Raw genomic sequence first — 57,671 nt, forward strand, 5'->3', positions numbered from 1 at the left:
AAGAGAACCGACAGGCGAGTTTTGCCTTAAGATATTTATATGAAGACCGATTCGGAGGAGAAATGCAATGGAATAAGTCTTATCGAGGAAGTACTGAGGTCTATGGTGAGAGTATTTATACGAACAGGGTAGAAGCTTTCGGGGTATATCAATGGCCGGTCAAAGAGCAGGTGATTACTCAATTTTCTTATAATTATCATAATCAGGATTCTTTTTATGGGAGTAACCCGTTTGATGCTTTGCAGAAAGTAGCTTTTGTACAGACGTATTGGGATAAAAAATGGGGAAGTCATGATATGATCTTAGGACTGACTTTCAAAAAAACTTTTTATGATGATAATACTCCAGGAACCTTATCCGCAGATGGGTTTACCAATCAGCCGATGAAGTCGCCGATTTGGGGTGCCTTTATACAGGATCAATGGGAGATAGATTCTAAAAACACTTTATTGTTGGGATACAGATATGATTATGACAAAATCCATCACTCTGTTCATTCACCGAGATTCGCCTGGAAATTTTCTCCTAACCCTTACCATACTTTACGTTTCAATTTCGGAACAGGTTTCCGGGTAGTAAATTTATTTACAGAGGATCATGCGGCATTGACGGGTTCCCGTGAAGTGGTGATTAAAGCCAATTTAAAGCCTGAAAAATCCATCAACGGAAATCTGAATTATGTCTGGAAAATTCCTGCAGGAGATCGTATGATCAATCTTGATGCGTCTGCATTTTATACGTATTTCAGCAATAAAATTGTCGGGGATTTTGATACGGAACCGGATAAAATTATTTATGATAATCTTCACGGATATGGTATTTCAAGAGGAGCTTCTATAAATGTGGATTACAGTTTCAGTTTTCCTTTGAGCATTAATTTGGGAGTCACTTATCTTGATGTATATCAGAAACTGGATGGTGAAAGTGAGAAATCTCAACAATTGCATGCTCCGAAATGGAGCGGAACTTATAATCTATCCTATAAATTCCCGAGTAATGTGACTGTTGATTTCACAGGTCAATTTTACGGACCTATGCGGTTACCTGTTTTACCGGATGATTACCGTCCTGAATATTCACCATTTTATTCTTTGGCCAATATTCAGGTGTCTAAAAGCTTCAGGTCAGGATTTGAAGTTTATTGTGGTATGAAAAATCTGTTCAACTTCACTCCGAAAGATCCTTTGATGCGGCCGTTTGACCCGTTTGACCAATATGTTGATGATCCGGTGAACAATCCGAACCATTATACTTTTGATACAACCTATGGTTATGCTCCGATGCAGAAGATCAGAGGGTTTTTAGGCGTAAAATACATTTTAAAATGAAAGTGATTATACATATAGTTTTAATGTTAGTACCCTGTTTTTATCTTTCACAGGTAAAGACAGGTACTTTTTCTGAACTGGAAACCATGCGGGAAGAACAGGCTAAACCTGTTGTCATTCATCTTTATACGGATTGGTGTGCGGTTTGTAAAATAGAATCTTTTACCATGAATAAGGATGAAGAAGTGGTAAAAATGATGAATAAAGATTTCTATTTCATCAATTTTGAAGCGGAAAAAACCAAAGAGAAAATCCGTTTTCAGGATCAGGAATTTACTTATTTATCCAGTGGAAATACAGGAATTCACCAACTGGCTTTAGCTTTGTCTAAAAATAAAAACCAGCCTGTTTACCCTTTATGGATTTTTCTGGATAAGAACCAAAATCTGGTGTATTATCATGAAGGACAACTTAAGCCTGAAAAATTAAAACAGAAATTGCTGGAAATTTCTTCCCAGTTTAAATAATTTATTTCAAAAGTACTGCGATTATAGCCAAAATTGCTGGGAGTGCCTGGACAAAAAATATTTTCTTGGTGGCAGAAATAGCTCCGTAAATTCCGGCCACAGCTACGCATCCCAGAAAAAAAAGGGCAATATTGGTTTGCCACTTCTGATCTTCAATAAAAAAAGACCAAATAAGGCCGGCTGCAAGAAAACCGTTGTACAATCCCTGATTGGCCGCCAATCCTTTGGTAGGTTTGAACATTTCCGCAGGCAATGCCGATTTGAAAACTTCTTTACCCTTGGTTTCCCAGGCAAACATTTCCATCCACAGAATATAAAGGTGTTCCAGTGCTACAACAGCGATCAGAATTTTGGCAACAATTTCCATGATTATTGTTTTTTGTCATTGTAAAACTAAAAAAATAAAGTTAAGTTTGAATACTAAATTACAAAATGGACACATTCAAAGCACATTTAGATAAATTTATTACGGTAAATGATGAAGAATATGCTTCTATCCTTTCTTTTTTCCAGGTACAGGAAGTTAAGAAAAAACAGAGTCTGATGCTTGATGGAGACGTCTGTAAGAATTTGTATTTTGTCGTGAAAGGTTGTCTCAGAAAGTTTTTCACCAATGCAAAAGGAGTGGAGCAAACTACGGAATTTGCTATTGAAAACTGGTGGATCACAGATACGTTTGCTTACGAAAGGCAGATCAAATCTGAGTTTTGTATTCAGGCCGTTGAAAAGTCTTCTATTTTAGTAATTGATCTTCAAACCCAGGAATTACTGTTGAAGAAGCATCCGGTGATGGAGCGTTATTTCAGGATGGTCTACCAGAGAGCTTATGCTGCATCCGAACGAAGAATCCGTTATCTATACGAAATGTCAAGAGAAGAGCTGTATGTACATTTCAGTACCCAATACCCGTGGTTTATTCAAAGAATTCCTCAATACCTCATTGCTTCTTTTTTAGGATTTACTCCGGAATACCTCAGTGAGATCAGGGCGAAATTACGTTCTTAAACCAGTTTAAGATTATTACGGTTGAGAAACCGGAACTTTGTCATGTAATTAAAAGCCAACATCATGACTAATCAAAAAATTCAGTTTCAACAGTTGTTTTTGAGATTTGCCCTTGGGATAACGATGCTTTCTGCCGTTGGAGACCGTTTCGGATTTTGGGGTAAAAATTCTGCATGGGGAAATTGGGGGAATTTTGAAAAGTATACGCAACAGCTCACTTTCTTTCTTCCGGAATTTCTAAGCAGAACCTCAGCCTACGCAGCTACTTTCTTAGAAATAGTTTTTTCCTTGATGCTGATTTTAGGATTTAAAACCAGAATGGCAGCATGCGGAACAGGATTTCTGTTACTGGTTTTTGCTTTGTCCATGACGATCGCCTTGGGAGTTAAAGCTCCGCTTGATTATTCTGTTTGGGTGGGAAGCGCAGGTGCCTTTTTAATAGCCTCTCAACAACAATATTCTTTTAGTATAGATCAATTAACCAAAAAATAATTCAATATGAGTACAAGACTTAACATCGCTACAACGGATGCCGCAGCTTACAAAGCTATGATGGGACTGGAAGGCTATCTTCAGAACATTTCTTTAAACCCTATTCAGAAAGAACTGATTAAGATCAGAGCATCGCAGATCAACGGATGTGCTTTCTGCCTGGATATGCATACGAAAGATGCCATCAAATATGGGGAAACTCCACAGAGAATTTATCTTTTAAACGCCTGGAGAGAAGCAGCAGAGCTGTATACGGAAGAAGAACAAACTCTTTTGGCGATGACGGAAGAAATTACTTTGATCAGTCAAAAAGGATTGACTGAGGAAACCTATTACAAAGCAAAACAGCTTTTTGATGAAAGTACAATCGCACAGATTATTATGGCTATTGTGACCATCAATTCATGGAACAGGATTGCAATCAGTACGCATCTTCCTATTATGAAGTAATTTCAGGAACACAGTTATTTACAAAAAAGAGCTCTTCAATTTCGAAGAGCTCTTTTGTATAGAAAAATTAAAAGCATTCGAATGTCATTCCGACATAAGAAGGAATCTCTCCATTTAATCTTAATGATTCAGCTTTTTATTTTTTTAATTCTTTTAAAATAGCTTCACCAACACTTTTTGCAGATTGAGGGTTCTGTCCGGTGATCACTCGCTGATCGGCTACCACATGATTCTGCCAAAGCTCTGATTTTTCAAATTTTGCTCCTCTTTCCTTTAATTTGTCTTCTAAAAGGAAAGGAACTACGTTCGTCAGTTTCACTTCAGCTTCTTCTTCATTGGTAAAAGCATTGATCTTTTTTCCATCTACTAAATATTTTCCATTGCTTAGCTTGATGTTCACCAAACCTGCAGGACCATGACAAACACCCGCTACGATTCCGCCGTTCTCATAAATTTTTGAAGCGATTCCTGCCAATTCAGTGTTATCAGCCAAATCCCACATGGCACCATGGCCTCCTGCATAAAAAATAGCTGAATAATCAGATGGGTTTACCTGAGAAGGCTTTAATGAATTGTCGATTTTATTTTTATATTCTTTGTTTTCCCAGAATTCCTTGTTCACAGGATCACTTAAATCAAATCCGTCAACAGGTGGAGTTCCGCCTTTCGGGCTTACGAAATCAATTTCGTACCCTGCTTGATGAAGAACCTCCCATGGATGGGAAACTTCCCCTAAATAATATCCTGTATTTTCTCCGGTGTTTCCTTTTTTGTCATGACTGGTTACGACAAATAAAATTTTCTTTTTCATTGTAATAGATTTTTTGTTTTGTGACTGGAATAAGCTTATTGACAATAAACTTATGAATAAAAACACTAATTTTTTCATACGGTTAGATAATATGAGTTGTATATATTTGTGGTTTTTCCTGTAATTTTTCATCAACCAAAGCTCCGAAGGCCCGGATATAGGGCTGTTGGTTATGTAAAGCCAACCCTTCTTCATTTTTCCAGATTTCGTAGAAAACAAATTGATTTTGGTCTTCAATTCCCTGATGCAGGCTGTATAACTCACAGGCTTCTTCTTTTCTGGTTTCTCCGACCATATTTTGAAGGGTTTTCAATACTTCAGTTCTGTATTCTTCCTTTGCTTTGATGATGGCTGTAAGATAAATTTTCATAGTTTACACATAATTTTCAATCGATTGATGTTGTGGTTTCCAGTTCAATTCCGTTTTGGCTTTATCGGCGTTGCATAGACTATTGGATGCAAACCCGAAATATCCTCCTGCAGGACCAAATTGGTTAACAGCTTCCTGAACTGTCACCGATTGTGCAGGTTGCAGTTCATAGCGTTCACTTATTTTTTCTGCTAAATTCTTTATTGTTGAAGAACCGTTTTCCGCATAATAGAGAGAACCCGCTTTTGCCTTTTCCAGTGCGAGTACATAAAGATCTGCAAGATCTTCAATATGAACGTTTGACCAGATGTTTTCCCCTTTTCCGAAGTAAACTCCAAAACCTTTCTCTTTGGAGAAATGAGTGAGAGCAGGAAGCTGAATGCTGTCTTTTTTAAGACCCAAACCTTCTCCATACACCATAGTAGGAACAATAACGATGCTTCTCACATTTTTTCTGGCAGACTGAAGGATATGCTGATTGATGAGTACCCTTGAAGCCATTTCCAGTCTTGGCTGTAATGGAATATCTTCTGTAAATACAAAATCATTTTTCTCTCCATTCTCTTTTCCACCAAATATCGCTGAGCCGGAAGTGAAAATAAATGTTTTCCCGCTTCCTTCCAGCGCATTCACGATACTGTCTGCAACATAGGCATCATCTGCAGAATCCGCATTATGAATAATAGCATCCGCATTGGAAATTGCTGATCTTAAAATTGTTTCATCATGGATGTTTCCTACGACTGTTTCAATTCCGGCCGCTTCCAGTTCTTGAGCATGAACTTCATTACGGATCAGGCCAATTACTGTATAATTTTTATCCAGCAACTTCTTAGCTATGGTTCCACCGATGTACCCGGTGATTCCTGTAATTAATATTCTTTTCATCAGATTACACTAATTCTGGTTTCAGCTCTTTTTCAAAAACATTTTCAAGATGTTCTCTGTACAGTTTCATATCGCGTTCTACGTTCGCGTTTTTCTCTACATCATGGAAGTGGAAACTCTCCATTTTTTCTAAAGAAACAAAGGCATTCATTCTGTGAAATCCAAATAACGGTCCATTATCCACACTGGTTTCGTTAAAAAATTCTCCAGGGAGTGTAAAAGCGGTTGCAGGAGCATTCCAGCTTGTTGTTACCATATATTTTCTTCCTCCGAGCATTCCTCCGGTTCCGTAATTGATTTGCGGGTTTTCAGGCTTTCTTCCGTCACTCATATAAATTCCTTTAGCATGTCCGGCGGTGAAAACTTCATCGATATATTTTTTCAATCCGTTCGGAAGCTGGAACCACCAGATCGGCGTGTGATAGATGATGTAATCTGCCCAAACGAATTTCTGAACTTCTTCATTTTTATCATAATCTCTATCTACATGGGTGATCTTTACCTCTACATTTTCGAACTTTTGTAAAACCTCTAACGTGTTTTCTGTAATTGTTTTATTATATCTTCCTCCGGAATGTCCGAAGTTTTGTCCCCCGTTGATTATTAATACTTTTTTCATTGTTTTTGATTTGTTAAATTTTACAATGCAAAATTAGTTTCGATTTTTGTATAATAAAAATAATATAAATTATACCTTTGTATTATAATTATAATAATTAAAGTGATGGTTAATTTAGAATGGTACCGTACTTTTAAAGCGATATATAAAACCGGAACCTTAACGGGGGCTGCAGACTCCTTATTTATTTCGCAACCGGGAGTAAGTTTACATTTAAGCTCTCTGGAAGCTTATGTAGGCTATAAATTATTCGACAGGACCGGAAGGAAAATGATTCCGACCGAGAGAGGAAAAGTCCTGTTCAATGCGGTTTCCGAACCATTAACCAAGCTGGAAGATGTAGAAAAGAACTTCCAGAAATCTACGGAAAAACATACTCCGACCATCAGTGTGGGAATGTGTTTTGAAACATTTCAGACGACTTTGGAGCAATATGTTTCGACGTTGCCGTTTAATCTGATCATCTGTTTCGGAGAATATCCTGAAATGCTGGATCAGCTGGATAAAGGAATCCTCGATCTGATCATTACGCCTAAAAAAGGAGTTTCTCCAAATATCAGTCATGAAGCCTTTTCATCAGAGCAAATTATTCTGGTAGGTGGAAAAGATATTGATACCGATAGTTTTAATGATACCGTAAAAAACAAGGGTATCGAACATGTAGAAGAATGGTTGAAACAGGAGAAATGGTACGGAACAACAGGAGATATGGAGCATCTTTTCCAGTTCTGGATTCTTAATTTCGGGCATAAACCGAATTTCCGACCGAATTATATTGTCCCGAATTTAAATTCAATCATCCGTTGTCTGAAAGGGGGAACCGGATTGGCTGTAGTTCCTGATTTTTTATGCCGAAATGAAATTGAGAACGGAGAAATCAAGCTTATTTGGGAAGGAGAAAAGAAATTGGAAAATACGCTGTATTTCGGATGCAGGAAAAATACCAATTATCCGTCGGAGATTGACCATATCAAAGGATTATTCAGGCAGGTGATGAGCTAGAACGATCATATTGCGCATTTGCTTTCCGTTTTCGTAAATAGGGAACGGATAATTTTCTATAAAGAAATTTTTGCGGATCTCTTTTTTGATGAAACCGTTCCTTTCATAAAACCTGATCTGCTGGAATCCGGTATCCGAAGTTCCTACTATTAAGGAGGTATAATGATTTTGCCGGGCAATTTCTTTGGCTTTGTTGATGAGAATGCTCCCAATTCCCTGATTCCGGTAGTTTTCAATAACGGCTATGTTTTTGATTTCCAGTTCTAGGTTGCTGCTTGCATGCAAAGCCATTACCGCAATGTCCTCAGTTCCATCATTTAAGACATAGATGGAACAATTGAAAATATATTTGTTTATGGCTTCTACTGTTTCATCTGCCAATAAAAGTAATTGATACGGAATTTCTGAATCCGGATTAAGTATATTGAACGTCAATTTTTCCATTATAAACTCATGTGAATAAGAGGGTAGTCTTTTCCGGAACCATCCTTCTCCGATCTTCCCATCTGCTTAAATCCCATTTTTTTATAAAACCCGATTGCCTGAGGATTTTGTTCATTCACATCCACTTTGGTCAACCCGGTTGTCTCTTTCATGAATTGATATAGTTTTTTGCCATATCCTTTTCCACGTGAATCATTATGAATAAAGAGCATTTCCAGATTACTTCCTGCAACGGATGCAAAACCTTTTGCTTCGTCATTTTCAGTAAGCAAATATACATCGAGGTTGGGTAAATAATCTTTAGGAATCACTTCTTTGAAATAATTGAAATCTTCCTCCGTCAGAAAATCATGGGTGGCTTTTACGGCAGATTCCCATATTTCCATGATCCCGGGATAATCTTTTGGTTCTGCTAATCTGATTTGATGGGGCATTTTTAGAATTTAATACAAAAATAAACTATTCTGAAATTTTACACAGTCTATGGTTTTACCTATAAAATTTCAATTTTTTGTCGCAAATTTGTTTCACTTTACATAAACAACATAAATAAGGAGTTATGCAACAAAAGACATATTCAGGGCAACCTGTGATCAGATTAAATAACGGGGTGGATATTCCGGCTTTAGGGTTTGGAGTTTGGCAGATGGAAGACATGAAAGAGTGTGAAAACGCAGTGATCAAAGCTATTCATACGGGGTATAGAATGATTGATACGGCTTCTATTTACCTTAATGAAACAGCAGTAGGAGACGGGGTAAAAAATAGCGGAATAGACAGAGATGAGTTGTTTATCACGTCAAAACTGTGGGTTCAGGATCATGGATATGAAAAGGCGAAAAGTGCATTTCAGAGAACATTAAACAGACTGCAGATGGATTATCTGGATATGTATCTTATTCACTGGCCTTTCGGGGATTTCTTAGGAGCCTGGAAAGCGTTGGAGGAGTTATATAATGAAGGAAAAATAAAAGCGATCGGGGTATGTAATTTTACAGTAGAAAAACTAGAAGAATTAAAAGCTAATTCCAGTGTCTTGCCTGTGATCAACCAGATTGAGCTGCATCCGGTTTTCCAGCAGAAAGAACTTCAGGTATATGACAGGGAGAATAATATTGTGACCCAACCCTGGAGCCCGCTTGGAAATGGAAATGCAGAACTATTAAATAATGCAGAATTAAAAACTATCGCTGAAAAGTATCATAAAACAGTAGCACAGGTTATTTTAAGATGGCATCTGCAGGAAGGATTCTGTGTGATTCCTAAATCGGTAACACCTTCAAGAATTGAAGAAAACTTCAATATTTTTGATTTTGAGCTGATTGAAGATGAAATGAATGTAGTCCGTTCTCTGGATACAGGAAAAAGATTGTTCTTTGATCCGAAAGATCCGGCTTGGGAAGAGAAAATGCTGAGATCTGTAGCGGATATTTAATTATAATCTCTCGCAGATTGAGCTGATTTGGCAGATGATTGCTTTTAATTGTAAGGATAAATTTTAAAAATATTCAAAAAAATCTGCGTTAATCTGCGAGAGAAAATTTTATAAATGAAATCATGACTGCAGAACAATTCATAGAAAAACTTTCCACCTTCATCAATGAAAAAGAATTTGATAAGGTGGAGAAATTTTTTAAAGGAAACGATGGTGTTACAAAATCTTTCGGAGTGAAGTTTGGAGATGTTTTTAATACAGCTAAAGAGTTTTCCGCCATGCCTTTGGATGAGGTCAGCAAATTATTGGATAGTGATTTCTATGAAGTGAGAATGGGAGCGGTAAGTATCATGGATTTTCAGGCAGGAAATAAAAAGACTTCGGCGGAAAAGAAAAAAGAACTTTTCAATTTATATATTCTTCGTCATGACCGCCTGAATAACTGGGATTTTGTGGACAGAGCCGCAAGAAATATTATCGGCGAGTATTTAATTGACAAACCGAGAGATATTTTGTATCAGTTGGCAACATCTGAGAGTCCGTGGGAAAGAAGAACCGCCATTGTAAGTACTCATGCTTTTATTAGAAAAAATGATGTAGATGATACGTTCAGAATTGCTGAAATTCTTGTTCATGATTCCAATGAGTTAGTAAATAAAGCAGTCGGAAGTTGGGTGAGGGAAGCGGGTAAAAAAGATCAGAAAAGGTTGTTTGATTTTCTGGACCGATATGTGAAAACCATGCCTGCAGCTACTTTTTCGTATGCTATAGAAAAATTGGATACAGAGAGAAAGAAATATTATAAGGAACAAAGGAAGCGGTAGTGCTTCTTTTTTTATGAATTTTAAATCAATACATTATGTTTTGGTCAGATACTGATACTATAAGTAAAAGATTAGGCGTGAAATATCCGGTGATCCAGGCTCCGATGTTTGGAGTGAGTACTCCACAAATGGCTTCTGCCGCTTCTAAAGCCTATTGTCTGGGTTCATTGGCTTTAGCAGATCTTTCTGCGGATAAGTCTGTTGAGCTGATCAGAGAAACGAAAAAGCTTACGAATAAGCCATTTGCAGTTAATATCTTCGTTCATGACATTCCTGAAATCACAGATTCTTTACAGGAGAAATATATTCGCACAAAACTGTTCATAGAACAATTGGCAAAAGAAAATAGCATTGAGGTGAATCTTCCGAAATTGGAGGAAATAAAAGTAAACGGTTATCATGAGCAAATCGATGCCATTATTGAAGAAAACTGTAAAATCGTAAGCTTTACTTTCGGAAATCTGGATGCTCAAACGATCCTGAAATTAAAAGAAAATGGAGTAGTGCTTATCGGGACCTGTACTTCTGTGGAGGAAGCTTTACTATTGGAGAAATCCGGAATCGATATGATCTGTGTGCAGGGAATTGAAGCAGGAGGACACCGAGGAACTTTCGATGCTGAAAATATTCCTCAAATCGGAGGTTTGTCTTTGTTTTCTCAGGTTTATGACCATGTAAAACTGCCGTTGATTTATGCGGGCGGAATTTATAATGCAAAGACGTTGAAAGCCTCAAAAGATCTGGGAGCACAAGGTTTTCAGGTGGGAAGTATTCTTTTGGCTTCTCAGGAAAGTGCTTTACAGCCGTATGAAAAGGAAAGGCTAAAAAATGTGAATGAAAAGGATATTGTTTTGACGAGAAGTTTCTCGGGACGTTATGCAAGGGGAATTAAAAATAAGTACATCGAAACTCTTGACCATTCAGATTATATTTTACCTTATCCTTATCAAAATAAACTGACGAATGAATTAAGAAGGGTTTCAAAAACTTTGAACAATGCTGATTTTGTAAGCATTTGGGCAGGACAGTCGATTCATGATTACAGTGAGCTTTCTACGGAGGACATTTTGAGAAAGCTTATCCAGGAATGTGAAACATTATAAGTTTTAATAAAAAAAGAAAAGCTGTTTCAAATAGAGACAGCTTTTTATTTTTAAGATTTTTCACTTCACTTTGCTTCGTTCAGAATGACAAAATAATAAGTTATTTTGTTAAATCAAGACCTCCGAAATTTCCTGAGCTCATCATTAAATAAACTCCATTGGTTTTATCTAAAGTATCCCAATACGCATGAAGCTCTTCCGCATTGGTAAAAACTTTCAGATTATCATTTTTAAATTTTTCTTTGATAAGTTCGGGCGAAATAGGTTCCATTCTTTTGATCTTTAGAGCATCTTCCGAATAGAAAACCACGGCTTCATCCAGTCCGTCCATTGCATGATCATATTGCTCTAAGAAAACAGGATTCAGGCTTGAATAGGTGTGAAGTTCAAGGAAACCATATTTCTTTTCATTGTTGAATTGTTCCTGGAAAGCTTTTACGGTAGCCTTTACCTTACTTGGAGCATGGGCGAAATCTTTGTAAAGTGTTCCTTTATCTTCTCTTTCCACTTTTTCAAGGCGTTTGGAAGCTCCTTTGAAACTCATGATCGCTTCATAGAAATCTTCGTCCATAATTCCCAGTTGCCGGCAAATGTGTCTTGCTCCTTCCATGTTCAATAAGTTGTGGGCTCCAAAAACGGAAAGCGGAACATCTCCCATTTCGGTTTTTAGATATACTTTTCCGTTACTGATTTCATATTCGGGAGTTTTGTAAGGGATTTTTCTGAAATAATTTTCAGCACCTTCTACCACCTTCACTACTTCCGCATCTTCTTCGTTGTATACCAAAACACCTCCCGGAGTAATGCTCGCTACAAATCTTCTGAACTGTTCCACATAGTCGTCAAATGTTTTGAAAACATTGATGTGATCCCATGCAATTCCGCTCATTAAAGCGATATTCGGTTGGTATAATAAAAATTTAGAGCGCAGGTCAATAGGAGAGGAAAGGTACTCATCACCTTCCAATACCATAAAATCGTTGTCCTGGGTCAATTTTACCATGCAGTCGAAGCCTTCCAACTGTGCACCCACCATGAAATCCACCTCTTTCTGATGAAAGTTCAGAACATGAAGAATCATTGAGGTGATGGTTGTTTTACCATGGGAACCGGCGATTACCACGCGGGTTTTATTTTTAGACTGTTCGTAAAGGAATTCCGGATACGAATATATTTTCAGCCCCAATTCTTTTGCTTTGGCCAGTTCAGGATTATCCTGATGGGCATGCATTCCGAGAATAACAGCATCGATATCGGAAGTGATCTTTTCCGGGAACCAACCCATTTCCTGAGGTAAAATTCCTTTTTTCTCAAGTCTTGATCTGGAAGGTTCAAAAATGGCATCATCTGAGCCTGTCACCTGATATCCTTTATCTTTTAATGCAATCGCAAGGTTATGCATGGCGCTTCCGCCAATAGCAATGAAGTGGGTTTTCAACTTATTTACTGTTTTTTAACATTGTTATTAATGATCTCCTGGAAAGCATTCATAATATTGTTCCAGTTGGTTGTATAATTCGGCATGATCAAACTTGCATCTGTTTTACTTCCTTCATTAGGCCCTTTTTTTATATTGATAGAAGTAGTAATGTTGTCATATAATTTCTTTCTGTCTTCCTGTATACTTCTAAAATTATTTTGGGAAAGCGTTTTGTTAAGCTTTTTTAAGTCTTCCTCCGAAATCTTAAAATCCTGCTTAAACTTTTTTCCCTGTCCTTCAAAAGAGTAGTGGGCGTTGTGATCTTTGATCAGTAAATTCTCATATATCGGTGCATAACCTCCGTTTCTGGAATAACTGATATCAAAATCCGAATATACTTTTTGACTGTTACATGAAACTAATACTATGATTGTGAATAAGATCCCTATTATTCTTTTCATATTATTTTTACTTTAATTATCTGAATCCTTTTGTTCTAATTTTTTAGCTTTAAGTTCTTCATCATAACTGTGTAATACATTGAAATCTTCTGTCTGCTCTATGGCAGTCATGATTTTCAATAAAATTTCATGTGCGTTTTCTTTGTCGTAGTCGATCTCAAGAGGAGCTTTGAATTCCATGGTAGGTTTTACGCCTGTCACCTTTACCCGGAGCCCTTTTTTATCGAACGCTCTTCGGAATCCGTTAATTTTAATAGGGATTACGATAGGGCGTTGATTTTTGACCAGTTTGGCCGTTCCTCTTCTTCCTTGCGCAAAAGCTGATGTAGTACCCTGAGGGAAAGTAGCTACCCAGCCATTGTCTAAGGCCTTCATAATATTATCCACCTCACTCATATCCACCATTCTGTTGACGTTCTTACCTTCAGCTCTCCAGGTTCTTTTTACCGTTACGGCACCTGCAATTTTGAAGATTTTGGGAAGAATGCCCTTATTCATGGTTTCTTCTGCGGCAACGTAATAGAAGTCTATTTTTGGGTTAAGCAGATAGATCGGGTTTTTAATTGTATTTAAATATCCGTTATTGACGGCGCAGAATGCATGATACATTGCTGCAACGTCTGCAAAATAGGTCTGATGGTTGGAAACGAACAATACGTTTGAATCAGGAAGATCCACCAGGTGTTCAGTACCGGTGATTTTCAGTTTATTAAAGCCGTTGAATCTTCTGTAAGATACAACTCCTAAAATAAAAATAATGAACCTTTTTAAAAAATAAGGTGTTCCGAATGCATCGGTGAAAATATTCTTCTTCGCCATCTCTCAATTAAACACGGTGCTGCAAAGTTACATATTTTTCAGCAACTGACTGAATTCGCTTAATATCATTGCTGTAGCTCCCCAGATAATATATCCGTTGAAATTAATTACAGGAACCTCATGTCCACCTGCACTGGGCAAGGCCATGATTTCAGGTTGATCCGGAAGGCCTAAAAAAGAAGTCACCGGGAATTCTATGGTTTCCACCGCTTCGCTTTGCTGCAAAACGAAAAGCGGGTTCTTTTTAGTATATGAAATATACGGGTACACATAAAAATTACTTGGCGGAATGTAGATGGGAGACATTTCCCGAATAATTCTCACGTAATGCTTGTCAATCCCTATTTCTTCCGAAGTCTCCCGAATAGCAGTCTCCGCAAAATCCTGGTCCATCTCTTCACGTTTTCCTCCCGGAAGAGATATTTGCCCGCTGTGCCTGTCGTGTTCGTTTACAGTTCTCTGGATCAGGGGAAAATACCATTCATTGTTCTTCAGATACATCAGGATATTTACAGCCGCAAATTTTGGATTTCTTTCTAAAACTTCGTTGTAGGTAAATACGGGACGATACGGAGGGGAAAAAACGCCGTGGGCATTTTCTCCGGGTAATTCCGCACTTTTAATTTTCCTCAATAAATCTTTTCCAAAATTTTCCATACATCAAATTTAGGAATATATCTTGAAGAAATGAAGAGGCTTAACATTAATTAACCCTTCTATTCAGGATGTGCAAAACATGTTTAGCGTTTAACTATAAATACGGGTTTTGAAATAAATAACGGGAAGCAGCGGTATTCTTCTTTTTCATTGGAAATACATACCTAGAAACCGTGATTTTATAATTTTACCAGATTTATGTGTTTTCTGATGTAGGGTAATGCAGTATCTTTATAAAAAAATTAATACCATGTTTATATCGAAAGGAAGTGTAGGTACCCTTTACATTCTTTACCCGTAAATTGCAGCCGATGTACCGGGATGTTGACACGATACATAATTGACAGTCAATTTCCAGAATTAATATTTGCAAAGTGCTGATATTCGGATTTTAGAGTAATGGGATCATACAGATACATCTTGAGAATATTCTTAAATACAAATGATGAAAAAAATTATCAAAAAACACAAATGATGAAAGTTTACTCCTTAAGCTTGTAATTTTTATCTTCTTGTCCGTTCTGCATTACGGACAGGAGGATAAAAAATAAGGAGAATTCTTGAAAAATGAAGTATTTATAACATAAAGCCAGAATTAAAAATACTCAAATCAAAATTCCAAACCAGAAATGGTTTGGAATTTTTGTGTCTGATATGTGTTATGATTGTATTAATCAATAATATGATTTTCAATAGCATACTTTACGACTCCTACAGAATTTTTTACGTTTAACTTTAAAAGAATTCTTTTGCGGTGGGTTTCTACGGTATTGATGCTAATGAAAAGTTTTTCGGAAATATCTTTGCTGCTGAGTCCGTCGCAGATAAGCTTCAGTATTTCCATTTCGCGCCTGGTAAGCGGATCTTTGATGTGCAGTTTTTCCTGATTCTGATCCTTACTAATGAAATTAATCATCCTGTTTTTGGCATGGTCACAGATATAAATCTCATTTAATAGCAGTGCCTGTATGGATTTCAAAAACTCATCATAGGTGCTGTTTTTATCCAGGTAACTTTTGATACCCTTGTTAAAAAGCCTTCTGATGTCTATAACATCATAATTGTTCCCGATAATAATGATTTTTATGTTTTTGTTTTTTTGAGTGATTTTTTCGACATATTTGCAGATATCGGTAAGTACCCACATGTTTGAGCTGATCATAAGATATTCCGGTGGGTCTTCGCTCAAAAGTATAGAAAGAGCTTGCGGACAATTACAAATCTGAATGCTGGCAAAAATTTCACTCTGTTCAAGGAGTTTTGACAAACCTTCTGTATACAACAGCGGTTCGTCAAAAATAGTTAATCTTGGTTTCATCACGGTTTAGTTTTATTTATATAAAAATATAAAAAAAACTTGATATTTGAGTGAAATATTTAAAAATATGTGAAATTTATTAAAAATAAATATAATATTTTTTATGTTTTATTGAATAATATTAAATAATTCTCTTGTTGTTGAATTTTAGCATATATTTTTTTAGAGTTATTTGTTATAATTATCAGTATATCAGTTTGTTTTAGTGTTGTTTTTGAAGTTATTTTACTGATACGGTAGGGTTGTGTTTTACAGGGAAGTTAACAGAGTTGGCGATGAAACAAAATTCATTAGCTTTATGGTGGAGATTATTGGCTTTTTCTATCATTGATTCATCGGTAACAATAATTTCCGGATATAAAGTTACTTCTGTAAATTGGCCGCTTCCATTTGCTGTTTCCATCATGATTCCCGTTGCATGGTCTTTATAATCTGTTACTATAATGCCTTCCTTGGAACAAAAATGCAGGTACCACAGCATGTGGCACGAAGATAGTGAGGCCAAAAGCATTTCTTCCGGGTTATACTTTGTTTTGTCCCCCCGAAAAGCGGGATCGGAAGATCCTTCGATGATCGCTTTGTTTTCTACAGAAATGGTGTGGCTTCTTTCATAATTACGGTAGCCATTGGTTCCTGTTCCTTTATTTCCTGTCCATTGAATAGTCGTTTTATAGTGATGTTCTTTATTCATTTTTAATTTTTATTATTACGATTATTTTCTTCCAGAATTTTTTCATTCCCAATTACAGGTCTCTCTCGATTTTGCCAAATGAATTTATAACCTGTATCTATAACCTGCATCTCCCAGTCTCTTCTGAATTTGAATACCTGATCGGGCATCACAGCAACGAAAATAACTAAAGATGAAACTGTAATAGTGATTGCCCACAGAATTATTATCAAAATTTTAGAAATATTGATTACTAAGACATATTTATGAATGCAGAAAATGATCAGAAACCAGAATGTAAGGTGTGTAAGAAGGTCTGCGACAAATTCAGCAATAAAAATCTGCAGAGACATTGAAGTATGCCATCCATCAGACACATAAGGTAAAGGAAACCCCATCATCATAGTATCCGGAGCATCCACCGGCAATACATACCACCATTTTGTAAAGATAAATAATGAAATGATTGTCAATGGGATTATTAATGTCAGTAATAAACGTTTCATCGGATTTTATTATTATTTTATTTTAAAGGGTACCTGGTAAATTTTACTTAAACCGTTTTCTCCATCATTTACATACTCTTGAAATTCTGAAATATTTTTAAACCTTTTGGGAGCCAGATTATTTCTTCTGCTTGTAAAATATAAGATTTGGTTACTTTCATCATAGAACGGACAGTATTCCATATATTTTGTATTGATGGGGATACCTAAATTCTCCGCTTTCTGCCATTTTCCGTCCGGATTCTTTCTTGCGATGTAAAGATCACCGCTTCCTTGTCCTCCTTTTTCATTGTATTTTGTGAAAAGGATAAAGTTTTCTTTTTTGGAAATAAAAGCATTGAATTCATAACCGCTGCTGTTTATATTTTCATCCAGGAGTTGAGGTTCAGAATAGGTGTGGTTTTCCCATGTACAGAAATAAATATCATCCTTTCCCAATCCTTTGGGAGATTCCATGGTGAAGTATAGGTTACCGTTATCTGCAATGGTGGGGTAGAACTCATTCATTTCAGAGTTTACTGGTTTACCGATATTTACCGGTTTTGACCATTCGGAATTTTTATTTTTCCTTTCGACATACCAGATATCAAAATCTTTTTTTTCGGTTTTATTTGTATCCAGAGGTTGATCGGAAATAAAGTAAAGACGATTTCCACTGTTAGTTAGAAATGGTTCTAAATAAGAATAGGTATTATTAAATGACAAAAGTTGAGGTTCAGACCATGTATTTTTCTCTTTTTTGATATAAGCGATTTGAGAAACCTCCTGATTGGGGCTTTGTATGGTAAAAAATGCCTCATTTCCATCTTCTGAAATAGAAAAATCCCTTACGTTAAGAAATTGGTTGAGTTTTTTATTGAAGAGCGTGATGGCATTCTGGGTTTGGGCTGCTATTATGTTGGTAACCAGAAGGAAAATGATGGGTAACAGTGTTTTCATGGTTGTGCTTTTACTTTTTAAGTTTTGTACCCCCTAATTTAATAATTTAAATAAAAAAAAACCTCCGGAAAGCCGGAGGTTTGTATTTTGTTAATTAGAATATCCTGTCAATTCTTCTTTATCGGAATTATAAATTCTGTATTCTAAGTATTTAAAAGAATCCCTTGGGATGATGGTGACCCATTTCTTATATTTCATGAACCATTTCATCTGGACACTTTTGATTCCTTTGGTAAGGTAAGCCTCCACGAACGGATGCACGTGCAGATATAATTTTCCTTTTTCTTTCTGCATAATATTTCTGATGGTTTCTTCCATTCTTTCCACAATAACGATCGGAGCTACAATTTCTCCATCTTTATTCGGGTTTTCTTCTTTGGTTTCGATCTGTTTTTCCGGACGGTTTCTTTGTCTGGTTATCTGGATCAGACCGAATTTACTCGGAGGTAAAATCTTGTGGCGTGCTTTGTCACGCTTCATTTCTTCTTTCAGATGTTCGTACAAATCTTTTCTGTGATCCGGGTTAGGCATATCAATAAAATCGATAACGATAATCCCTCCCATATCACGGAGACGCAATTGCCTTGCGATTTCTGTGGCTGCCATTTTATTTACTTTTAAGGCATGTTCCTTATTGGCAGTATTTCCGACGGTAATATTATTTCCGGAATTAACGTCGACAACGTGTAGGGCTTCAGTGTGTTCAATCACAAGATAAGCACCTTTTGAACTTGGAATATTAACGTGTTTTCCAAAACTTTGCTTAAGTTGTTTTTCAACATTATAATATTCCAGAAGAGGAATATGAGAATCGTAAAACTGGACAATATTTTTTCTTTCAGGTGCGATGATTTCCAGATAGCTCTTCATTTCTTGAACCATTTGCTCATCGTCGCATATAATGCTTACAAAGTCCTGATTGAAGTTGTCCCTTAAAATAGCGGAAGCTTTATCTTCTTCGCTTAAAACTTTGGCCGGAACCTTATTTCTCTGTATGTTTTTGAATGTGGTTTCCCATTTTTCGATCAGCTGGTTCATGTCATTGTGAAGATCGGCTACCTTTTTTCCTTCGGCAACGGTTCTGATGATGACCCCGAATCCTTCGGGCTTGATGCTTTCAATTAGAGTTCTCAGTCTTTCTTTTTCTTCAGAGCTTCTCACTTTTTTAGAAATGGAAACCTTATTGTCAAAAGGGATTAGGACCAAAAAACGTCCGGTTAAGGAAATTTGTGTTGAAATTCTCGGTCCTTTTGTGGAAATAGGTTCTTTAGTGATTTGAAGCAGGACAAGGTCATCTTTGGCGATTACTTTGTCTACTGTTCCGTTTTTGTCAATTTCCGGTTGTATTTCAAAGTTCTTTAGGCTCGAAGTATTTTGTTTTTTAGAAATCGTATCTTTTAAAAACTTTCTGTACGTAAGATATTGTGGGCCGAGATCCTGATAATGCAGAAAAGCATCTTTATCATAGCCTATATTTACGAATGCGGCATTAAGATTGGGTGCCAGTTTTTTTACTCTTCCAATGAACAAATCTCCAACTATAAAATCACTTTTGTCTTCTTCCTCATGAAGTTCACATAGTCTTCCGTCTTCCAGCAAAGCAATCTTTGTAAATACATCTTCATGCGAAACTATTAGTTCTTTCTTCATTTTGTTATAAGATAAATGGTTTAAGATTGTAGGAAATAGACATGGGTTTTTCTCAAATAAATCAGTTTTCAATTTAAGAATTACTAAGGAAAACTGCAAATGCTATATAAAAAAGAATATAAAGTCTTTTATTTCTGTATAATCTTAATAGTTGTAAAACAAAAATATAGTCGGCGAACTTTTAAAAACTAAAATCACCAACTATATTATTATATTGTAGATCTCGAAAAAAAGAGATTATTTTTTCTTATGTCTGTTTGCTCTTCTTCTTTTCTTTCTTTTGTGAGTTGCAACCTTGTGTCTTTTTCTTTTCTTTCCGCTTGGCATAATTTTAATTTTTAGTAACTAGTTAATATTCAGTTAATGTTGTTATTTTACTGCAACTTTGGTTTTTACTTTCTCAACAAAAGATTTTGAAGGTTTGAAAGCAGGAATGTTGTGTGCAGGGATTTCAATTGCAGTGTTCTTAGAGATATTTCTTCCCGTTTTAGCAGCTCTTGTTTTAATGATAAAAGAACCAAAACCTCTTAGATAAACATTATCTCCATTGTACATAGAAGTTCTGATCTCCTGCATAAAAGCTTCTACAACTTTCTGTGTTTCATTCTTTTCGGTTCCCAACTTATTTGAGATGGTGTTTACCAATTCTGCCTTTGTCATTTCCTTTTTTAATTTTAAATTTTAGGTGTGCAAATTTACTTAAAAAAATTGAATACTAGCAAATTAGTGACAAAATATTTTTTGGTAATTGATTGAAGTTTTTATGTTTACTATATGTGAATGGTATCTTAAATGAGATTTAAGTGCTGGAATTATAGTAACCGTTTTCCACACAAAAGCGGATAAGATGGAACTTGGTTTTCAGTCCCAGTTTTTCAGTAAGCCTGTTGATGTAAGTGTCAATCGTTCTGGTGCTTAGGTTGAGTTTTTCCCCTATTTCCTTATTGCTGAAACCTTCATAACAGAATTTCATAAGCTGTATTTCGGTAGGAGATAATTCCTCTTGGCTTTTCTTCTGGCGTTCCATATATTCCTGTACTGCCAAAGGCTGTTGCTCCCATTCTTTGGTATAAGATTCGTAATCAAAAGTATTGGATGTTACTTTTCCTTTGATGATATCTTTAATGATATTACTTTTTTTCTCACAGTAATATAAGTTTGGGACCTTGGCGAGAATTTCTGCCATATCTTCCTGATAGGTTCCGGAATAGGTGATAATAGGCGTTTCGTTATTGTTTTTGCGGATATATTTTATAGCTTCAATTCCGCTTAATACCGGCATGAACAGCTCGACGATGAATACGTCTTCCTGTCTTCTATAAATCCTGTTCACAAGCTCGTGCCCGTTGTTACAATCATTAAGAAGCATGTAAAACGGACTTTCCAAAAGCGTTTTAATCATGATTTTTTTAAAATAAAAATCACTGTCTGCTATGGAAAACCGCACAGTATTAGTTAATAATTTACTCATTTTAATATCGATTTGGTGACTGATATTTAAAATTCAGAGGCCTAATTTATGAAAAACTTATGAAAGTGAAAATTAATCTTAAATTAATTAATTGCGTAGTGCTTTTGTGCTAAAAAAATATAATTTTTGTGCATAAATTTTTTTTTCATAATTTCACGATCCAAACAAATCACAAAATATGTCTTCGAATAGGGAGAAAAAGTTAAACCAATCAGACGTCAGGATGGGCATTTGGAAGTTTGCTCTATCCTTTATCGTTTTATCTGCGGTCTCTTTCTGCTGTGTTTTGTTCTTTTTCAAGAGTTATGACACGCAAAGAGAGGGAATAAGCAAAGAAGCAGAAGCCTACAGAGAGTTGCTGAGCCGTAGCGATCTCTTAAGAACCCATGTCGACAGTATTTATTACAGAATGAACCAGCTTGATATCAGCAAGGTGGATAATGAAATTATTCTCAGAAACTACATTATGGAAAACGTAATGGATGCCAAGAATATTATGGGGAAAGACAGTATAGATAACTTTAAGCATTATGCTGTCCTGATGAAACAGATAGAGCCGATGCTAAGCCTCAAAAACCAGATTATTAATGTTTCTTATCAAAAGCAGAGAGTGCTCCGGGATCTGGAAGAATGTATGGGCAAAGTGGGAAGAGCGAACAGTGAATTGAGAGAAGATCCTACCAGAAAGTTTTCAGGAGGGAGGAGAAGAAGATAAAAACACAGGTTATGCAAGGACACATTACATTATCTAAAAAAGAAAAGCATTATCAGTTCTTTTACCTGATATTAATGCTTTTAGCAGCACTTATATTTTTAGGAGTTATTTTTCTGAAAGGATACCAGTCTCCATTTTCTGATGAAGATGTTATAGCGATCCGTAATCTGGAACAGAAAGCCAAGTTTGATCAGCAGCAGAAATTTACCCAACGTTTACAGGACAGTACGTTTACACAAATAGGAAAGCTTACGGATGAAGTGCCACAGCCATTTGTGGAAAATAACATTATGTATGGCATTAATGATCTGGCCAACTATTATCAGAACAATGATGTAAGCGATATCAGAAAAGAAGCTTATCCACAGATTGCTAAATTTTATAAAATGTACTTCGAAGACAAGAAAATTATTTCGACGACAACGGAGGATATCAAAGAGTTTGAAAAACAGGTTGAAGAATGCCATATAGGATTTAAAGATAAGCAGAATCAGCTTTTCCAACGGGAAACCGCCCTGAAAGCACGAAGCCAGTAAATCCATATCCAATCACTACAAAACACAAAATACATCACAATTATTAACTATGAATTATTTTCAAAAAAACAAAAAGAACATTATCATTGGTGTCATAGCAGCATTGCTTATTGCAGCACTTATTGCATTGTGGCTTCAGAAAAAAGTGATCCATTCCGCGGATGATATTATAGGAAATGTATATCCTTCTTCATTGTCGGTAGGTGATACTCTTCTATTTGAAAACAAAACACAGTTCGCGAAAAGCCAAAAATGGAATTTCGGGGATGGCAGTATTTCTGACAAAGAAAGAGGAATTCATTTTTATAAAAAGCCGGGATATTATCAGGTAACTCTTACTATTGATAATAAATATTCTAAATCATTTCCCGTAATGATTTCGGCAAGAAGTCTTCCTAAACCGAATGATACTGCAAAAATTAAAACAACCATTGATGCGCAGTCCCAGGGAATGCAGTTTGAAAACATTCAGTTTCGTGCTGTTTCCGATGCCAAACAATTCGCATGGAAATTCGGGGAGACAGGAAATACCGATTCTAAAGAAAAACTGGCTATTTATTCCTACAAACAACCGGGTGATTATGTGGTGACCCTGTTTACGGACGAAAGTATGGAGCCGATTACACACCGCATTAAAATCCTTCCGGCTTATAATTCTTTAGAACAGGAAGAAGTATCTGTGGAAGATGCTTATGAAAAGATCGACAACGATTTCAAATATCACCTGCAGCAGATTGCCAACGGCAACAGCTTCAATACCCATTACAATTATTTGCTGAGAACCTACTTGTGTAACAACGAAAATACGGTAGTAAAAGTAAATGACAGTAAAGTGAATAACTTCTACATGTATTGTGCAGGGCTTCAGTTTGATAAAAATAATGTCATCCAGACTGTAAAGGTAAATTTTGATGATACACAGAATTGTGTAACCAAAGTTGACATCAATCAGAGCAAATAATTAATTATCCGGTCTTCCGGACCACCACTCAAATCATAAAATATAAAATAGGATGAAAAATAAACTTCCTCTAGCAGCATATTATATAGGCGTTTCGGTTCTATTAACGGGTTGTCAGGTAAAACTGCCTTCCAAAAAAACTCCGGAACCTTCACAATACGGACAGGTTGATAATTCACCTGTTATCAACGGTTTTCCTAAAAAGTCAGTTCCATGGATCGTTATTTCAGACCGGTCCAGAAACACGGCTTATCTTGATAAAAGTGACGAAAAATCATACAAAGAAGTTAAATTTTTAGAACCTTTAATGGTTTTAAAGCACAGAGACGGAATGGTGAAAGTAGCAGAATACGTTCCTGATGCCCTGATGAAAAAAGTATCTTCCAAATCCATCAAAACATACGGATGGATCCCGGAATCCGATCTGCTTCTTTGGAATAACTCTTTGAAAAACGAAAAAACCGGGTATCCTGTAAGAGTAGCTGTAGTGCCAAGTAACAGCGATGTGATCAGAAATGCTGAAAGATATTATAAGAATGATTCCATCATGGTTTTCAATTCTCCAAGTCTTATTGAAACCGCCAATGTAAAAATCCCGAACGGGCAGATGGTTTATGTTTACAAACACGCGGAAAATAATAAGCGGTTTCTTGTTGGGAAAAAACCGTCTATTGATTTAGATAGTATTGATACAGGCTTATACGGCTGGGTAAGTTCCAATGTGATTTCCGCATGGGGAGAGCGCTCTGCGGTGAAAATGAAAAATTCAACAGGCATTACTGAAACCGCATTGGGAATCCATGAGGGATCTCCGGGCGGAACAGATGCAGAAGGCAGAACGGCCATACTTCTTACTGATGTCAATAAAAGAACACCTCTTGAAAACATTTTCCCGGTTAATTTAGCATTAACGGAAACTTCGACTCCGGATTCCAAAACAAAATATTTCACGAATATTTTAGACTACAGCAAAAATTATGTTTTCAATGTGTTGGGAGAACCAATTTATTTTGACCGATACAGAGAAATCACGGAGAGAAACAAAAAAATAAATATCGTATTTGCCTTAGATATCAGTGCTCCGAACGCACCTTATGCACCGATTGTAAAATCTTTATTGCAGGATCTGCAACTTAGGTTTGAAAAACCTTCATATTTCAATTCAGTGAAATACGGGGTTGTTTTATACAAAAATAATTCCTGTGGTGATAATGTGGCGGTGTCCAATTTAAGTACGGATTATAGTAAAATTACAACGTTTATTGATCAGAAAACCAATGAAATGAATTGTCCGAACAACAATGGTTACCAGCCGGTGAATGAAGGGTTGATCGCGGCAGGAAATCTTCTGGCAAATGTTCCGGATGAAACCAATATTGTGGTTACGGTAGGAACTTCCGCTAATCAGAGTGGAAATATGTACGGAGTTATCAATTCCCTTACACAGGCACAGGCAAGATTAATTATGTTCCAGACCAGCGCAAGATCATCAGACACATACAATGATTTTGTATTAATGGCGGAAAATGTGGTTACCAATACGGCTAAAAACATTGCTGAGCTTAAAAAGCAGAAAATTATCAATCAGAATGATGTTTTAACAAAAAATAATTTTAACCTGATAGAAGGTGATGAAGGCTTCTTCTCTCTGGACTATCCCAAACAAAGTATGTCTCAGGGATTCGTTATTTTCCCTAAAAAAGGGGATATTGCGACTCCGGGATACCTTAAAAAATCAGTTGACAGCCTGATTGCTCAGGTAACATTGGATAATGAGACATTAGATAAATCTCTTAACGACTATTTTCACTCTTCAGTGGGAGCGGGAAGAACCGATGTAGACTTGAAATACAAATATCTGTATCCGGGTCTTACCAATCCTGTTCCGGCTGGAATTGCCGCACAGTTGATCAATTACGGAAGTCCGTTCTTAGTAAAAGGATATATTCCGAAAGAGTTGAAAGATTTCCAGCCCGGCCTGGAAAAAGGAATTCTGATTTCAGAAGGCGAATATGATAACCTTAAAGCTTTTTATACTGAGGTATATGAGAAAACAGGAGCCGGAAGATCAGATTTCAGCCAGTCCAGAGCGGTAAAAGAATATATGAGGCTTCTGAAAAAGTACAATCCTACTATCAAGTTCTTGGATAAAGGAGAATTGTATGAGCAACCTATGTCGTATGCCGTAGGAGTGAGTACCGGCTTTGATAATTCAGATGAAGAACTGATGTCTAAATACAAACTTAAAGGTTGGAAAAAATCTAAAATAGTTACCAATGAAACGGTGAGAAATTATTTCCGTCATTACAAAGATTTGTCAGACAGAATGCTTGCCCACAGAAACAATCCGGCAGTAAAAATCCAGCAAAACGGACAGACTTTTTATTGGTTGAATGAATATTTTATGCCTACAATGCTATCCGTTGAAGAACCGGAATATACTAAACATTAAATAGTTATATAAGATAAAAAGCAGGATTTTATTTCTGCTTTTTATGTTTTTATTGAAAAATTTTTATCTTTATATCACCCAAATCATAAAAATATGTCCAATCAATCATCACCTCATGATGGCAAACACTTTGTCATCCAGAAGGGTAAGGCCCAGTGCAATCAGGGTGACCAATTCCCTCAATATAAAGTAACTTCGCATCAGCAACATTATTGGAATGATTCTGATGGGAAACCGGACTATTTAGCCGTTACGGAAGACGATCTTCAGTTTAATCCCTCTGGTCCAAGCTTTGGAAAATGTAAGCTCAGGCCTTCTTCAAGCGGGTATCTGCCATGTGTATATGCTCCTGCCGGAAAATGGCAAAAGACATATGATAAAGTAAAGGTAATGGATAAAAAATGCGTTACCGAAGCTTCTGAACTTCAATGTGCTGTGGGTGGATTAATTACGATCAAGGACCATGGACAACGTGGTGAGATGAGTAAACAAAATGTGAAAAATGCAGATACAAAAACTGTACAGCACATCAATCCTCTCGTAAAAATGAATGACTTCAAAGAAACTGTTGAAGAAAGTGAAATAGATGCTTATTAATCTTTAAAACTTGTTGTCATGTCAAAAAAAGGAGTTTTAAAAATATCAGGAAATTCAACACCGAAGGTCGGGCAAAGAACCACCTATACTGTTACTGAATGGTATCCCGGGACCCCGGAGGAAAATCGCGATCCGGCACAGGTAACATGGGAATTGTTTAAAAAACGTTCCAACGGAAGTTTTACCACTACCAATATCAAAAAAAAGGGTGACGGGACTTTTACTTTTGGAGAAGTTGCCCATAAACATACCTATCGATTGGAAGCTTATTTATATGAAGCGGAAGGTAAAAATTCAACAACTATAGAGATCAATCCTCAGCCCACCGAGATCCCTAAAATTAATAAAGTAGAGCTTTTTTATGCGGATGATTCCAAAGGGAATACATTCAGCTATATGGAAAAACTGGTAGCCAAAGCACAATGTGTAAGCCTTGCAGGAGAAAAATTGCTTTTTACACTTTGGGAAGATGATAGCCGGGGCAGCGGACACAATGCTCAAAATCTTTTTGTGGATAAAAAAGAGGTAACAGTAGGTACTAACGGTACCGCAAGTGCGGAATTTCTGCTTACAAAAGCATTAGTACAAAAAGCCGCTACAGGGGAGGTTGATCCTAAAGAGCTGGAATTTTACGTTACCGTAGAATATTACAAGGACAAGAAACACAGTTCTGAAAATGTAGATGTGAAAAATCCGGAACACAGACCTTCTGCTCCAAAGGCTCCGACACCAGCCCCTACAAAAAGTACTCCATCCAAATCAAAAGGTTCGCCAGCGGCACAGAAGCCACCTTCCAATAAAGAAACAGGGTATGTGGATCAGGCGATAGATAAACTACAGGAACTTTGGGATTATTTAGAATCAAAAGGAATCATAAACCCTTTTAGAAAGCCTGTTACCCCAAAGCCTGAAGGAAAAGCTAAAAGTAAGGTAAATGATCAGGAAAATGCTGTTGATTGTGGTGGAAAATATTGTATCAAGAAAGGAGATAAAAGCGAACTGATCCGGGAGATCAATATACGTCTTGCAGGCTTTGGAGGAAATGTGCCTACCGATGAATTTACCGATAAAACGGAGAAGATGATCAAGCAGTTTCAGAAGGATTATATGAAAGTGCCTGAAACAGGAAAAATTTGTGGTAATGTTCTAAGGGCAATTGATGATTTTTCCACAAAATTTGATATCACTGCCGGATGGTGGGAACAGTTGAAGTGCTCTTGCAAGACAAAAGGAAAACAAGCTACGAGCAAATTGAGAGGGATAAAAGAAACCAATAATTGTAAAGGTTTTGGAGACAGCACAGGAAAAGGTACCTACAAATCCAATACTAAAGATGAAGCCTATCATAAATATGAATATCCTGGAATTCATAGATCCCTTTTGTTTGGGTTCAAAGCCTTGAGATTTTATTTTAGCCTTCAGAAAACATATTCTTTTGATTCGTTTAGTTCCGGTTATCGTTGCAGGTTCAAAAACTATACTACAACAAACCATCAGGGTAAAGCCATCGATATGCAGTTCAGTAAAGGAACCTGGGCCATAAGAAAAGCTGATAAAAAGAATTTAAAAGAGCTTAGGGAAATCAGAGATTCTATATTTATAAAATACCTGGGAGCACAGAATCAATGGCCGGCTAAAGATAAATTTTCTATTGAACCTATTGATTTGTTATATGATAAAAAAGGGAATGTAAGGTTTGATCACACCTTTAGCTGGATACACATGGATGTCCGTGAGTTTAATTCCCAATATCTGGAGGATAAATATTTCTGTAAAAGTTTAACCGAACTTAACGGAAAAAGTATTGTTCAGCTGGCAAAAGAACTGGGGTATGGTAAAGTTTGTGAATGCCTGAGCAGTTTCAAAGCACAAAAACCACCTGAAAATAAATCCGGAAACTGTTATTGCTCAAAAGATCTTACAGAAGAAGTGTTGGTGGCTGCAGGGGTTTCAAAGGCTAAAGCCAAAGAGTACCTTGAGGCATTGAATAAAACCATGACGGACTATAAGATTGATACCTGTCTGAGAAAGTCCCATTTTCTGGCCCAACTGATCCACGAATCAGGAAATTTTAACTATACCGAAGAGCTCGGTGTGGCAGATACTGCCTATGGAGGATTTAAAGGAAGAGGGCTTATCCAATTAACAGGAAAAGAGAATTATACCAATTACGGAAAATATGAAGGGCAGGACTTTACTTCAACACTGGAAAACAAAATGAAGCTTGAAAAACTTCCATACAGCGTAAGATCAGCGGGATGGTATTGGACGAATCTTAAACAGCTGAATGAAAATGCCGATGCTAATGATTTGATTTATATTACCAGAATTGTTAATGGAGGGTTTAATGGTTATAATGACCGGTTGAAATACTTTAAAAAAGCTTACGAGAACCTGTATTCATCATGTAAGGATAAAGATGAAAAGAAAACAGATGAATTCCTGTTCAAGGAAAGTAAGGCCTATCATGATAAAAGAGGCTCCTTTGCATGGGGATTATGGCATGATCCGGATCTTACCAAAAAAGGATGTACCAAAGATAAAGCGAAAGCAATTGAAGGCTATACGAGATTTCTGGAATTAGTGGATGATAATTTCTCTGCTGCAGACTGGTATGGGATCCAAAAGATGGCAGGTTTCAGTGATCTGGTATATTATACCCAGAAAAAAGTGAAAGGAAAAACTGTAAATGAAGCACACGTTAAAGTTCTGAAAGCTGCTGAAAAAAGATTAAAAGCATTACAGGGAAAATAAAATGAAAGTCTTCCCCTTTTTAACGTTTATAAAATAAATAATGAAAACTATATACACCATAACGGTTTCTGCATTACTTTTTACTTTCTTGATCTATTGTAAAAAGCAGCTTAAGGCGGAGAATATCCATGCACCGAAAATTGCAGTTGTCAACGAACCGTCCTCAATAGAAAATATCCGGATTGCAGATAACGGCCCTGTTGTGGCATTGCCTTTTGATTTTGAAGAATACACCTCTCTATGCATTCAACAAAGCGCTGAAGACTGTTCCAAAAGATATCCGTCAATAGCTGAGACTGAATCCACTGATCTTATGGGAAAGTTATCAGCACAAATGGAAGGAACTCCGGAAAGAATATTCAAATTGAATTCTTCTTTTAAGAATGACCTTAAAGTCTATATCATTTTTTTCGATGGAGATTCCAGCTCACAGGAATTGATTACTGTAATGGGTAATAAGGTTATTGCCAGCCAATCAGTAGGATATGCGATGCCTGAGAATCAAACGTATGAGTCGTTTAAGGTTAATGAAGACATGACAGTGGATATATATGAAATTAATTATGAGACTCTTAAAAAAAAGAATGCCGGAAAGTATAAAATACTTGCCGATGGAAAAATAATAAAAAGTAAATAATGACGCTTTGTATTGAAATAAAAGCTGAGTAGATTATCTTATTCAGCTTTTGTTTTTGAAATATTTAAATTGCTTTAAAATAAAATTTATGATCAGGAAAAATATTTTAGGTTGCCTATTATTAACGGGTCTTTTTTTCTTTGCATGTAAAAAGGAAAACAATTCGTTGATAAAAAACGCAACAACATCTGCGGTAGCCCCCAACAAAATTTCAGCAAATACTTTAAAAGATTCTGTTGCCGGAAAGACAGAGCAGCCTGTTTCAACACCTAAGACTGAAAACTCCAGTCTCCGATCTTCCGTGAAAAATAATACCATTGAAGGCAGGTTTGTGGCCCGGAATTGTGAAAATGGCAGATTTTCCATTGTTATTTCAAATTCCGGAGGCACCACTACCTTTAAAGTTTATGACGGAAAAAAAGTAATAAGTTCTGGAAAAGCTGAAATAAGTAAAGAATCTGACTCCAATGAAATAAACATAACAATGGGCAATATAGGTGGAATATATGCAGATGATATATTGACAATACAAAACTATGGGAATTCAATGAATGAATTCGAACACTTTACCCAATGTGAAGATAAATATCTGGAATTTGCCAAAGAATAAATACAGGCTGAAAAAAATATGATCATTCATTTTATCCTTCCCGGTGAAACACTACAAAGTATTTCCGATGAAATACAACTGGAAAATGCGGAATACCTGAAAGAATACCATAACGAGCGTTGCGGAAGGGAAGAGCGTATCGACAATGAACTATTACCCGGAAAAAAGCTACTGATTCCGGATATTGTTAAAATTAAAGAATATAACAGCCGGAATGACGCTCCTTTCAAAAGAAAGGAACTGAATCCCGAATTGAAGTTCAATCCCGAAAATCTACATCAGAAATATCAGGTTAGCATTACGGAAGGAAACGAAACAAACGGCATTGTGAAAAACAATGAAACTTCCTTTGACGTTACCGTGCAATGGATGCGCAGAGAAGATGAACAGCATGTTTTTCACCTCTCCAAAAATAACTTCCGTAGCGAAAATGGAGGTAAAATGGGAGACCTTGCTACCGAATGTATCCAGTCATTAAATCCTATAGAGGTTATTACCAACTCCCGGGGGAAAGTTTTAAAAATAGCTTTGACAAAGGAAGTAGAGGATAATTTTAAGCATATTAAAGAAAGATTGACAGATCTTTTTTCGGATCAGTATGCCGCATTGTATATCGAAGAATTTGAGTATGCCATTCTGAATAAAACACTCTTCAACGAAAGAATGAAAGAAGATACTTTCATCAGAATGTACTTTTCTCCGTTGAGGAATACCTTTAAAAATGGCAAAACTTCCTATGAACATTTCATCACGCATGAAAATATACCCGTAACGGTGAATCAGAAAGTAGAGGATATTAATTATTCGGAAGAGATTACTTTATTACAGAATCTCAAAAGTGAAGAACCTCAAAACATAATTAATTATATAGGAACCTATACACTTTATACCCATACCGGGATTGTTAAAAAAGCAGATATCAATTACAATATTTCTCAATATGGTGTTAAATACTTGACAGCTGTGTCCATTGCTAGCATAACTTAAATGTCGATAAATAGAGAGTTTTTAAGTATGCGTTAAATCTATAGTCGTAGAATTACGACAGCTGATCGTAGAAATACGACAAAAAATAAAAATTGCATTTGAAAATTTTCAGGAAATGAATAACGGATTTATCTTTGTTACACAATCACTGAATCACAAAATATTATTAACGATTAAAATTTACAAATATGGCAGGCAATTCAAGAGGAATCTTAAAATTCAACGGAGGTGAAGGTCAGAAATTATTAAAGCTGAACTATAGCGTATCAAGATCTACAGACGTATCAGGAAGAGTCGCTTCAGACCCGTCAAACGCTCTTATTAAAATGACAGTAGAAGCTACTGAAAAATCAGACATCTTAGAAAGTTTACTCAACGGAAAATATAAGCCTACAACTGGTGAGATTACGTTCAATAAATCTCACGAAGAAGGAACGCTGATTACCCTGAACTGGGAGAACGGATATGTGATCCAACATGAAGTAGATTTCGATGCGGTAGATGATAACAGTATGCTGATCAGTTTTGTGGTAAGTGCCGAAATTATAGGTTACGGAAACTCTAAACATGAGGCTCAGTGGCCCTCTAGCTAATTGATTTACCATTAACATTCATAAAAAAGACTGTCCAAAAGACGGTCTTTTTTTACCATTGAAAGACTACGGAAGATAAAAATATGAAGTCGTTCATCATAAGTATATCACATTTTGAAGATATATCATTATATTATTAAAAAAAACCAATATCTTAGTATAGAATAAAAATTTCAATGATTATAGTTTGAAAGCTGGAAAGATTTAACGAAAATATAATTAAAGAAATACACCAAAGTCAGAGATATTAATAAATTTTGAGAAAAATACTACAATGGGAGTTCTGGTAACCAACGAAACAGTAAAACAGCTTTTTCATATTGCTCAGTCGATAGCGAGGGAAAATTATAATGCAACCTATGGCGGGCCGCATATTCTGCAGGCTTTGATGCATAAAGATATCGGGCTTAATGAATTCCTGAAAAACATAGATAAAGATCCAGGCTATTTCTACGAATGGGCAGATGTGCGCATTGAAGATGAGCCAAAAACCACCCATCTTCCCGAAGAAATACAAGAAGGGGAAGCCGTGGACAATATTTTGGAGGAAGCTGATGATATCAGGCTGAAACTCGGATTGGACGAAATTACTCCTATCTGTATTTTAACGGCCATTGTAAAGCCTCAGGTTGCCTTTAGCCTGCAGCAGCTTAAATCATTGCCACTCAGAGAACATGAGATATTCAACCTGTACAGAAAAGACATCCCATTTGCAGCATCAGAGAACGGTGAATTTCCTTCCCTGTTTTCCAACGGATCAGGCTTTTCAGATTCTTCCTTTCCTTCCCTTAAAAATTATTGCGTAGACAGAACGGCACAAGCCAGAAAAGGAGAATTGGAAAATATCATCGGAAGAGACAAAGAATTGAGAATGCTGGTGGAAATTCTTTGCCGAAGAAGTAAGCCGAATGTCATCATCATCGGTGAGCCGGGAGTAGGAAAAACAGCATTGGTAGAAGGCTTTGCTATTGAAATTACAAAAGGCAATGTCCCTGAAATGCTTAAAAATGCCACCCTTCTGGAATTAGATACAGGTGCCTTGCTCGCAGGAACATCCTACAAAGGCGAAATTGAAGACCGCCTTAAAAAAGTAATCAATGAATGCAAAAAAATAGAAAAAGCCATACTGTTCATTGATGAAATCCATACCCTTTTAGACCCTAAAGGAAGTATAGGAAACGTGGCGAATCTTCTGAAACCTGAACTGGCAAGAGGAGAAATTACGGTGATAGGAGCTACCACTCAGGAAGAATACAGAAAGATCATTGAACCCGAGCAGGCCTTTAACCGCCGCTTTGAAGTCCTTACAGTGAATGAGCCGGATGAGAAAACTTGCGTCAAAATGATAGATGTACTTCTTGATGGCTATAAAAAACATCACAATATTGAAGTCGAAAAAACAGCCCTTCCTGAATGTGTACGTCTGGCAAAACGTTATGCAAAAGGAAAGAAATTACCGGATGCAGCTATCGATCTTTTAGACAGGACAATGGCTGCAATCAAAATGCTGGATGAGCTTTCTGAAAAAGAACTGGAAAGCTGGAAAGAAAAATACGATGCTATTTTACAGGAAGAATACCACGACAATAAAGATAAGGCTGATGAGCTGATCTGGACGTATAACCTCTTAAGAGATAAAATAAGTCCGATTTTGTGGGGGTCCTTAAGTGAGCAGCCGACAATTGATAACTCAATGCCGGTGGAGCAGATCCGGAAAATTATCGACGATACCTATTCGGAATTGTTGCAGCATGCATCCAAGAAAAGAGAAAAAGTAGACCGTTTGGAATTGGCCGCAGTAATGGCCGCAAAAACAAATATTCCTATCGGAAAAATCCAAGCACAGGAAAAAGAAAAGCTTCTGAATATGGAATCACTTCTGTTGAACAGAGTGGTAGGTCAGGATCATGCCCTGAAAATCCTTTCAGATGCCATTGTGGAAAACAGGAGCGGACTGAATAAACCGGGGCAGCCTATCGGTTCATTCTTCCTACTGGGACCTACCGGAACAGGAAAAACAGAACTGGCGAAATCTATGGCCGAATTACTTTTCAATGATGAAAAAGCCATGGTTCGTTTCGATATGTCTGAATTTAAAGAAGAACATTCCGCAGCCCTTTTATATGGGGCTCCTCCCGGATATGTAGGATATGAGGAGGGAGGAATGCTCGTCAATAAAATCAGGCAGCAACCTTATACAGTGGTCTTATTTGATGAAATAGAAAAAGCGCACCATTCGGTTTTTGACGTTTTTTTACAGATCATGGACGAGGGAAAAGTACACGACAAACTGGGTAAGGAAGGAGACTTCAGCAATGCCTTGATCTTATTTACCTCAAATATCGGAAGTGAGGAGATCGTAAAACAGTTTGAGGAAGGAAAAATACCGGAATCATCTTCGTTGATGCAGATCATGTCCAACTCAGGAAGATTCAGACCGGAATTCCTGGCGAGAATTACAGAAATTATTCCTTTTGCACCAATTACGGAATCCATCGCTGAAAGGATCTTTAATATTCAGCTGAAATCCCTGCATGCTTCATTAACGAGATTGGGGATTGCGCTGAAAATTAGTGATGAAGCGGTCAGAAATCTTGCATTGGGAGGATTCAGCAGCAAATATGGCGCAAGACAGATTTCAGGAGTAATCCGGGCACAGCTGGCTAGACCGATTTCCAAAATGATCGTAAGAGAAGAAGTGAAATCCGGACAGACTATTCATGTAGACTGGAATAAAGATGAAGAGAAATTAAGTTGGAAAGTAGAGTGATTGAGTAAAAGTAAACAGCAAAAACGCTATTTGTCTTTAGCCTTTTTGTATTAGACACAACAAAATATTGACAATGGAATTGCATTTCAGACATATTTTTACAGGAATGTTTTTATTACTGTTTTCCCAGCTGGTCAGCGGGCAGTTCCTTACTGCATCCGACACATCTGAAAGCAGTGTGAAACGTTATAAAAGCATTATTAATTCCAATAAAGAAATTGTTGAATTTATTGAATATTCTCTGGTTCAGAAAGGTTTACCGAAACATTTGAGGAATCTGGCTCTCATAGAATCCCATTTTGACAGGACTATTACCTCGCATGCAGGAGCAGTGGGAGTGTGGCAGTTTATGACTTCCCACGCCAATCAATATGGGCTTTCGGAGCAGAACCGTACGGATTTATATAAAAGTACGAAAACAGCCGTAGTTTCTTTATCCAGCCTTTATAAAAAATATAACAACTGGATTACCGTTGTGGCTGCCTATAACTGTGGGGAAGGAAATATTGCAAAAGCAATGGCAACTGCAGGATCTTCACAATACCACGTGTTCTATCAATATCTCCCTGCGGAAACCATTAATCATGTCAAAAAATACCTGAATGCCTGTTATGCGACGGGTGAACTGCACAGTGTACTCACGGATTATAACAATTCAAGAATGAACAAGGTGTTTTTTGCGGAAGGCGGCAGCCGGAATAATAATATTTCACTATCCGAAACAGAAATTAATGCCGGCTTTAATCTGGAGGTCATTGCGGATGAGCTTCAGATCGGTATGGATAAAATACTTGCATGGAATCCCGGAATTAAAGAAGAGCTCCAGCATAAGGGGGAAAGTCTTTTTTACCTTCCCATGGATTTAATGCCTGATTTTCTTTTGAAAAAAAATAAAATACTTTCCCGCTCCATCCGGATGGGAAGTAAATAATACATTAAACACTAAGCGATACTATTAATCTACCAAACACAGATCATATGAAAGCAGAGTCACAAAATATGTTGAAGAACCCTTCGTTTAAACCGTCTCAGAATGCAGACAGAGTTACGGAGAATCATCATGCCGGTATCAACCGTTTGGTGAAATTATCTTTGGTTATAGAGGGCAAAGTTATCAAATATTACAAACACTTCAGGCTGAAGCAGAGTGCTCAGCGCCACCACGAGTTCACGCTTACCTTAGCTCATGACACCTTAGGAAGCCGCCAAACCCACACCCTGGAAGAAGCAAATAAATTTCTCGGAAAACGTTTAACGGCGGTTATTTCTTATAAAGATATAGAAAACAGTCCGGAAAGAACGTTTGTGGGAGTAATAACCGGAGTTGGATTCAGTCAGGAAAAAATGAGCCTTGGAAATATAGTACTTTCCGGTTACAGCCCGACAATTTTATTGGATGGTGCACCTCATATCCAAAGCTTTGGAGGCGATCAGCCTGTCAATATGGGAATTATCGCCGAAGAAGTAATAAAGCAGGGAATAGATAAAAGCCGCTTCGATGTGAGAGTGGATACCAATGATTACTCACAGATTATTTACAGCTGTCAGTATGATGAGACTCACTACAATTACCTGGCGAGAATGGCGGAAGCATATGGAGAACAATTCTACTATGATGGAGAAGTGCTTCATTTCGGAAAACTTCCTGCTCAGAATAAGCCCATCAAGCTACTTTATGGAAGCAATGCGAATGATATAAAAGTAGAATTAAAAGCAGTACACACCAAACCGCAGTTTTACGGCTACAACAGCAGCAAAAATGAAAAACTTACATCAGGAGCAACTCCGGTACAACATGTAGGGGATCTGGCAAAAACTGCTTATGAGCATAATGATAAAATATATAAGACACCAGCTTTACAGGTAGCTCCTATTAAAGCATCTACCCACCTTGATGTGGAATATTCCCAAAAAAGTACATCAGGCAGCCAGGCAGTCAATGTGTTTTCATTATCCGGAAATACAACTGTTCCTTTTTTACATCCAGGTTGTATTGCAGATGTACAAATGCGTAAGCCGGACACCAATGAAACTTCCTATTTTACCAGGATAATGGTTACGGAAACAATTCATGAAATAGATACCATAGGTCACTATAATGGAAGCTTTGAAGCCATTGCGGCAGATACGGGCTTTCTTCCTAAGCCGGACTTCACCATTCCGAAAGCAGAGCCTCAGATCGCTACCGTAGTATCCAATGCAGATCCGGAAAGTCAGGGAAGAGTGCAGGTGAAGTTTGACTGGCAGAACAGTGACGGCACCCATTTTGTGCGGGTAATGAGTCCGGATGCGGGAGGTACCGATCGTGTTACGGAAAACAGAGGATATGTAGCCGTTCCGGAAGTTGGAGATCAGGTTATGGTCAATTTTGTGCACAGTCATCCCGACAGACCATTCGTAATGGGAGGAATGTTCCATGGAGCTGTAGGATTAGGAGGAGGGGTCGACAACAGGGTGAAATCCATCCAGACCAGAAGCGGGCACAGAATTGTATTTACCGAGGATGAAAGCATTATCATTACTGATAAATCAGGAAATAAAATACATCTGGATACAACAGGAAGTAATATCAATATCACCGCTCCTGAAACCATTAATATCACTGCAAAAAATATTAATATCACAGCTTCTGAAAATATTACGTCCAATGCCGGAATGAATATAACAGAAGGAGCCGGAATGAATCATACAAGCGTAGCAGGAGGAATGATGACGCAGAATGCCGTCCTGGATTATTCCCTAATGGCAGCCAATATTATGGAAGTAGCCCAGGGAGAAAGAAAATCCAGGGCAAAAGAAATGAAAGAAAATGCCCAGACCAAAGAAGTTTCCGTTCAGGGAAATAATAACTGGCATACCCAGGGAGAATTTAATAACAATAGCGGTCAAAATTCAAAGTCACATTAATCATGGCCGGAGGAACAATTACCAGAATAGCATTAGGCGGTTCTTCCACATCAGTTGAAGGAAACTTTACCGGTTTTTATGACAAGCTTGAAATGAATGCAGGTGAAAACAATGCGTTTAAAGCAAGAGTGACCAATTTCGGAAAACCGGAAAAAACACCCAAAGCGGGTAAATACTTTATAAAAGGCTGGTGGACTAATCATAGGGACGAGCCTATCAAAAGGGCTATATATGGGCAGGTGCTCAGGTTTCATATAGAAATGGACAAGGAATATGCCAAGCCCGGGGATGTAGTGTATTTCAGCTTGTATGATAGCGATATGCGTTCTTTTGGCAATGACATGATAAAAGCAGATGACCCGATTGCCTTAGAACACAAAGACGGAAGCCGCAGGGCGTATACCTTTGAAAAAATAAATGATGAACTTAAGGTTATCATTGAATTTTCAACCACCGATACCCTGGAACATTGGAGTAAACAATTGGATCAAGACAGAATTTTTGAGCTTTACTTCAGATGTTCTTATGTTAACAGAGGAGAAACAGAACACGTAGAGCTGCCATATAATTTTCAGGATTATCTGAATTTAGGCGCTATTGTCATTGACAGGTACAAAATGCCGGGCTTAAAACCTGACGGATCTGATATCGCAGATGATATGACTTACGGCACAGGACACCCTTATAAAAAACCTGTATACAGTAGCGGAACGCTTGACCAGTATAAAAAAGAATATGCCGTTTCGGGTTTTGATATGAACAATCATTCGATCTTTGCAAACAAAGAATCCGAAATTATTGATTTAGAAGGAGTAGTGGTGACTGCCTCAAGGCCTGCCCAGGAGTCTAAACCACAAAATAATTTAAATGTTTCTGCCAGTCAGCCTGCTGACCATACCCGGGTGCACCATCCTGATTATCCCGCACCGGAGAAAATCTCTGACCAGCAAAAGCAGAAGGATAAGAAAAATGAAAAAGCAATTTATTCCCGAAATGAAATAGAAGATTTAGGCTGGCTGATGGGAATAACCTCAGGGGCTGATAGCGAAAGAGCATTGTGGTTTGATTTCCGGGCCATGTCTCAGGGACTTCTCTCCAGAGGGAAACTGAATGATAATATAGCGCTCATGATCAGCAAAATGCAACGTAATGAAGGCGGGGTTTTTGAAAACCAGAAACTCACGGATGCCATACTGGAAAACCCTGCGACCCTGAGTTATCTACAGAAAGTGGAAGATTACATCACAGAACAACTGAAGTCAAAATTAGCAAAACTGGAAGAGGTGGAAGATAAAGAGCCTTATTTTGCTGTAGGTAAGGATGGAAAAATAGATCACCTCTCTAACAAAACAAAAGGAAAGAGGACCAAGCAGTTCAGAAGCCCGGCTTTTACCTGGAAAGAAAACTGGAATGTATTGCGGGGAGAAACCATTGCATTAAATGACATCTGGGCCACGGAAATCATCCTGAAAGAAGTACGTTTTACAGGAGATGATTATACTGCAAAATATGAGGTTACTCTTTGGGATCACTTCGGACTGGATAAACCTGATATGGAAAAATTTTATTCTTATGGTGCAGGATTCAGGGCCTGGTTTGTATTGCAGCACCTTTGGGGATATAAACCTTTTCTGACAAAAATGAATTTCACAAGAGAATTAAAGGGGAACCTTAATATGGGTGCTGCCGAAAGAGCAGCTCAAAGAGATCAGGCAAAAAAAGAAGCGGAAGAACAAAACAGACAGATAATGCTGGAAGCCCTGAGCGGGCCTAAATTTTAAGATATGATAAGGATACTTTGTATTATTGTGACAGGAATCATGCTGGTTTCCTGTGAGGAGAAAAAAACGGAATTCATACAGTCCGGGGTTTATAAAAATCTTTATCTGGTGAAGAATCTTCCCGGCGAAGCTTCTGCAGCAAAGAAAATAATTCAGGATTTTGTTATTAAGAGCTCCTTGAAAGATGACGTAGAATTTTATAAATATACTAGCAATACAAAGTATTTCTTAGACCATAAAGAAGATCCGGGAGGATTTTCCAGTGAAGAGTTGGGTAGATACCAGGAAGAAGAAGGAATTGCGTCCTTTGAAAATGTAAAATGTGACAAAGATACCCTGAAAAAAGTAGGGGTTTTAAGATATTATAATGAAAAATACGGAAATTTTTATAGACCGGATACTCTTATAAATAACTGTAAATAGAATATGGCTGGTGGAACTATTACAAGAATAGCATTAGGAAGCTCTTCCTCTTTAGTGGAGGAAAACTTTACGGGTTTCTATGATACTCTGGCTATGAGTGCCGGGGAAAATAATGCATTCAAAGCAAAAGCTACCAATCATGGAAAACCGAAACAGCCTGAAGCGGGTAAATATTTTATAAAAGGCTGGTGGACCGATAAAAATGATAAGCCTATCAAAGAAGCTGTTATAGGAGATACTATAAGATTTCATATCCAGACACAAGGGATAAAAGACGGTGAAGAGGTTACTTTTACGGTGTATGATTGGGATAACCTGAAGTGGATGAATGATAAGCTGCAACTTACAGATAAGAGTACCCAGAAAGAATCCGACAAGATTAAGATACAGGGAGGCAAGGGGTATGCAGAATGGACAACCGGTGAGGGAAGCAGAAAGCTTCTTGAGGAATCTATGGAAGGAAATGAGATTGAACTCTTTGTAGAGTGTACCTATAAAGACGAAAAGATAGATCTTCCTGTAAATACATGGGATTATCTGATTTTATATGAAAAAGAGGTCTTAATAACAGTAATTGTGGAGCTGCCCCATTCAAAAGAAACAGGTTGGGGAGCCAAAGGCTTGGCAGGACATTCTGCAATGGCTATTGGACAAAGGTATTTCGATTATGGTCCAGATTATGATCTGAACAATAATAATATTGCCGGAGATATAGTACAGGTAAGTGAAAAGGATTATGATGTAGATTTTAATGATGATGGCGATAAAGATGATAGAGTTGACCTTGATGAGGGTACTCTTGATTTTAAAAATACTCCGGGACGCCCTTGGTGGGGAGAAATGGTTGCTGAAGTCAATAATATCTCGGTACATGATGTTAAGCTGGATCAGGTTAAAGCATTTGTTCTTCAGCACTGGCATAAAAATAATGTGTATGGAAAAGTGCATACTATTGAATTCTATGTAAAAGAAAGTGAGGCGAATAAAATGATAAAGTGGTGGGAAGAAAGATACAGGCATCTGAAGATCTATAGTGTATATCCATGGACGGGCGAGCAATGTACAACTACCGTTAAAACTGCAATTCAGCAGGCTTTCCCTTTTGATATTAGCAAACCGGTTATGGGTAATTATATTCCTGATACAACACAGACACCGAAAGGATTATTAGAAGATCTGAAATCTTTTGTGAGTACTTCTAAAAAACATGCCGGACAACTGTCTACCATTACCGTGATAAAGCAGGAATCAAGTGATTGGAAAAATTAATTATGAACATGAAAAAAATAATCTATATGTCTATACTATCTTCGCTGTTTTCTTTAAACAGCTGTGACGGTGATACCGGGAAAAGCTATGCAGGAACTCCGGAATTTGATACAATTGAAAAAAAATTGGCAATTAAAGAACAGCAGGCTATTAGATTTTATGATGACCATTTTACGGAAAATTTTGTTGGGGAAAATAAGGCAGAGATAGATTCTTACTTTTGGAAGGTCATCTATATTTATGAGAACAATTACTATATTGGATATATCCATAAATATGATAAAAAAGGCCCAAAGGAAGGGAAGATGCATTTTTTAGCAAAAATTGATTCAAAGACCGGCGAAGTATCCGTAGTTAAATAATGGTTAGTAATAAAATTAAGGTAGCCGCTCAACGAAATTTTATGTTATGAAAGGCTATAAAAAAAATATTAGATTATCTTAATATTTCCCAAAATTGTGTATAAATACTGTTGGAAAATAGCAGTATTTTTTATTTTAATATAATGATTATTAATTTGTTATAATCTTATTTATTTCCAAAGTAGTAGAATTACGACACCAAATCGTAGAAATACGACAAAAAACAAGATTGCAGTTTAAAAACTTTTCAGAACCGAATAAGTGGTCTATCTTTGGGATACCAAACAATCACCAAATCACAAAATATTAACGATTAAAATTTACAAATCATGGCAGTTAATTCAAGAGGAATCTTAAAATTCAACGGAGGCGAGGGTCAGAAATTATTAAAGCTAAACTATAGCGTATCAAGATCTACAGACGTATCAGGAAGAGTAGCTTCAGATCCGTCAAACGCCATTATCAAACTTAAAGTAGAAGCTACTGAAAAATCAGACATCCTAGAAAGCTTACTCAACGGAAAGTATAAGCCTACAACTGGTGAAGTTACTTTTAACAAATCTCACGAAGAAGGAACGCTGATCACCCTGAACTGGGAGAACGGATATGTGATCCAGCATGAAGTGGAATTTGATGCCGTAGACGAAAACAGTATGCTGATCAGTTTTGTGGTAAGTGCCGAAATTATCAATTACGGAAATTCGAAACATGAGGCACAATGGCCAAGTAGCTAATCGACACATCATCTTAGTAAAATAAAATTGGTACAGAATAGTGCACTCACCCGGGTATACTATTCTGTTTTTCTGTTTCTGCAATACATATTGAATGAGATTCATCAATATGGTTAAAAATCGAAAATATTTGGTCCCTATAAACCACAGAATATTACAACCACCAATCACACTATTAATTAAAAAATAGATGCCATGTTTCAAGATGATCAATCGCCAAAAGTCCCTGCTTCAAAAGCTGGAAAACCTTCCATCAGTAAGCAGATGGGGGAAGTGGCAAAAACGCAGGCCATAAATAAAACCACCAAGAAGGTTCAGGAAAAAACAGAAGGTAAAATTCAGAAAGCCGGGCAAAAACTTGCTCAGGCGCAAGCTTATACCGGAGTTGCTCAAAATGCTGGCAATATGTTTATGAATCAAAAAATGCAGTCTACCGCACCTACTTTAGTAGAAAATAGAGTATGGTCTCAACAGCCCACTTCCAAAATACATAATGCGAAAGCCATTCCTGAAAATCAGATTCTGGGAATCAATCGTGTTGTAAAGCTTGAAATAGTGGTTGAAGGACAGGTAATCAAGCATTTCAAACACTTTAAATTGAAACAAAGTGCGATCAGACATCATGAATTCGACCTGATGCTTGCCCATGATACCTTAGGAAATGCTGAAAACCACAATCTGGAAAATGCACAAAACTTTTTGGGAAAACGGATTACAGTAGTTTTCAAATATAAAGATGTGGAAGAAGGGCCTGAAAGAAGTTTTGTAGGAGTAATTACTGAAGTTGGATTCAGCCAGGAAAAAGGAAGCTTAGGTAATATTGTCCTTACAGGTTACAGTCCGACGGTGCTTTTGGATGCCGCTCCTCATATTCAGAGCTTTGGAGGAGCTCAGGAAATAAGCTTAAACAGTATTGCCGATCAGGTTATTAAAGAAGGTTTGGGACAGAATAAATTTGATTTCCGTGTAGACGCCCAATATGGAAATGTTTCCTACAGTTCACAATATGAAGAAACTCATTACAATTACCTGGCACGAATGGCAGAAGCTTACGGGGAACAATTTTATTATGACGGGGAAGTATTACATTTCGGAAAGCTTCCTCCTCAGGAAAAACCGGTGAAGCTAACCTATGGCAGTAATGTGAATGATGTAAAAATCAAAATGAAAGCGCAACATGTGAATCCTAGCTTTTATGGATATAACAGCAGTAAAAATGAAAAACTGACTGCCGGAAGCTCAAAAATAAGCCATACATCAGACATTGCAAAACGCGCTTATGAAATATCAGAAAAAACATTTACAACTCCTTCATTAAGAGTAGCCCCAATAAAAGCAGTGTCTTTCATGGATATTGATGCTTCTCAAAAAGGAACGGCAGGAAGCAAAGCTTCAGATGTTTTTGTGACTTCAGGAACTACTACTGTTCCTTTTCTGTATCCGGGATGTACCGCAGATATTGAAATGCGTAAAACCGGAAGCAATCAAACCTCATATTTTACAAAACTAATGATCATAGAGATGAATCATGAAGTAGATGCAAGAGGCTATTACACCGGAACATTCGATGCTATCGCTTCAGATACGGGATTTATTCCGCGTCCTGAGTTTCAGACTCCAAAAGCAGACGCTCAATTTGCAAAAGTGATCTCCAATATAGACCCTATGAATCAGGGACGTGTACAAGTACAGTTTGACTGGCAAAACGGATCCGCAACAACTGAATTTATCCGTGTCATGACCCCTGATGCAGGAAGCAGTGACAAGGTAAGTAAAAACAGAGGTTTCATGGCCATTCCTGAAGTGGGGGATCAGGTTGTTGTGAATTTTGTACATCAGCATCCTGACAGGCCGTTTGTGATGGGCGGAATGTTCCATGGTGGAATTGGCGCAGGAGGCGGAGCCGGAAACAATGTGAAAAGTTTAAGCAGCAGAAGCGGTAATAAACTGGAACTGGATGATGGAGCCGGTTCGGTTTTTCTTACAGATCAGGGCGGTGCCAATATGAAATTTGACGGAGCAGGAAATGCGATGACGAATGCCAATAATGATAAGACCGTAACGGTGGGAAATAATAACACGGTAAAAGCAGGAAATACCAATATGATCAATGTTGGTGATGCTTCCATTCTTCAGATGGACAAAACCGGGAAAGTTTCACTCACGGCCAATACGGAATTTAAAATTATTGTGGGAGCAAGTACAATAACTATAGACAAAACCGGAAAAATTACCATCAACGGGAAAGAGATCATCATGGACGCTACAGAAAAAATTACCGCATCAGGAGCCAATGAATTCAATATTGGAAGTAAAACTACCAATATTGCAGGTAAAAGTGAAGTCAATGTAGGTGGTAAAAAAGTAAAAATCAATACGTAAGGAATGGAAAAGGATAAAGCCTTTAAATATAATACCGATATTGTAGGGACTACCAAAGTACACAGTATAAAAAGCGACTACAAAATAAATATAAAAAATGAAGTAACCTATAAAGGGATTGAGGACGATGGATTGTATCGCTTCAATATTGTGGAAACATTGTATGAACTGGCTGATTATGAAGATCCTATTATGACTCAGATTGCTGAAATGACCAACAGAATTTGCAGCATCTACAAAGAGATTGAAATAGGAATCAATGCAGAAGGGGTAATCGAGAAAATATACAACAGGGATGAGATCCGCAAAAAGTGGCAGAAAGTAAAAGAATGGCTTACCAATTCGCATCCGCTGGAGTCTTACGAAATTATACGTGCTAAAGAATATGAACTGAGTAATGAAGAAATGGAAATTAAAAACATCCGTTTCATTCATTTTTTGCATCAGTATTTTTTCATTTTTAAACAAAGTGCTGAAAACGGAAATGTAAGGTATATCAAAAAAAATGAGATGGATCGTTTCGGTGGCGGAATAGTGGTTCCTGTCAATATTAATCTTAGAGAACAGGATTTGGAGGACGGAACTATAGAACGGACTTATGAAGGCAAAATGGTACGGGACAATAAAGTTATTGAAAGACTGAGAACCTTTACGAAAGATAAGTATATGCATCCTGAATATAAAATGACAGGGAAGTATATGTATGATAATATCACATTATTAGAGTCTGATTTTACCATTACCGAAGAGTTGGGAGAGTTTTACTATAACCATTCCTATCTTCGATTAACGCTGGAAGAATAAAATTATGGCAGAAGAACAGTATCTTACCGAAAAACACTATCTCGTATGTGATAAAGGGATGGCTCCCAAACAGATGAAAGTAACGAGCCAGAACTTTACCTATATGAGTGGTCATTTAGCTGCAACTGAAAAAGATACCCTGAAAAATAATAATTTTCTTTGTCTTGGAAGTGTTGCCTTTATAGCCGGAGCTGTTGCCGGAGTTTGCTGCTGTATTCCCGGTCCGGGATGGCTTGTTGCTGCCATTATCGCGGCGGCAATTGCCGCCGCGATCGCCATCGGCTATTTCAAATGTAAAGCGGCCGCAACCCAAAGAGTCTGGACGAAACAATCTCCGGTGGTGGAAATTCAGGGCAAAAAAGCATTGACTTTGTCATCTATAATGATCTGTCCTGCAGAAGGCGGAACCATTACCCCTAAAGAAACTGTTTGGGAAGCATGGGGAAGTGCTGCATTAACCAATCTGGGACATGTTGCCAATTTCGCGTTTGGTTTTCTGGCAGGAAGAGGTCTAGGCGGGATGACGATGGGTGCAACATCCGCAGCAGGCGGAATGTCTGCTTTGGCAACAAGACAGGGAGCAGCAACTTTTGGGAGAGAATTTGGAAAACAATTCTTAAATACGGCAAGGAAAGAACTTATAGAGCAGTTTACTTTTAAAGGCTTTACCAAAGCTTCCACTTTCTGTAAGATCATGAGAGGGTTAGGAATTGGTGGGGCATACTATGAGCAGTATAATATCTGGAGCAGCGATCAGGATACATTGGATAAATTAAAAGAAAGCAGTGTTTCTTTGATTTTAAGTGTATTTGCCGCCAAAGGAGCCAGTCTCGTATGTTTCCCGGCAGGAACAAAAGTTCATACTTCTGACGGATTAGCCAATATTGAAGATCTGTTTGAAGGAAACCTGGTTCTTACTTTTAATGAGTTAACCAAAGAACAAGAATACAAATCCATTCTGAAAAGACATGAAAGATTCACTCTACAAATGCTTTCTATTGAATTACCTACAGGTGAATTTGTAAGAGTAACCCCGGAACACCGTTTCTATTGCAATAATGAATGGATTGAAGCCAGAGAACTCCAACCAGGAGATTTACTACATTTAAGAGGAGGTCATTACACTACGGTAATCAGCATAGAAACCTTGCCACATTATGAAAAAGTTTATAATTTTGATATCGAAGGCAATGAAAACTATTATGTAACTGAGGATGGTATTTTAGTACATAATGGATATACCAATAAAGCTCAGGTTAGAGATGTTACTGGCCAGCCGCATACAGTAGAAGTAACTATAAGCAAATCAGATTATCCTGAAACGGCACAACATATTGCCGACGCTATTGCTTCTGGAAAACTAAGCGTAGTAACCATTGCCAGAGACGGGTCAAAAACAAACAGAGCCAATTCCCTGAGAGGAATAAAAACCAAACCAAGTTTAGATAGGGATGAATGGCCAATGGCAATGTTTAAAGAAGGCGGAACCGGTGCAAGTGTAAGACATATTAACCCATCGGATAACAGAGGAGCGGGAAGTGCAATAGGTAATGCTCTCAGCGATTATCCAAATGGTACCGTTGTTAAAGTTATTATAATAGATTAAAAATAAAGATATGATTAAAGAAAACATTTTAGTATCTCATAACCAGATTATAATTCGTTCTGTACCTTTTGATCTGGAAAAGCAAACCTGGAGCGAAAAAGATGTTGAAGACGGAATTATCTGGTATAAAGATTATATTGTTTTAGATCCTTTGGTAGATGATTCCTTTGGCTGTTGGTTTCTTATAGATAAAAAAGAAAAAGTAGAAGTAAGCCCGGATTCTATAAGAGCAGCAATACTCCCATTTGAAATTAAAAATTTAGATGATTTTAGTATCAATACCGTTTCAGAATCAGTGAAATTATATAAAGATACCTCCGTAAACGTAAGTGAAGAAAAGGAAAAGGGAAAATATTATCCTTTAAATGTTGATGGATCAATGAATTTTGAAACCGGGACTTACAGTATTTTATTTGAAGTTTGCTTAGGGATTCCTGATGAAAATGTTCATGAAGAAGAAGTCTATTATAAATTCACATTTATTAAAGATGATAATCCTGTTTTCAAGGTTCTTAAAGAAGATGAGTACGGTTGGAACAATAATACTTACCTGGATGAAACAAACAGGAAACTGGAAAATGTTTCAGTTTAGAAAAATACCAATAAGGCTGCTATATAAGTGGTCTTTTTTATGATCATTAAATTCCCTTCGCCAAAAGTAGAATAAAAATTTCCTATTTTCTTATATTTGTTCATTATCAGAAAATATGGACGCAACACAAGATAAAAGGCTGTTTCTCATCGATGCTTATGCGATGATTTTCAGAGGATATTACGCATTGATCAGAAATCCGAGATTAACCAGTAAAGGATTGGACACTTCAGCGATTTTTGGTTTTACCAATTCCTTGATCGAACTGATCAGAAGAGAAAAGCCAACTCATTTGGCAGTGGTTTTTGATGTGGGACAGGCTAGCGTAAGAACTGAGGATTTTTCAGACTATAAAGCCAACAGAAGTGAAACTCCCGAAGCTATTAAGATTGCAATTCCATATATCCACAGAATTCTGGAAGCCATGCACATCCCTATTTTAGGAGTGGAAGGATATGAAGCGGATGATGTGATCGGTACGATTGCCTGCAAAGCAGAAAAAGAAGGCTACACCACGTATATGGTGACGCCGGATAAAGATTTTGCCCAGTTGGTTACAGATAAAATCAAGATCTATAAACCGGGTCTAAAAGGAGGTGATATAGAAATCTTAGGTGTAGAAGAAGTAAAGGCCAAATACGAAATAGAAGATCCTAAGCAGGTGATCGATTTTCTTGCCATGATGGGAGATGCAGTAGATAACATCCCCGGATTGGAAGGAGTGGGAGAGAAAACGGCTATGAAGTTTCTTAAAGAGTTTGGCAGCATAGAAAACCTTTTGGCTAATACCCATGAATTAAAAGGAAAACTTAAAGAAAAAGTGGAAGCTTCTGCGGAACGCGGGATCTTATCAAAAAAGCTGGCTACTATTATATGTGACGCTCCTGTAGAATTCCATCAGGAGCAGTATGACCTTGAAACTCCTGATTTTGAAAAAGTAAAAGAAGTTTTTGAGGAAATTGAATTCAGAAGGCTATATGAAAACCTTTACCGTGCCTTTGCCCCTACTGAAACAGTAGTTGTAAGCCAGGTTGAGGTAACCCAGACTTCTGCCGGAACCCAAGTGAAAGGCCAGGTAACGCAGCTTGATCTGTTTGCCAATTTTGAAGAGCTGGATCAGGCTACTTCCACAAAATCTACCATTACGGAAAATGATCACCTTTACCAGTTTGTCAATAACCCGAAAGCACAAAAGATTTTAGTTGACAACCTACTAAAACAGAGAGAAGTTTGCTTCGATACCGAAACCACCTCATTGAACGAATTGGAAGCTGAGCTGGTGGGAATGAGCTTTTCCTACAAAAAAGGACTGGCTTATTATATTCCTTTATCTGAAGACCAGGGAGAAGTTTTGCAAACCCTGGAAATTTTCAGGCCTTTCTTTGAAAAAGAAGATATCCTGAAGATTGCTCATAACCTTAAATTCGATTATAAAATTCTTAAGAAATACGGAATAACGGTAAAAGGTGCGATGTTCGATACCATGATCGCCCATTACCTTCTGAATCCGGACGGAAGACACGGGATGGATTACCTTTCAGAAATGTATCTGAATTATAAACCTGTCTCCATAGAAACCATTATTGGAAAGAAAGGAAAAAATCAGGGCAATTTCAGGGATGCGGATCTGAGAACCCAAACCGACTACGCAGCGGAAGATGCAGATGTAACGTTCCAGTTATATGAGTTGTTTGCCCCACAACTGAAAAAAGAAGGATTGGAAGACCTGTTCTTTACAATAGAAATGCCGTTGATGGAAGTTTTGGCTAAAATGGAGCTGGCCGGAATCTCTCTGGACGAAAAATGGCTGGCCCAGGAAAGTTTAGACCTGGAAAGTGATTTAAGACAGTTAGAGTCCAAAATATTTGAACTTTCAGGAGAAGAATTCAATATGAACTCCCCAAGACAGCTTGGAGAAGTGTTATTTGAAAAGCTACAGCTTGATCCGAAAGCCAAAAAAACAAAAACCGGGCAATATGCCACTTCAGAAGATGTATTGCAGAAGTTGGCTTCCAAACATGAAATCATCCAGCATATCCTTGAATACAGAACCTATCAGAAACTGAAATCAACCTATGTGGATGCACTGCCATCACAGATTGATAAAAATGACAACCGTGTCCATACCAATTTCTCTCAAACAACGGCAGCAACCGGACGTTTGGCAAGTGTGAACCCGAATTTACAGAATATTCCGATCAGAACGCTGAGAGGACAGCAAATCCGTGGAGCTTTCGTTTCAGGAGAAGGAAAGAAGATCATATCTGCCGATTATTCACAGATCGAGCTTCGTTTAATCGCCGAAATTTCCGGTGAAGAAAATATGATCAGAGCATTCCAGAATGGAGAAGATATTCATGCCTCTACGGCTGCGAAGCTCTTTAAAATTCCGTTGGATGAGGTGTCTAAAACCCAGAGAAGCCAGGCGAAAACCGTAAACTTCGGAATTATTTATGGTCAGGGTGCTTTCGGATTGGCAGAGCAGACCGGACTTTCCAGAACGGAAGCCAAACAAATGATCGATGCGTATTTTGCCACTTACCCAAAATTAAAGGAATACATGGCGGAACAGGTAAATAAAGCCCGTCAATTAGGCTATGTGGAAACCCTTTTAGGTAGGAAACGTCACTTAAAAGATATTAACTCAGGGAACTTTGTAGTAAAAGGACATGCGGAAAGAAACGCCATTAATGCCCCGATCCAGGGAAGCGCTGCAGATATTATCAAAATTGCAATGATTAAAATCGATCATGAATTACAATCTCAAAGCCTGGAAACCAAAATGCTTCTCCAGGTGCATGACGAATTGTTGTTCGAGTCTCCTATAGATGAAGTGGAAGCCGCTTCCCAATTAATCAAAGCAGAAATGGAAAGTGCTGTTGAAACACAGGTTCCGTTGTTGGTTGAAGTGGGAGTGGGGAATAACTGGCTGGAAGCGCATTAGAATTTATATCCATAATTATATCAAAGATTCAGCGACGCCGAAGGCGTCGCTGAATCTTTGATAGAGAAATTATAAGTAAGATCTACAAATATTGGTTTTTCTTTTCATCAAGCATTCTATTTATACTTTGTTTCATTTCATTTAAAAATGCTTTTTCAAACCTTATCCACAATCTTCTTCGGCAAAATTTTCATCAGCTGAGGTTTCTGGTTTTTTTCCAGAATGATAAGTTTCCAATTCTTGTTATCTCCTGAAATGGCGCAGGCTTTCATTTTGGTATTGATGATATAATAGTCTCCTTTTTGAACATGCTGTACATTTTCATCCCCAAACTGTTTGGTAATAGACTGCCTGATTTGTTTTTTCATCTCTTCGGCTACCGGAAGCTGGGCCCAGTCAATTTTCAGGTTCATTTTGAATGAATAATCCGTTACTGCAAAGTATTCATTGCCAATTTTTTCCGGTTTTTCGACACTATGGATAATAAATCTCTGAACATTGGTTTTAAGATAAGGATTATCGTAAGTGAAGTTGAGCATTTGTAACATCTTATCCTTTGGAGTAATCGTAAAATACTTAGGATGAATAAGCTCAACGGTATTGTTAATATTTTTTGTTTGTAGGCTTTTCGCAAATAAAGTCAATGTTTTTTTAATCTCTGCAAGCGAGGTGTTATCTTTTGCCTGGCCATAAGAAATTATGGAAAATAAAGAAAATAAGATGATAATTACTTTTGTTTTCATAGAGTTGTTTTTTCACTGTATACGTTTTTGCAATTCGCTTTCACGAATCACTTTTTCAAGTCTTGACAGTCTGGTTTTTTCCTGTTTGGCACTCATGATCCAATGAATCATGACTTTTTTATAAGAAGGAGCCTGACTGATAAAGAATTCCCAGGCTTTTTTATTGGCTTTAAATTGCTTTTCATAGGTAAGGTCTAATTCAACAGCCTCTTTTTCATGGGAATAGACCCCCGACTTTTCTTCCTTCCTCAATTCAAAAGCCCTTTGTCCTGCAGAGGTCATTAAACCCGCCTTTGTGAGTTCTTCCATTTTTTTGATATTGATGGCACTCCAGATACTTGTCGGTTTTCGAGGGGTAAAACGGATAGAATAGCTTTCTTTATCAATGGACTTTCTTATTCCGTCGATCCAGCCGAAACAAAGTGCCTGATCTACAGATTCAGGCCATGTCATTGAAGGCTTTTTGCTGCCGACTTTATAGAAGCCTACCAAGAGTTCTTTTTCCGTAGCATGGTGTTTTTCCAGCCACGCCCTGAATTGTTCCTGTGTTGCAAAAAAAGTAGCAGACATTCTATATAAGATTTTGTTTATACTATAATGGGTCAGTGTAAATACGGATCCGTTACAAAAGCTTCGGGCTGAAATGAAATTTCAGCCCGAAGTCACAATATAATAGAGTTTAGCTTAGTCCCAAAGGGTACCGTCCAGTCCCAATATAATTCCCATCCAAAGGGCAATGATAAAGGCAAAAAAACTTAGAACGGTTATCCCCATTTTCTTCCATGGAGTTTGGATATTCAAAAATTGCGGAGAAAATAAAAGAAAGCCTCCAAATGCTCCCGCAAGAGGGGTAATGATTAAAGGCCTGATCATCCAGAATTTTCCCCATTCAGGTTTGGGATGATCTACAGTAAATACAAAAAATGAAATAATCAGCAATCCTATTATTGCTCCTGATATTACTTTCTTTATTAAAGATCCTGTGTTGATAGAGTGTGTAGACTGTGTCATAATGCTGTGTTTTTAAAAATCAATAATTCGTTTCTAAAAGAACTTTGAATTGCAAAGTAAAAATAAATTTTGAAACTATGCAAGAGATTTTTCAAAATTAGTTTTAATAAACCCTTCTGCTATTTTTTAAAGTATTCTCTAAAATGGAGAATTGCTCAGAAGTAAGATTTTTCAAAAATATTTTGCGTTGTCCACCAATAAGATAATGTGGATAATAAATTAGCTCAATATTATTTTTGCTGATTTTAAACTCTCTCAATAGAGCAGGTCTTTTAGTATTTGCCTTATTAGAATGGGAAAATGTTAAATTAATTACCTTGGATGGAAGGATGTGAAAATTTTTTGAAAATAGAAAGATTGAATTTTGGTTGATAAGTATATCAAAACTGCACCATTGGATACTTTTTCGCAAAAATCCTTTTGCTGTAATGATGGTACCATTAATATTCTTTAGCTCTTTCGAATCAGATTGCTTATAATTTGAAAGAATGTTCTTTTTTTTGAATTAAAAAATACATACTGGAAATAATGATCCATAAAATAGCAATTAAAATAAATGGAAAAGGAAACTGAAATAAATTCTCAAACATTGTATTAAATAATTTTTATATCAACGGCAATTTAAAATAAAATGTGCTTCCCTGGTTCAAAGAACTATGCACCCCAATTTCACCGTGTTGCTTTTCAATGAAATTCTTAGAAATAGCCAATCCCAAGCCAGTCCCATTCTGCTGTTCCCCCGGAACCTGAAAATAGCGGTCGAAGATTTGGCGGTGGTACTTTTCATCAATTCCGTTTCCGGTATCTGTTACACTGAAAGCAATCATGGAATCCGATTTTTCTACGGTAACCTTTATGGTTTCATCCTGAAAAGAATGTTTAATGGCATTACTCAGGAAGTTATTCATCACCCACACTGTTTTATCAAAATCTGCCGAAACAGAATCCTGGTCATCCAGAAAATATTTCGGACTGATGGAAATATGTTTTTGCTCTGCCAGTTTTTCAATATTTTTAATGGAAGCCTGAACGATTTCTTTGGGTGAGCATTTTTCAATATTCAGACGGATATTGCCGCTTTCAACCTGGGATAAATTCAGTAATTCTCCGGTGATATCCAGCAATCTTTGTCCGTCTTCATTAATGCTTTTCAGAAGCTCCTGCTGCTGTTCATTCAGTTCCCCGAATTTCTGGTTGTTCAACAGCTGAACTCCCATTTTTATGGCGGAAATAGGTGTTTTCAGTTCATGGGAAATCGTGGCAATAAAATTGGTTTTGGCAAAATCCAGTTCTTTAAAAGGAGTAATGTTTCTTAAAAGAATCACCCTTCCGATATATTTTTTCTCCTTTTCGCCTGTCTTCACGATATTGATCGGGATAATGTCCTGTTCAAAATAATTCTCCTTATTATCAGTAATAATCTTGATCGGTTCTTTGGCCGGATAATCAATATTTTTCAGAAGCTCTCTGATAAGGTCATTATTGATAGCAACTTCATGAGCTGTTTTGCCGATGATTTCCTCTTTACGGAGGTTAGTAATCTTTAAAGCTTCATCATTGATCATGTAGATAAAATGATTCTCATCCAGTCCGATCACGGCATCATGCATATTATTCACCAGGGTTTCGATCCGCTTTTTATCCATCAGCTGTTTCGAAAGCGTACTGCTTTCATACTCCTGAAGTTTTTCCGCCATCACATTGAAGGAATTCGCAAGATCATTGAATTCTTCACTCCCTTTAAAATGTACCCTTTCGTTATAATTTTTATTGGCAATCTGTTTGATACTGAAGGTAAGCTGATTGATAGGCTCTGCAATTGTTTGAGGTAAGTTGAAAAGAAGGATGAAAGCAATTAAAAAGCATACAGTACCCAAACTTACAATCCAAAAAGTGGCATTTTCGGCCGTAATGATGGCAATATCACTCTTTCTTTCAATACCTTTCATGTTCAGAGACATAATCTTCATGAGATCTTCACGGATCAGCTTTTCTTTTTCAAAGACGGGTTGCTTTAGGTAATCATCAAAATGAAGACTCAGATTCTGGGTAGCTTCCTTCTCTCCGAATTCCGTCAGGTTTTTTTCCTGTAAAGCATTGTATTTCTGGAAATCTTTAACCGCTACGGCGCTGTCTACATTTATTTTATCCAATGCCAATAACATATTTTTAGAAAACTCAATGCTATTGTAATTGGCGGTAAGGATTTTTTCCGTGTCGGATTTAAGTTTATTGATGTACACCGATGCGATCACTGAAAGCAGAACAATCAGTAAAAATAAAAGACCGACACCTAATGTGAGTTTTGTTTTAAGTTTCATCGCTGTTAAGATAAAATAATAATATCAATCTGCTTTTCATTCAGCCTGTTCATCAGAGTATAGATCCAGCTGTACCCGGAAATTCTTTGCCAGAATTTCGCATGAGGTTTTCCTATACAAACCGTAGTGATATTGTGCTGAAGTACATAATCCAGGATCCCTTTCTGAACACTGTCTTCTTTTACCCGGATTACTTTAGCTCCTAATTCCTGTGCTAAGTTAAAGTTATTAATCAAAAACCGCTGCTTGTTAAGCGCTATTTTTTCGAAACTCTCCGACGGTTTCTGCACATACAGAACAGTCCACGGACTGTTATAATAACTGGCTAAACGGGCTGTTTTACGGATGATATTTTTAGAAATGACTTCATTGCTGCTAATGCAGGCAAGAAACTTTATGGGCTTAAAATTCTCTGTTTTGATCTCGGTTTCTACTTTTCTTTCAACATGCGTCGCCACTTCTTTTAAAGCCAGTTCCCGAAGCTGTAAGATATGCCAGCTTTGGAAAAAATTAGTTAAAGCCGTCTGGATTTTCTCTTTTTTATAGATTTTTCCTTCTTTTAAACGGGTTAAAAGCTCATCCGCAGTCAGATCTATATTCACCACTTCATCAGCAAGAGCGAGGATTTTATCAGGAACACGTTCAGAAACTTCAATTCCCGTGATGGTTTTCACTTCCTCATTCAGGCTTTCAATATGCTGGATATTCATAGCGCTGATCACATTGATGCCGCTATTGAGAATTTCAAGAACGTCCTGCCATCTTTTTTTATTTTTGGAACCCTCCACATTCGTATGGGCAAGTTCATCAACCAACACCACTTCCGGATGCTCATTGATAATGGATTGAACATCCATTTCCTCCAGGCTTTTTCCTTTGTAGAAAACAGATTTTCTTGCAATTTCAGGAATCCCGTCAACCAATGCCACAGTCTCCTCTCTTCCGTGGGTTTCTATATAACCGATTTTTACGTCAATACCATTCCGGATCAGAGAATGTGCTTCCTGAAGCATGCGGAACGTTTTTCCGACACCTGCACTCATCCCGATATAAATCTTAAATTTTCCTTTCCGGGATTTTTGAATAAGCTCTAAAAAATCTTTGGCTGAAGACATTGGCTTTATCTTTTTTAATTGTATTTTCTGAAACATCATGTTGCTTTAAGCTTGAAGTTAATCAACCGACTGTTTTATTTCCAGCTTCCGACGTCCCTCTTCCATCTTAACTAAAACCAAGCGGCAAGGCTCGTTGTAATGAAGAAATTACCTTTTTGATACTCATTATTCTTTACAAAAATGGCATCCCTGGAAGTAAACCCTCTTGCTTCCGTACGGAAAACCACGTTTTTCAGAATAGCATAATCCACATTCAAAGAATATCCGAAAGTCCGGAAACCATTCGGTGTTTCTGTACTGATGATGACTCCGTTTTTATCGTTATAATATTCAGCTCTTCCGGCTAAAGCCCATTTCTCATTCAATTGATATTTCATTAAAATATTCGGGCTATACCAAATATTATAGCTGTCACTTCCTTTGGATTTCTGCTCTGCTCCGATGTCAAAACCAAACAATGCAGAAAACTGCTCTGTCAATTGGAAATTTCCATACAGATCATGGAAATATCGCATTCTTTTTTCGTCTTTAGGTTTATCGTTCCCGATAAATGAGCTGCTGTTCAATGTGATTTTATCATTCGGTTTATAAGTTACCTGGTGCCCGAAAGATATACTTTGGTTACCTTCGGCTTTGGCAATTCTTTGCCATCCGTTTAAAACCAGTCCGCTTACAAACCATTTCCCGTTATCGGAAGTATAAGAAATTTTAGCTCCCGTTTCAAAATAAGGCGAATTTTCAGCGGCAAAGCTCCTTGTAAGATTCACATTATCTTTTCCTATCGCACTTTCCCAGCCAATATGGGATGGCAAAATTCCTGCATCGAGCCACAGGTTTTTGCTTTTTGAGATTTTCACTCCTACATTGGCTTCGTTGACATACCGCAGCGCATCCTGTTCAGCCGCCAAATTGTCCTGTGCATACGTTCCTGCCATTAAGGCGAAATTAGCCCGTAATTGTTCACTTTGATAAGCTGCTTTTACAAATCCTAAATTCAGATTCACTTCATTATGCCTGTTATAGGAATAAAGAAAATTCTGACGGATGTGATTGGCCGGTTCATTGAAATCATAAGTGTAAAACAGTTCCGCATAGGCAGAAAATGTGACCTGATGATGAGCCTTCAATGAATCCGAAGTCTGTGCTTTTGATAAAAATGTTCCTAATAATAGGGTACTAATGATATATTTTTTCATGCCGAATACAAAAATTATTTTAATTGATCCAATGCGATGTTAAGCTGTAAAACATTCACTTTTGAAGGACCGAAAAGGGTTAAAAATGGAGCTTCCATATGGCTTTTAACTAAATCTTCAATGCTTTTTTCTGAGATATTTCTCTCTTTTGCAATTCTTTTTACCTGATATAAAGCTCCTTCTTCCGAAAGATCGGGATCTAAACCGCTTCCGCTTGCTGTAACCAGTTCAACGGGTATTTTTACACTCTCCATACCCGGGTTTTGCATTCTCAACGTATCAATACGTTTCTGTACCGTTTGCAGGTATTCTTCATTGCTCGGTCCCTTATTGCTTCCCGCACTTCCTGCGGCATTATAATCCACTGCGGAAGGACGCCCATGAAAATATTTTAGAGACTTGAATTCCTGCCCGATATTGGTATAGAATTTCTGCCCTTTATAATGAATGGTTTCTGCATTTCCCTGAGTAGGCAATACTTTTGAACCTGCATACACGATAGCTAAATAAATACCTGTAATAACCAGCATCACCATAGTCAGTCTGAATGCTGATACAATATAATTTTTCATTTTCTTAAATTTAAAAGAATAAACTGATAAACAGATCAATAATTTTTATTCCGATGAATGGCGCGATAATCCCTCCCAAACCATAGATCAAAAGGTTTCTTCTCAACAAAGCACTTGCACCGATGGGCTTATAGGTAACTCCTTTCAA

58 protein-coding genes (2 of these 58 running past the window's edge) are annotated in these 57,671 nt (G+C 37.3%); 32 read left to right on the forward strand and 26 right to left on the reverse strand.

Annotated elements, in window-relative coordinates:
• Window positions 1–1,328, forward strand: partial view of a TonB-dependent receptor plug domain-containing protein gene (locus tag BCF58_RS07310; RefSeq protein WP_121461164.1) — the 3' portion only. Its footprint begins 739 nt before the window's first position; only the last 1,328 of its 2,067 coding nucleotides appear in the window; its start codon lies off the left edge, out of view; its stop codon occupies window positions 1,326–1,328.
• Window positions 1,329–1,351: 23 nt separating this feature from the next.
• Entirely contained in the window at window positions 1,352–1,795 is a 444-nt protein-coding gene (locus tag BCF58_RS07315; RefSeq protein ID WP_228434755.1) for a thioredoxin fold domain-containing protein, read from the forward strand.
• Between the two features lies 1 nt (window position 1,796).
• On the opposite strand, the gene BCF58_RS07320 is transcribed toward BCF58_RS07315, so the two are convergent.
• Window positions 1,797–2,162: a DUF1304 domain-containing protein gene (locus tag BCF58_RS07320; RefSeq protein ID WP_121461166.1), complete on the reverse strand. Its 366-nt coding sequence runs from the start codon at window positions 2,160–2,162 to the stop codon at window positions 1,797–1,799.
• Between the two features lie 65 nt (window positions 2,163–2,227).
• On the opposite strand from BCF58_RS07320, the gene BCF58_RS07325 reads away from it, so the two are divergent.
• From BCF58_RS07325 to BCF58_RS07335, 3 genes are all read left to right on the forward strand, one after another.
• Window positions 2,228–2,800 carry a Crp/Fnr family transcriptional regulator gene (locus tag BCF58_RS07325; RefSeq protein WP_121461167.1) on the forward strand — a complete coding sequence of 191 codons (573 nt, stop codon included), beginning with the start codon at window positions 2,228–2,230 and terminating at the stop codon, window positions 2,798–2,800.
• 63 nt (window positions 2,801–2,863) lie between these two features.
• Complete coding sequence (locus tag BCF58_RS07330) at window positions 2,864–3,292, forward strand: DoxX family protein (RefSeq protein ID WP_121461168.1); 429 nt, start codon at window positions 2,864–2,866, stop codon at window positions 3,290–3,292.
• 6 nt (window positions 3,293–3,298) lie between these two features.
• Complete coding sequence (locus tag BCF58_RS07335) at window positions 3,299–3,742, forward strand: carboxymuconolactone decarboxylase family protein (RefSeq protein ID WP_121461169.1); 444 nt, start codon at window positions 3,299–3,301, stop codon at window positions 3,740–3,742.
• Between the two features lie 136 nt (window positions 3,743–3,878).
• Here the strand turns inward: BCF58_RS07335 and BCF58_RS07340 are convergent, their stop codons facing one another.
• The 4 genes from BCF58_RS07340 to BCF58_RS07355 all read right to left on the reverse strand — a co-directional run bounded on the left by BCF58_RS07340 (window position 3,879) and on the right by BCF58_RS07355 (window position 6,430).
• A complete protein-coding gene (locus BCF58_RS07340) occupies window positions 3,879–4,553 on the reverse strand; it encodes a type 1 glutamine amidotransferase domain-containing protein (RefSeq protein WP_121461993.1) in 675 nt (224 codons plus the stop codon).
• Window positions 4,554–4,635: 82 nt separating this feature from the next.
• Complete coding sequence (locus BCF58_RS07345; RefSeq protein ID WP_121461170.1) at window positions 4,636–4,923, reverse strand: putative quinol monooxygenase; 288 nt, start codon at window positions 4,921–4,923, stop codon at window positions 4,636–4,638.
• Window positions 4,924–4,926: 3 nt separating this feature from the next.
• Window positions 4,927–5,811 (reverse strand): NAD-dependent epimerase/dehydratase family protein, encoded by an 885-nt coding sequence (locus tag BCF58_RS07350; RefSeq protein ID WP_121461171.1) that lies wholly within the window; start codon window positions 5,809–5,811, stop codon window positions 4,927–4,929.
• Window positions 5,812–5,815: 4 nt separating this feature from the next.
• Window positions 5,816–6,430: an NAD(P)H-dependent oxidoreductase gene (locus tag BCF58_RS07355; protein ID WP_121461172.1), complete on the reverse strand. Its 615-nt coding sequence runs from the start codon at window positions 6,428–6,430 to the stop codon at window positions 5,816–5,818.
• A 105-nt stretch (window positions 6,431–6,535) separates the two neighbouring features.
• Here BCF58_RS07355 and BCF58_RS07360 point away from each other — a divergent pair, with 105 nt between their 5' ends.
• On the forward strand, window positions 6,536–7,432 hold the full coding sequence (locus tag BCF58_RS07360) for a LysR family transcriptional regulator (RefSeq protein ID WP_121461173.1): 897 nt from the start codon (window positions 6,536–6,538) through the stop codon (window positions 7,430–7,432).
• Here BCF58_RS07360 and BCF58_RS07365 read toward each other — a convergent pair.
• Together BCF58_RS07365 and BCF58_RS07370 are read right to left on the reverse strand one after the other, a co-directional pair.
• Complete coding sequence (locus tag BCF58_RS07365; protein WP_121461174.1) at window positions 7,409–7,876, reverse strand: GNAT family N-acetyltransferase; 468 nt, start codon at window positions 7,874–7,876, stop codon at window positions 7,409–7,411. The genes BCF58_RS07360 and BCF58_RS07365 overlap by 24 nt on opposite strands.
• On the reverse strand, window positions 7,876–8,310 hold the full coding sequence (locus BCF58_RS07370; protein WP_121461175.1) for a GNAT family N-acetyltransferase: 435 nt from the start codon (window positions 8,308–8,310) through the stop codon (window positions 7,876–7,878). The genes BCF58_RS07365 and BCF58_RS07370 overlap by 1 nt, the downstream gene beginning before the upstream one ends.
• Before the next feature lie 125 nt (window positions 8,311–8,435).
• On the opposite strand from BCF58_RS07370, the gene BCF58_RS07375 reads away from it, so the two are divergent.
• The 3 genes from BCF58_RS07375 (at window position 8,436) to BCF58_RS07385 (ending at window position 11,238) form a co-directional block, all read left to right on the forward strand.
• Window positions 8,436–9,311, forward strand: coding sequence for an aldo/keto reductase (locus BCF58_RS07375; RefSeq protein WP_121461176.1), 876 nt, complete (start codon window positions 8,436–8,438; stop codon window positions 9,309–9,311).
• Between the two features lie 122 nt (window positions 9,312–9,433).
• Window positions 9,434–10,135, forward strand: coding sequence for a DNA alkylation repair protein (locus tag BCF58_RS07380; protein WP_121461177.1), 702 nt, complete (start codon window positions 9,434–9,436; stop codon window positions 10,133–10,135).
• Between the two features lie 35 nt (window positions 10,136–10,170).
• Entirely contained in the window at window positions 10,171–11,238 is a 1,068-nt protein-coding gene (locus BCF58_RS07385; protein ID WP_121461178.1) for an NAD(P)H-dependent flavin oxidoreductase, read from the forward strand.
• Window positions 11,239–11,338: 100 nt separating this feature from the next.
• Here the strand turns inward: BCF58_RS07385 and BCF58_RS07390 are convergent, their stop codons facing one another.
• The 11 genes from BCF58_RS07390 to BCF58_RS07440 form a co-directional block, all read right to left on the reverse strand.
• Entirely contained in the window at window positions 11,339–12,676 is a 1,338-nt protein-coding gene (locus tag BCF58_RS07390; protein WP_121461179.1) for a UDP-N-acetylmuramate--L-alanine ligase, read from the reverse strand.
• Window positions 12,677–12,681: 5 nt separating this feature from the next.
• Window positions 12,682–13,119 carry a hypothetical protein gene (locus BCF58_RS07395; protein ID WP_121461180.1) on the reverse strand — a complete coding sequence of 146 codons (438 nt, stop codon included), beginning with the start codon at window positions 13,117–13,119 and terminating at the stop codon, window positions 12,682–12,684.
• Between the two features lie 12 nt (window positions 13,120–13,131).
• Window positions 13,132–13,938 (reverse strand): lysophospholipid acyltransferase family protein, encoded by an 807-nt coding sequence (locus tag BCF58_RS07400; RefSeq protein WP_121461181.1) that lies wholly within the window; start codon window positions 13,936–13,938, stop codon window positions 13,132–13,134.
• A gap of 27 nt (window positions 13,939–13,965) precedes the next feature.
• Window positions 13,966–14,595 (reverse strand): NUDIX hydrolase, encoded by a 630-nt coding sequence (locus tag BCF58_RS07405; protein ID WP_121461182.1) that lies wholly within the window; start codon window positions 14,593–14,595, stop codon window positions 13,966–13,968.
• 670 nt (window positions 14,596–15,265) lie between these two features.
• The gene (locus tag BCF58_RS07410) at window positions 15,266–15,913 is read right to left on the reverse strand and encodes a response regulator transcription factor (RefSeq protein WP_121461183.1); all 648 of its coding nucleotides are present in this window, start codon (window positions 15,911–15,913) and stop codon (window positions 15,266–15,268) included.
• A 220-nt stretch (window positions 15,914–16,133) separates the two neighbouring features.
• A complete protein-coding gene (locus BCF58_RS07415) occupies window positions 16,134–16,604 on the reverse strand; it encodes an OsmC family protein (RefSeq protein ID WP_121461184.1) in 471 nt (156 codons plus the stop codon).
• 2 nt (window positions 16,605–16,606) lie between these two features.
• Window positions 16,607–17,089, reverse strand: a complete 483-nt coding sequence (locus tag BCF58_RS07420) for a hypothetical protein (protein ID WP_121461185.1) — start codon at window positions 17,087–17,089, stop codon at window positions 16,607–16,609.
• Window positions 17,090–17,101: 12 nt separating this feature from the next.
• On the reverse strand, window positions 17,102–18,028 hold the full coding sequence (locus BCF58_RS07425; RefSeq protein WP_121461186.1) for a PD40 domain-containing protein: 927 nt from the start codon (window positions 18,026–18,028) through the stop codon (window positions 17,102–17,104).
• Between the two features lie 90 nt (window positions 18,029–18,118).
• Entirely contained in the window at window positions 18,119–19,678 is a 1,560-nt protein-coding gene (locus BCF58_RS07430) for an Rne/Rng family ribonuclease (RefSeq protein ID WP_121461994.1), read from the reverse strand.
• A 369-nt stretch (window positions 19,679–20,047) separates the two neighbouring features.
• On the reverse strand, window positions 20,048–20,338 hold the full coding sequence (locus BCF58_RS07435; RefSeq protein WP_002984212.1) for an HU family DNA-binding protein: 291 nt from the start codon (window positions 20,336–20,338) through the stop codon (window positions 20,048–20,050).
• A gap of 139 nt (window positions 20,339–20,477) precedes the next feature.
• Window positions 20,478–21,149 carry a response regulator transcription factor gene (locus tag BCF58_RS07440; RefSeq protein WP_121461187.1) on the reverse strand — a complete coding sequence of 224 codons (672 nt, stop codon included), beginning with the start codon at window positions 21,147–21,149 and terminating at the stop codon, window positions 20,478–20,480.
• A 178-nt stretch (window positions 21,150–21,327) separates the two neighbouring features.
• Here BCF58_RS07440 and tssO (BCF58_RS07445) point away from each other — a divergent pair, with 178 nt between their 5' ends.
• The 23 genes from tssO (BCF58_RS07445) to polA all read left to right on the forward strand — a co-directional run bounded on the left by tssO (BCF58_RS07445) (window position 21,328) and on the right by polA (window position 50,565).
• A complete protein-coding gene (gene tssO / locus BCF58_RS07445) occupies window positions 21,328–21,864 on the forward strand; it encodes a type VI secretion system TssO (RefSeq protein ID WP_121461188.1) in 537 nt (178 codons plus the stop codon).
• 11 nt (window positions 21,865–21,875) lie between these two features.
• The gene (gene tssO / locus BCF58_RS07450) at window positions 21,876–22,400 is read left to right on the forward strand and encodes a type VI secretion system TssO (protein ID WP_121461189.1); all 525 of its coding nucleotides are present in this window, start codon (window positions 21,876–21,878) and stop codon (window positions 22,398–22,400) included.
• A 49-nt stretch (window positions 22,401–22,449) separates the two neighbouring features.
• On the forward strand, window positions 22,450–23,361 hold the full coding sequence (locus BCF58_RS07455; RefSeq protein ID WP_121461190.1) for a PKD domain-containing protein: 912 nt from the start codon (window positions 22,450–22,452) through the stop codon (window positions 23,359–23,361).
• Window positions 23,362–23,413: 52 nt separating this feature from the next.
• On the forward strand, window positions 23,414–25,813 hold the full coding sequence (gene tssR / locus BCF58_RS07460) for a type VI secretion system protein TssR domain-containing protein (protein ID WP_121461191.1): 2,400 nt from the start codon (window positions 23,414–23,416) through the stop codon (window positions 25,811–25,813).
• Between the two features lie 93 nt (window positions 25,814–25,906).
• Window positions 25,907–26,410, forward strand: a complete 504-nt coding sequence (locus BCF58_RS07465) for a DUF4280 domain-containing protein (RefSeq protein ID WP_121461192.1) — start codon at window positions 25,907–25,909, stop codon at window positions 26,408–26,410.
• Between the two features lie 18 nt (window positions 26,411–26,428).
• Complete coding sequence (locus BCF58_RS07470; protein WP_121461193.1) at window positions 26,429–29,164, forward strand: hypothetical protein; 2,736 nt, start codon at window positions 26,429–26,431, stop codon at window positions 29,162–29,164.
• Window positions 29,165–29,204: 40 nt separating this feature from the next.
• The gene (locus BCF58_RS07475; RefSeq protein ID WP_121461194.1) at window positions 29,205–29,801 is read left to right on the forward strand and encodes a hypothetical protein; all 597 of its coding nucleotides are present in this window, start codon (window positions 29,205–29,207) and stop codon (window positions 29,799–29,801) included.
• Window positions 29,802–29,889: 88 nt separating this feature from the next.
• Window positions 29,890–30,411 carry a hypothetical protein gene (locus BCF58_RS07480; protein WP_121461195.1) on the forward strand — a complete coding sequence of 174 codons (522 nt, stop codon included), beginning with the start codon at window positions 29,890–29,892 and terminating at the stop codon, window positions 30,409–30,411.
• Window positions 30,412–30,429: 18 nt separating this feature from the next.
• Window positions 30,430–31,398: a hypothetical protein gene (locus BCF58_RS07485; RefSeq protein ID WP_121461196.1), complete on the forward strand. Its 969-nt coding sequence runs from the start codon at window positions 30,430–30,432 to the stop codon at window positions 31,396–31,398.
• 188 nt (window positions 31,399–31,586) lie between these two features.
• A complete protein-coding gene (tssD, locus tag BCF58_RS07490) occupies window positions 31,587–31,991 on the forward strand; it encodes a type VI secretion system tube protein TssD (protein ID WP_121461197.1) in 405 nt (134 codons plus the stop codon).
• 274 nt (window positions 31,992–32,265) lie between these two features.
• On the forward strand, window positions 32,266–34,761 hold the full coding sequence (locus BCF58_RS07495; RefSeq protein WP_121461198.1) for an ATP-dependent Clp protease ATP-binding subunit: 2,496 nt from the start codon (window positions 32,266–32,268) through the stop codon (window positions 34,759–34,761).
• Between the two features lie 73 nt (window positions 34,762–34,834).
• A complete protein-coding gene (locus tag BCF58_RS07500; protein ID WP_121461199.1) occupies window positions 34,835–35,692 on the forward strand; it encodes a lytic transglycosylase domain-containing protein in 858 nt (285 codons plus the stop codon).
• A gap of 47 nt (window positions 35,693–35,739) precedes the next feature.
• A complete protein-coding gene (locus BCF58_RS07505) occupies window positions 35,740–37,668 on the forward strand; it encodes a type VI secretion system Vgr family protein (protein ID WP_121461200.1) in 1,929 nt (642 codons plus the stop codon).
• Between the two features lie 2 nt (window positions 37,669–37,670).
• Complete coding sequence (locus BCF58_RS07510) at window positions 37,671–39,449, forward strand: DUF3289 family protein (RefSeq protein ID WP_121461201.1); 1,779 nt, start codon at window positions 37,671–37,673, stop codon at window positions 39,447–39,449.
• A 3-nt stretch (window positions 39,450–39,452) separates the two neighbouring features.
• Window positions 39,453–39,872 carry a hypothetical protein gene (locus BCF58_RS07515; protein WP_147462044.1) on the forward strand — a complete coding sequence of 140 codons (420 nt, stop codon included), beginning with the start codon at window positions 39,453–39,455 and terminating at the stop codon, window positions 39,870–39,872.
• 3 nt (window positions 39,873–39,875) lie between these two features.
• Window positions 39,876–41,141 carry a hypothetical protein gene (locus BCF58_RS07520; protein ID WP_121461203.1) on the forward strand — a complete coding sequence of 422 codons (1,266 nt, stop codon included), beginning with the start codon at window positions 39,876–39,878 and terminating at the stop codon, window positions 41,139–41,141.
• A gap of 2 nt (window positions 41,142–41,143) precedes the next feature.
• Window positions 41,144–41,503, forward strand: coding sequence for a hypothetical protein (locus tag BCF58_RS07525; RefSeq protein ID WP_121461204.1), 360 nt, complete (start codon window positions 41,144–41,146; stop codon window positions 41,501–41,503).
• Between the two features lie 329 nt (window positions 41,504–41,832).
• On the forward strand, window positions 41,833–42,237 hold the full coding sequence (tssD, locus tag BCF58_RS07530; RefSeq protein ID WP_185144828.1) for a type VI secretion system tube protein TssD: 405 nt from the start codon (window positions 41,833–41,835) through the stop codon (window positions 42,235–42,237).
• A 195-nt stretch (window positions 42,238–42,432) separates the two neighbouring features.
• Entirely contained in the window at window positions 42,433–44,619 is a 2,187-nt protein-coding gene (locus BCF58_RS07535; RefSeq protein ID WP_121461206.1) for a type VI secretion system Vgr family protein, read from the forward strand.
• 3 nt (window positions 44,620–44,622) lie between these two features.
• A complete protein-coding gene (locus tag BCF58_RS07540) occupies window positions 44,623–45,423 on the forward strand; it encodes a hypothetical protein (RefSeq protein ID WP_121461207.1) in 801 nt (266 codons plus the stop codon).
• 4 nt (window positions 45,424–45,427) lie between these two features.
• Window positions 45,428–47,029 (forward strand): polymorphic toxin-type HINT domain-containing protein, encoded by a 1,602-nt coding sequence (locus BCF58_RS07545; protein ID WP_228434756.1) that lies wholly within the window; start codon window positions 45,428–45,430, stop codon window positions 47,027–47,029.
• Window positions 47,030–47,039: 10 nt separating this feature from the next.
• The gene (gene comJ / locus BCF58_RS07550) at window positions 47,040–47,621 is read left to right on the forward strand and encodes a competence protein ComJ (RefSeq protein ID WP_121461208.1); all 582 of its coding nucleotides are present in this window, start codon (window positions 47,040–47,042) and stop codon (window positions 47,619–47,621) included.
• A 115-nt stretch (window positions 47,622–47,736) separates the two neighbouring features.
• Window positions 47,737–50,565, forward strand: coding sequence for a DNA polymerase I (gene polA, locus BCF58_RS07555; RefSeq protein ID WP_121461209.1), 2,829 nt, complete (start codon window positions 47,737–47,739; stop codon window positions 50,563–50,565).
• 155 nt (window positions 50,566–50,720) lie between these two features.
• Here the strand turns inward: polA and BCF58_RS07560 are convergent, their stop codons facing one another.
• The 8 genes from BCF58_RS07560 to kdpB all read right to left on the reverse strand — a co-directional run.
• Window positions 50,721–51,308, reverse strand: coding sequence for a hypothetical protein (locus BCF58_RS07560; RefSeq protein ID WP_121461210.1), 588 nt, complete (start codon window positions 51,306–51,308; stop codon window positions 50,721–50,723).
• 12 nt (window positions 51,309–51,320) lie between these two features.
• Window positions 51,321–51,878, reverse strand: a complete 558-nt coding sequence (locus BCF58_RS07565; protein ID WP_121461211.1) for a YdeI/OmpD-associated family protein — start codon at window positions 51,876–51,878, stop codon at window positions 51,321–51,323.
• Between the two features lie 114 nt (window positions 51,879–51,992).
• Entirely contained in the window at window positions 51,993–52,319 is a 327-nt protein-coding gene (locus tag BCF58_RS07570; RefSeq protein ID WP_121461212.1) for a potassium transporter KefB, read from the reverse strand.
• A 605-nt stretch (window positions 52,320–52,924) separates the two neighbouring features.
• The gene (locus BCF58_RS07575) at window positions 52,925–54,640 is read right to left on the reverse strand and encodes a HAMP domain-containing sensor histidine kinase (protein WP_121461213.1); all 1,716 of its coding nucleotides are present in this window, start codon (window positions 54,638–54,640) and stop codon (window positions 52,925–52,927) included.
• A 5-nt stretch (window positions 54,641–54,645) separates the two neighbouring features.
• Window positions 54,646–55,755, reverse strand: a complete 1,110-nt coding sequence (locus tag BCF58_RS07580) for a sensor protein KdpD (RefSeq protein WP_121461214.1) — start codon at window positions 55,753–55,755, stop codon at window positions 54,646–54,648.
• Between the two features lie 110 nt (window positions 55,756–55,865).
• The gene (locus tag BCF58_RS07585; RefSeq protein ID WP_185144829.1) at window positions 55,866–56,951 is read right to left on the reverse strand and encodes a porin; all 1,086 of its coding nucleotides are present in this window, start codon (window positions 56,949–56,951) and stop codon (window positions 55,866–55,868) included.
• A 14-nt stretch (window positions 56,952–56,965) separates the two neighbouring features.
• Window positions 56,966–57,523 carry a K(+)-transporting ATPase subunit C gene (kdpC, locus tag BCF58_RS07590; RefSeq protein WP_121461215.1) on the reverse strand — a complete coding sequence of 186 codons (558 nt, stop codon included), beginning with the start codon at window positions 57,521–57,523 and terminating at the stop codon, window positions 56,966–56,968.
• Between the two features lie 10 nt (window positions 57,524–57,533).
• A protein-coding gene (gene kdpB, locus BCF58_RS07595; protein ID WP_121461216.1) for a potassium-transporting ATPase subunit KdpB crosses the window boundary here: on the reverse strand, window positions 57,534–57,671 show its end. 1,902 nt of this gene lie beyond the right edge of the window; 138 of the gene's 2,040 nt are visible here — the last part of the coding sequence; its start codon lies beyond the right edge, outside the window — the gene reads right to left on this strand; it ends in the stop codon at window positions 57,534–57,536.

Source organism: Chryseobacterium defluvii (genome assembly GCF_003634775.1).
In the GTDB taxonomy this organism is placed as follows: Bacteria; Bacteroidota; Bacteroidia; order Flavobacteriales; family Weeksellaceae; genus Chryseobacterium; species Chryseobacterium defluvii.

Excerpts from the sequence above, each read along its gene's own strand:
- BCF58_RS07315 (WP_228434755.1), top strand. The coding sequence starts at position 1,352 with ATGTTAGTACCCTGTTTTTATCTTTCACAGGTAAAGACAGGTACTTTT.
- BCF58_RS07320 (WP_121461166.1), bottom strand. The coding sequence starts at position 2,162 with ATGGAAATTGTTGCCAAAATTCTGATCGCTGTTGTAGCACTGGAACAC.
- BCF58_RS07325 (WP_121461167.1), top strand. The coding sequence starts at position 2,228 with ATGGACACATTCAAAGCACATTTAGATAAATTTATTACGGTAAATGAT.
- BCF58_RS07330 (WP_121461168.1), top strand. The coding sequence starts at position 2,864 with ATGACTAATCAAAAAATTCAGTTTCAACAGTTGTTTTTGAGATTTGCC.
- BCF58_RS07335 (WP_121461169.1), top strand. The coding sequence starts at position 3,299 with ATGAGTACAAGACTTAACATCGCTACAACGGATGCCGCAGCTTACAAA.
- BCF58_RS07340 (WP_121461993.1), bottom strand. The coding sequence starts at position 4,553 with ATGAAAAAGAAAATTTTATTTGTCGTAACCAGTCATGACAAAAAAGGA.
- BCF58_RS07345 (WP_121461170.1), bottom strand. The coding sequence starts at position 4,923 with ATGAAAATTTATCTTACAGCCATCATCAAAGCAAAGGAAGAATACAGA.
- BCF58_RS07350 (WP_121461171.1), bottom strand. The coding sequence starts at position 5,811 with ATGAAAAGAATATTAATTACAGGAATCACCGGGTACATCGGTGGAACC.
- BCF58_RS07355 (WP_121461172.1), bottom strand. The coding sequence starts at position 6,430 with ATGAAAAAAGTATTAATAATCAACGGGGGACAAAACTTCGGACATTCC.
- BCF58_RS07360 (WP_121461173.1), top strand. The coding sequence starts at position 6,536 with ATGGTTAATTTAGAATGGTACCGTACTTTTAAAGCGATATATAAAACC.
- BCF58_RS07365 (WP_121461174.1), bottom strand. The coding sequence starts at position 7,876 with ATGGAAAAATTGACGTTCAATATACTTAATCCGGATTCAGAAATTCCG.
- BCF58_RS07370 (WP_121461175.1), bottom strand. The coding sequence starts at position 8,310 with ATGCCCCATCAAATCAGATTAGCAGAACCAAAAGATTATCCCGGGATC.
- BCF58_RS07375 (WP_121461176.1), top strand. The coding sequence starts at position 8,436 with ATGCAACAAAAGACATATTCAGGGCAACCTGTGATCAGATTAAATAAC.
- BCF58_RS07380 (WP_121461177.1), top strand. The coding sequence starts at position 9,434 with ATGACTGCAGAACAATTCATAGAAAAACTTTCCACCTTCATCAATGAA.
- BCF58_RS07385 (WP_121461178.1), top strand. The coding sequence starts at position 10,171 with ATGTTTTGGTCAGATACTGATACTATAAGTAAAAGATTAGGCGTGAAA.
- BCF58_RS07395 (WP_121461180.1), bottom strand. The coding sequence starts at position 13,119 with ATGAAAAGAATAATAGGGATCTTATTCACAATCATAGTATTAGTTTCA.
- BCF58_RS07400 (WP_121461181.1), bottom strand. The coding sequence starts at position 13,938 with ATGGCGAAGAAGAATATTTTCACCGATGCATTCGGAACACCTTATTTT.
- BCF58_RS07405 (WP_121461182.1), bottom strand. The coding sequence starts at position 14,595 with ATGGAAAATTTTGGAAAAGATTTATTGAGGAAAATTAAAAGTGCGGAA.
- BCF58_RS07410 (WP_121461183.1), bottom strand. The coding sequence starts at position 15,913 with ATGAAACCAAGATTAACTATTTTTGACGAACCGCTGTTGTATACAGAA.
- BCF58_RS07415 (WP_121461184.1), bottom strand. The coding sequence starts at position 16,604 with ATGAATAAAGAACATCACTATAAAACGACTATTCAATGGACAGGAAAT.
- BCF58_RS07420 (WP_121461185.1), bottom strand. The coding sequence starts at position 17,089 with ATGAAACGTTTATTACTGACATTAATAATCCCATTGACAATCATTTCA.
- BCF58_RS07425 (WP_121461186.1), bottom strand. The coding sequence starts at position 18,028 with ATGAAAACACTGTTACCCATCATTTTCCTTCTGGTTACCAACATAATA.
- BCF58_RS07430 (WP_121461994.1), bottom strand. The coding sequence starts at position 19,678 with ATGAAGAAAGAACTAATAGTTTCGCATGAAGATGTATTTACAAAGATT.
- BCF58_RS07435 (WP_002984212.1), bottom strand. The coding sequence starts at position 20,338 with ATGACAAAGGCAGAATTGGTAAACACCATCTCAAATAAGTTGGGAACC.
- BCF58_RS07440 (WP_121461187.1), bottom strand. The coding sequence starts at position 21,149 with ATGAGTAAATTATTAACTAATACTGTGCGGTTTTCCATAGCAGACAGT.
- tssO (WP_121461188.1), top strand. The coding sequence starts at position 21,328 with ATGTCTTCGAATAGGGAGAAAAAGTTAAACCAATCAGACGTCAGGATG.
- tssO (WP_121461189.1), top strand. The coding sequence starts at position 21,876 with ATGCAAGGACACATTACATTATCTAAAAAAGAAAAGCATTATCAGTTC.
- BCF58_RS07455 (WP_121461190.1), top strand. The coding sequence starts at position 22,450 with ATGAATTATTTTCAAAAAAACAAAAAGAACATTATCATTGGTGTCATA.
- tssR (WP_121461191.1), top strand. The coding sequence starts at position 23,414 with ATGAAAAATAAACTTCCTCTAGCAGCATATTATATAGGCGTTTCGGTT.
- BCF58_RS07465 (WP_121461192.1), top strand. The coding sequence starts at position 25,907 with ATGTCCAATCAATCATCACCTCATGATGGCAAACACTTTGTCATCCAG.
- BCF58_RS07470 (WP_121461193.1), top strand. The coding sequence starts at position 26,429 with ATGTCAAAAAAAGGAGTTTTAAAAATATCAGGAAATTCAACACCGAAG.
- BCF58_RS07475 (WP_121461194.1), top strand. The coding sequence starts at position 29,205 with ATGAAAACTATATACACCATAACGGTTTCTGCATTACTTTTTACTTTC.
- BCF58_RS07480 (WP_121461195.1), top strand. The coding sequence starts at position 29,890 with ATGATCAGGAAAAATATTTTAGGTTGCCTATTATTAACGGGTCTTTTT.
- BCF58_RS07485 (WP_121461196.1), top strand. The coding sequence starts at position 30,430 with ATGATCATTCATTTTATCCTTCCCGGTGAAACACTACAAAGTATTTCC.
- tssD (WP_121461197.1), top strand. The coding sequence starts at position 31,587 with ATGGCAGGCAATTCAAGAGGAATCTTAAAATTCAACGGAGGTGAAGGT.
- BCF58_RS07495 (WP_121461198.1), top strand. The coding sequence starts at position 32,266 with ATGGGAGTTCTGGTAACCAACGAAACAGTAAAACAGCTTTTTCATATT.
- BCF58_RS07500 (WP_121461199.1), top strand. The coding sequence starts at position 34,835 with ATGGAATTGCATTTCAGACATATTTTTACAGGAATGTTTTTATTACTG.
- BCF58_RS07505 (WP_121461200.1), top strand. The coding sequence starts at position 35,740 with ATGAAAGCAGAGTCACAAAATATGTTGAAGAACCCTTCGTTTAAACCG.
- BCF58_RS07510 (WP_121461201.1), top strand. The coding sequence starts at position 37,671 with ATGGCCGGAGGAACAATTACCAGAATAGCATTAGGCGGTTCTTCCACA.
- BCF58_RS07515 (WP_147462044.1), top strand. The coding sequence starts at position 39,453 with ATGATAAGGATACTTTGTATTATTGTGACAGGAATCATGCTGGTTTCC.
- BCF58_RS07520 (WP_121461203.1), top strand. The coding sequence starts at position 39,876 with ATGGCTGGTGGAACTATTACAAGAATAGCATTAGGAAGCTCTTCCTCT.
- BCF58_RS07525 (WP_121461204.1), top strand. The coding sequence starts at position 41,144 with ATGAACATGAAAAAAATAATCTATATGTCTATACTATCTTCGCTGTTT.
- tssD (WP_185144828.1), top strand. The coding sequence starts at position 41,833 with ATGGCAGTTAATTCAAGAGGAATCTTAAAATTCAACGGAGGCGAGGGT.
- BCF58_RS07535 (WP_121461206.1), top strand. The coding sequence starts at position 42,433 with ATGTTTCAAGATGATCAATCGCCAAAAGTCCCTGCTTCAAAAGCTGGA.
- BCF58_RS07540 (WP_121461207.1), top strand. The coding sequence starts at position 44,623 with ATGGAAAAGGATAAAGCCTTTAAATATAATACCGATATTGTAGGGACT.
- BCF58_RS07545 (WP_228434756.1), top strand. The coding sequence starts at position 45,428 with ATGGCAGAAGAACAGTATCTTACCGAAAAACACTATCTCGTATGTGAT.
- comJ (WP_121461208.1), top strand. The coding sequence starts at position 47,040 with ATGATTAAAGAAAACATTTTAGTATCTCATAACCAGATTATAATTCGT.
- polA (WP_121461209.1), top strand. The coding sequence starts at position 47,737 with ATGGACGCAACACAAGATAAAAGGCTGTTTCTCATCGATGCTTATGCG.
- BCF58_RS07560 (WP_121461210.1), bottom strand. The coding sequence starts at position 51,308 with ATGAAAACAAAAGTAATTATCATCTTATTTTCTTTATTTTCCATAATT.
- BCF58_RS07565 (WP_121461211.1), bottom strand. The coding sequence starts at position 51,878 with ATGTCTGCTACTTTTTTTGCAACACAGGAACAATTCAGGGCGTGGCTG.
- BCF58_RS07570 (WP_121461212.1), bottom strand. The coding sequence starts at position 52,319 with ATGACACAGTCTACACACTCTATCAACACAGGATCTTTAATAAAGAAA.
- BCF58_RS07575 (WP_121461213.1), bottom strand. The coding sequence starts at position 54,640 with ATGAAACTTAAAACAAAACTCACATTAGGTGTCGGTCTTTTATTTTTA.
- BCF58_RS07580 (WP_121461214.1), bottom strand. The coding sequence starts at position 55,755 with ATGTCTTCAGCCAAAGATTTTTTAGAGCTTATTCAAAAATCCCGGAAA.
- BCF58_RS07585 (WP_185144829.1), bottom strand. The coding sequence starts at position 56,951 with ATGAAAAAATATATCATTAGTACCCTATTATTAGGAACATTTTTATCA.
- kdpC (WP_121461215.1), bottom strand. The coding sequence starts at position 57,523 with ATGAAAAATTATATTGTATCAGCATTCAGACTGACTATGGTGATGCTG.